Here is a 57,671-nt window from a genome sequence, read left to right as displayed (position 1 = left end):
ATGTATGTGAGAAAGGGCTTTCTGAGCTTGGAATTTCGTTGCAACAATTAGAAGAGGTGGAAGCAGATGCAGGTCTTGGAAATGGTGGACTTGGACGGTTAGCAGCCTGTTTCCTTGATTCACTTGCATCTTTAAACTTACCAGGTCATGGGTGCGGAATTCGTTACAAACACGGCTTATTTGATCAAAAAATTGTTGATGGTTATCAAGTTGAATTTCCAGAACAGTGGCTTCTTCATGAAAATGTATGGGAAGTAAGAAGGCATGATCAAGCTGTAGAAGTAAGTTATTTCGGCAATGTTGAACCGCTCTACATTGATGGGCGTTTAGAATTCAGGCATACAAATGCAGAAGTAATTATGGCCGTACCATATGACGTTCCAGTAGTAGGTTATGAGACGAGTACTGTAAATACACTTAGACTTTGGAATGCGGAACCAGTTCCTTTCCCACAAAATTGCAAAGATATTTTGAAATATAAGCGTGAAACAGAGGCGGTATCGGAGTTTTTATATCCAGATGATACGCATGATGAGGGGAAAATACTTCGTTTGAAACAACAGTATTTCCTCGTATCAGCAAGCTTGCAAAATATCGTTCGTATGCATAGAGAAAGATATGGTGACCTTCGTCAATTACATGAGAAAATTGCGATTCATATTAATGATACCCATCCAGTTTTGGCGATTCCAGAACTGATGCGTATTTTATTAGATGAAGAAAAACTAGCATGGGAAGAAGCTTGGCACATAACAACGCAAACGATTTCTTATACGAATCATACGACGTTATCAGAAGCTCTTGAAAAGTGGCCAATTCACATTTTTAAACCGTTATTACCGAGAATTTATATGATTATTGAAGAGATTAATGAACGTTTCTGTCATGAACTTTGGGAACGTTATCCGTATGAATGGCATCGCATTGAAGAGATGGCGATTATTGCGCATGATCTTGTGAAAATGGCTCATTTAGCAATTGTCGGTAGCCATAGTGTAAACGGTGTAGCAAAAATTCATACGGAGATTTTAAAACAGCGTGAAATGCGATTGTTTTATGAGTTTTATCCAGATAAGTTTAATAATAAAACGAATGGAATCGCTCATAGACGCTGGTTAATGAAGGCGAATCCGCAGCTGACGAACCTTATTTCAGAGGCGATTGGAACAGAGTGGAAGAAAGAACCGATTAAGCTTCAAGAGCTACAATTAGTTCAATACGATGCGAGTTTCCAAGAGAAATTTGCAGAGGTAAAACAAGAGCGTAAAGAGATTTTAGCAGCGCGCATTCATCATACAATGGGGATTACAATTGATCCTAATTCTATTTTTGATGTGCAAGTAAAAAGGCTACATGCTTACAAGCGACAATTATTAAATGTTCTTCATATTTTATATTTGTATAACCGTTTGAAAGAGGATGCTAGTTTTACATTTTATCCGCGTACTTTTATTTTTGGAGCGAAAGCATCACCTGGCTATTACTATGCGAAAAAAATTATTAAATTAATAAATGAACTTGCAAGGAAAGTGAATAACGATCCGTACGTAAGCCAATATATGAAAGTTATCTTTCTAGAAAACTATCGAGTGTCTGTAGCGGAAGATATATTCCCAGCGGCCGATGTAAGTGAACAAATTTCAACAGCGAGTAAAGAAGCATCTGGAACAGGCAATATGAAATTTATGATGAATGGTGCGATTACGCTCGGCACGTTAGACGGAGCGAATATTGAAATAAAAGATAGAGTCGGTGATGATAACTGTTTCATTTTCGGTTTAACGGCCGAAGAGGTTCTTCATTACTATCAAAATGGTGGATATCGTGCAAGTGATTATTATCACCACAATGGGCACATTAAAAAGGTAGTAGATCAGCTAACGAATGGTTTCTTTGCACAGTCGGGAGCTGAATTTGAAGCAATTTACGATTCTCTTGTTATTCAAAATGATGAATATTTCGTTCTGCGAGATTTTGGCCCATATGCGGAAAAGCAAGAAGCTGTTGGTAGAGCTTATGAGAACCGAACGAAGTGGCTCGAAATGTCGATTTTAAATATTGCACAATCTGGTCATTTTGCGAGCGATCGAACGATTTTACAGTATAGTAATGAGATTTGGGGTATTGGTAATACAGTTACGCAAATTTAAAGAGATTGCTACGTTGGAAAAGATTATATGAAATTTATATCGGCGATTTTTAAGATATATCAGCGATTTTTAAGATATATCGATTTACCGACAAAAAATGACACTGATAAATAAACCGAGCTTAAACTTATTAAGCTCGGTTTTCTTTTTTGCTTAAGAAAGAAATGGGATCGCAGTATATATGATACCTGTTCCATCATATTCTCCTGTCGCAAAGTATGAAAATGTAAAGAAACCTGTAAACGTAAAAATTACAATGAGAAAAAGTGCAAAGATAAATTTTAGCATGTAAGGTCCCCTCATCCAAAAGTAAATTCATATATTATTATAGTATAAGGATATTTAATTTCCAATTGTTTACTGGTTAAAAATGAGAAGTCAGACATGTTTTGTATGTTGTCATGGCATGATTATTTGTAATAGATTTTGTGTTTTTTGTAAAAGTCATGTTGTGATGAACGTGTGCATATTCCCAGTCTTGTTCATTAAAATGGACGTTGCGGGGAGGAAGAAGAGGAACGACATCAAATAAATTAACAAAGCGAAAGCTACTAGCTACTTGCAGTTTATAATAATTACGAAATGCAATATCTCCCACTTTTGGGGAGGCAAATGTATACAGACCGTACTGTGCGAAGGCGGTATTGATACGCGCATCTAGTATATGTAGTGTAGCGAGCGCGCCGCCTAAGCTATGACCTGTTGCAAGAAGTTTTTTATGGGCTGGTAGTGATACGAGCATATCCATAATAGAATCCCGGCAAGACTCATAAATGGAAAGAAAGCCGTTATGGACATTTCCGCTATTTAAAGCATATGGGTATGGTTTTTGGTTAACGAGTGAATCGATAATCCAGTCTGTATCTGTTTGTGTTCCGCGAAAAGCTACAATAACGGTATCCTCAGATTCTAGTATGAATCCGAACCATTCTGTCGTTTGAATGGTTTTTCCTTGAAAGCCTTGTACATATTGAAAACCATCTGGTATTTCAAAAATCCCATTTTGTTTATATTGTTCATACGTTAACTCACAACAAGAAGCTAACAGTATGGCAGTATCTTTATCAAAGGATAAAGGAGTACGCATTAAGGGAGCCTCCTTAAGAAAAGGTATAGTTCAATATATGCAGTGAGGGACTTGATTCATTCTTTTAGAAAAAAACCTTGAAACTACAGTTACGTGAGGGAGTATGATTTTTGTAAACATACTGTTAGGAGGAGTGTAAGATAAGCAAAAGAGAAGGCTATTCAATTGGTGAGTTTTCAAGGAGAAGAGGCGTGGCTTAACGAAGTGATGGAGTATTATATGATTCGAAGTGGTTTGTATAGTCCACCTAAATAAAAAGAGCCCTATAAGGGCCCTATTTACTCTTTTCCATCTAATAAACGACCAAGTCCACCTAAAACACTACCTTCACCAGTGCTTTGCGCTGCTGGGCTTGTCAGACGTGCTGCTAAGCGGCTAAGTGTTAAGGACTGAATCCAAACTGTTCCAGGTCCTTCTAACGTTGCGAAGAATAAACCTTCGCCGCCAAATAGAGCTGTTTTTACTTTTCCAACGAACTCGACATCGTAGTTAACGTCTTTTGTCATGGCAACGAGACAACCTGTATCAATGCGAAGTTTTTCGCCAGGCTTTAATTCACGTTTGTATACAGTTCCGCCTGCATGCATGAAAGCAAGTCCATCACCTTCAAGTTTTTGCATGATGAAACCTTCACCACCGAAGAAACCAGTTCCTATTTTTTTCGTAAACTCAATGCCGATAGAAACGCCTTTTGCGGCACAAAGAAACGCATCTTTTTGACAAACTACTTTCCCTTGATATTCTGTTAAATCTACAGGAATAATTTTACCCGGATAAGGAGCAGCAAAGGATACGTGACGCTTGCCGTGACCCGTATTTGTAAATACAGTCATAAACATGCTTTCCCCTGTAACGAGACGCTTACCAGCGCCCATTAACTTTCCGAATAAACCTCCAGATGGTCCAGAACCATCACCGAAGATTGTTTCCATTTCGATGTAATCTTCCATCATCATCATTGCGCCAGCTTCTGCAATAACGCTTTCTTCTGGGTCTAACTCAATTTCAACAAACTGCATATCATCGCCGTATAATTTATACTCGATTTCATGTGCTTGCATTTTTTTCACCTCATAAATATGTAGTAATTATATTGTACAGAAATTATTAGAATTAGAACACTATAGTTTTGTTAATTTTCCAATAAAATATGAATATGGAAGTTCAACATTATATTAAAATTATAAAAAAATAATGGAATGAAAGTGTTCTCATTTGACGTTTTGGATATAGCGTGATATAGTGAAGTCACTATTGAGCTACATAATGTGGTACGGAAATAAAGCACGTTGAATTAAAGGCTGTAAGCTTGTTATACATTCATGTCCTTTATATCCACCTTTTCATGTGGATTCATAGTTTCATTTTTATTTAGGAGGTACATGACATGCAAACAGGTAAAGTTAAATGGTTCAACAGCGAAAAAGGTTTCGGTTTCATCGAAGTTGAAGGTGGAGACGATGTATTCGTTCACTTCTCAGCTATCCAAGGTGACGGATTCAAAACTTTAGAAGAAGGTCAAGAAGTTTCTTTCGAAATCGTTGAAGGTAACCGTGGACCACAAGCTGCTAACGTTACAAAAAACTAATTAGCTAGCGATAAAAAGCATTCCGATTTTCGGAATGCTTTTTTTTATTCTTTGGAACTCGACTCATTTGAAGATAATTCGCCCTTAAAGGTACGCTCTTCAAAGTCATCAAGCATTTGCTCATATTCTTCATGTTCTTCCGTAGCGAAAACTTGCGGATTTTTTCCATACATATCTGTACCGATAAAGTTTTCAAAATCCTCTACGTAGCCTACGTTTTCTTCACTATTTACGTACATGCCGTTATAGTTTTTCGAATCTTGTCTTTCTAAATCAGATGGTGTTTCAGATGTTCCGTAATTGGCAACATCTTGCCATGCATCTTCTGCATCATATTCAACAGAACGATCTTCATCATGTTTGTGGAAAGAAGGAGATAACACTTCTTCTTCGACTGGTCGTGTATTCATATTTAACTTATTTGTCGCGTGCTGGATGCATGTTGTAGCAGTCGGCATTGCTTCTAATCTTTCAAATGGAATTTCTTCGCCAGACACTTCGCAAATGCCGTACGTACCCGCTTCTATTTTTTGTAAGGCGTGTTTCGTGTCCTCAAGCTGTTTATGCCAAAGTTCAATAAGCCCGAAGTCTTTTTCACGTTCATATAGCTCTGTTGCCATATCAGCCGGATGGTTATCGTAGCTAGATAATTCTCCAACAGATTCACGTTCAGATGCACGATCTTCATTTTCGTGTGTTTGTATCGTTTGCTCTAGTTCTTGTTTTTGTTTTTCTAAAACGGATTTAAATTGATTTATTTGTTGTGGAGTTAACATAGTCGTCCACCTTCCTACAATTCAGTTTCTTTACATAGTATGAGCGTTGCGAGTAGGAATTATGAGCTGAAATTGGTATATGAAAAAGGAGCCGCATTAGCAGCTCCTTTTAAAGGAAATATCCAAGTAATAATCCGATTCCCATGAGGAGACCGAAGATTGTATTTGTTTTTGCTGTTGCTATCATCGCAGGTACCATTTCCATTGGAATGCTTTTGCCGATAAAGCCTTTCGTCGCTTTAAATGCTTTCGGTGCACTTAAAAATACGATAAGCATCCATGGTGATACAATGCCCACGATAATTAAAGCAATTGTCCAAATGTAGGAAACGATGAACATAGAAGCAAGTACACCGACCGCTCGCTCGCGTCCAACGAGAATGGCTAACGTTTTACGACCGTTTTCTTTATCGCCATCTAAGTCACGGATGTTATTAGCTAGTAAAATGGCACCAATTAAAATGGAGCTTGGAATAGATAGTAAAACGACTTCTGATGTTACAGTTCCAGTTTGAATAAAGAATGAAATCCCGATAATAATGACACCCATAAATAATCCGGCTGTTAACTCTCCAAATGGTGTATAGGCAATTGGAAGTGGACCGCCTGTATAAAGGTAAGCAACGGCCATACAAACAAGACCGATTGCAGCAAGCCACCAGCTAGAATTCATACAAATATAAACACCTAATAGTATTGCGATGCCGAAAAATCCAAATGCTAAGTTAAGCACTGTTTTTGGCTGAATGCCATCGCGAACGATAGCGCCGCCGATACCAACTGAACCTTCGTGATCAAGTCCTCTTTTATAATCAAAGTATTCATTAAACATGTTTGTTGCTGCCTGAATGAGAAGACAAGCAAGAAGCATTATAAGGAAAAGAGGGAGATGTATTTGATTTATACCTCCGACCTGCATTGCATAGGCTGTTCCGATGAAAACAGGAACGAAAGCTGCTGTTAATGTATGGGGACGTAGTAAACTCCACCAAATGCGCCAGCCTGTTTGCTTGCTTGGCTTTGGCGCCGTAGGAGAGGAATTCGTTTCGACGTTCATTTCCATGTTGAATCCTCCTTTGGTCACATATTGTACACAACTAAGTGTAGAAAAAGCATCATTTAGTGTCAACGTTTATTTTCTAGGAAGAGAAGGTGAATTTCTCAGAAATGCTAAACGTTGACAGGCCTTTCGTTTGAGGTGTATCTTAAAATCAAGCGTAATTATGACTATTTTTCGCCCATAGGGGGGAGACAATTGTGATTCAAACGAAACAAAAAGGCTTGCAGGAAGTTCTAAGTGCAGCCATTAAGCATGCAACTGATGAAAAAATATTGGTTAGTTTTGTAAAAAAAATAGACTGGATGGATCCACTTCTGTTTTATGCAGCAGGAAAAAGGATCTCATTCGAAAATAGATGTTATTTTGCAGACCCAGCTCAGCATGTAATATTTGCTGGAATTGGTTCTGTTTTCACTATAGCAACTGCTTCTCACAAACGCTTTCAAACTGCTCGTGACGAGTGGGATAAAGTAAAAGAGAAAGCATTTGTACAAAGAGAAAGATACGAATTTGGAACAGGTCCTCTTTTATTTGGTGGATTTTCATTTGACCAAGAAAAAGAGAAAACAGATTTATGGAAAGAATTTGATGATACGACATTTTCACTACCGGCATTTTTATTAACTGTAAAAAATGAAAAAGCATGGTTAACAATGAATACATTCGTTTCAGCAACAGATTGTGCAGAAACTCTTTATAACGAAATTGTTTCTTTAGAAGAGAAAATTTTTGAGGAGAGTAAATGTGCACTAGAAGGATCGAAATTAACAGTTACTTCTAAAGTAGAAGTGGATCCGAAAGGCTGGATGAAGTCCATTGAGAAAGTGCAAGATGAGATGAAGCAGGGGAACGTGCAGAAGGTTGTATTAGCGAGGGAGCTAAAAGTAGAGATGGATCATCATATTGATTCTGCGCTTGTTTTAGAAGCACTTCGCATTGGGCAACCAGATTGTTACGTATTTTCTTTTGATTATAAAGGGGCATGCTTCTTAGGAGCGACGCCAGAGAGGTTAATTCGCAAAGAAGATGAGAAGTTTACTTCAATGTGTCTTGCTGGTTCAACTGGTCATGGTCAATCTATAGAAGAAAGTAAGCGAAATAGTGATGCGCTTCTTCATGATGAAAAGAATTTAGCTGAACACGGTTATGTTGTGAACATGATTCGAGGAGTATTAAATGAGCACTGCGAATCCGTTAATATTCCGGAAAGTCCAGGTCTATTAACAACGAAAAACTTAATTCATTTATATACGCCTGTAGAGGCAAAAGGCGACGCGAGTCTTTTAACGATGGTAGAAGAATTACATCCAACACCAGCTCTTGGCGGGACACCTCGTTTAGAAGCGATGAAACTAATTCGTGATGTTGAATTGTTAGACAGAGGATTATATGGTGCACCGATTGGCTGGATAGATGATGAAGGAAATGGTGAATTTGCGGTTGCACTTCGCTGCGGATTATTAAATGGAGAGAAAGCATCCTTATTTGCCGGTTGCGGGATTGTAATTGATTCAGTACCGCAACTTGAATATGAAGAAACAAGTTTGAAGTTTAGACCGATGCTTGGTGCTTTGGAGGAATTAATGAAATGAACAATCATATAGAAGCATTATCATATTATTTAGGCGCGTTCGTGGATGAACTGACGCGTCTAAATGTATGTGATGTTGTCATTAGTCCAGGCTCACGGTCAACGCCGATTGCTCTACTAATGGAACAACATGAAGGAATGAACACATATTTACATGTAGATGAAAGATCTGCAGGATTTTTTGCGCTCGGTATTGCAAAAGCGAAAAAACGTCCTGTTGCATTATTATGTACGTCAGGAACGGCTGCAGCGAACTACTATCCAGCTGTATGTGAAGCTTTTCATTCGCGAGTGCCGCTTATCGTCTTAACGGCAGATAGACCGCATGAATTAAGAGATGTCGGTGCACCACAAGCGATGAATCAAATTAATTTATACGGCACGTTTGTGAAGCAATTTACAGAGATGGCACTTCCAGAAGCGAATGAGGCGATGTATCATTACGCTCGCATGACAACGCAGCGCACGATAGCAAGCGCGCTTTTAGCACCGCAAGGACCTGTTCATCTTAATTTTCCGGTTCGCGAACCGCTTATCCCGGACTTCTCATTAGAAAGTTTATGGGATAAAGGACGCGGAGAATATACAGGAGTAGTTCAGCGAGGGAACGCGGTGATGCCGAGTGAATATGTAGATTCTCTTGTAGGGCGCCTTTCACATATGGAAAAGGGGCTTATTATTTGTGGGGATGATAGTCATTCAGAAATCGCAACGTTTGCAACGCAACTAGCTGAAAAAACGGGATATCCAATATTAGCGGATCCACTTTCTAACATTCGTAGCGGGCACCACGACAAAACGATGGTAATTGACTGTTACGATACATTTTTACGAAATGAATTGTTAAAAGAAACGTGGAAGCCGGACGTTTTAATTCGCTTCGGTGGTATGCCTGTTTCGAAAGCATTAACGCAATTCATTAAAAAACAGACGAAAGCCGTTCATATCGTTGTTGACGAATCTGGACAATGGAGAGATCCGGCTCTCGTTGCAACAGAAGTTGTCCAAGCGAGTGATATTGCATTTTGCAGTGCACTAATAGAAAAAATGCCAGTTATGAAAAAGAATGATTGGTCCCAAATGTGGCAACATATAAACGAAAAAACGAAGGAAACGCTTCGTGAAATGGAAACATATGATACGGCATTTGAAGGAAGAGTCATTACAGATATTGTCCGCGTATTACCAGAAGGGGCAACGTTATTTGCAAGTAATAGTATGCCAATTCGTGATACAGATTCTTTCTTCTTCACATCGGATAAAGACATTCAAGTAATGGCAAATCGCGGTGTAAATGGGATTGATGGGATCATTTCGACAGCTTTAGGAGCGAGCATGATTTGCGATCCACTTGTATTAGTGATTGGTGATTTATCATTCTATCACGATTTAAATGGACTACTAGCCGCAAAATTACATGAATTAAACATAACGATTGTCGTTGTAAATAATGACGGTGGCGGTATTTTCTCATTCTTACCACAGTATGAGAAAAAGGAACATTTCGAATCGTTATTTGGAACACCGATTGGCCTTGATTATGAGCATGTTGTCAACATGTACGGTGGTTCATTTAGCCGTGTAAATGGCTGGGAGCAATTCCGAGAAGAAGTACAAAAAGGAACAACGACAGAAGGTTTACACGTTGTGGAAATTTGTACGAACCGTGATGAAAACTTAACGTTGCACCGTACGTTATGGGCAAAAACACAGGACGTAATTACTACATCGTTGCAAGGTGAATCAAAATGAACGTAACGCTGCAAGGTGTATCGTATGAATATGAAGTAGTCGGAAGCGGGGAACCACTTCTACTTCTTCATGGTTTTACGGGAAGCATGGAGACGTGGCGTTCCTTCGTTCCTTCTTGGAGTGAGCAATTTCAAGTCATTTTAGTAGATATTGTTGGGCACGGAAAAACGGAAAGTCCTGAAGATGTGACGCATTATGATATTCGAAATGTAGCGTTGCAAATGAAAGAACTACTAGATTACCTTCATATTGAAAAGGCGCACATACTTGGCTATTCAATGGGCGGTAGACTGGCGATTACAATGGCGTGTCTATATCCAGAATATGTACGCTCTCTTTTATTAGAAAATTGTACAGCTGGGCTTGAAAGGGAAGATGAGCGAAAAGAACGCTGTGAAAAAGATGAGCGACTTGCTCAAAAAATTGAGCGAGAAGGCATCGAAAGTTTTGTATCGATGTGGGAAAATATTCCGCTGTTTGAAACGCAAAAACGTTTAGCACAAAACGTACAAGAAGCAGTGCGAAAAGAACGACTTGCTAACAATCCAAAAGGGCTCGCAAATAGCTTGCGCGGCATGGGAACAGGGGCTCAGCCTTCATGGTGGAATGAGCTGCAAAACTTAAAAATTCCTGTTCTTTTAATGAACGGTGAGCATGATGAAAAGTTCTTTCGTATATTAAAAAATATCGAAAAATGCGTCTCTGACGCGAAATTTGTCAAAATTGATGGTGCTGGCCATGCAATTCATGTGGAACAACCGGAAAAGTTTGATACAATAGTAAAGGGATTTCTAAAAACTATGCAGTGATGCTTTTTTCAGTTAAGAATGAAGTTACACTTATAGAGGAGATCAGAAATATACAAGGAGGTAGTTGTAATGGCTATTGAATGGGTAAAAGAAGGCAATTACGAAGATATTATTTATTCAACATACAATGGTATCGCAAAGATTTCGATTAACCGCCCTGAAGTACATAACGCATTCCGTCCTAAAACGGTAATGGAGTTAATCGACGCTTTTGCACATGCTCGTGATGATGCAAATGTTGGCGTTATCATTTTAACAGGTGAAGGTGGACGTGCATTCTGTTCTGGCGGCGACCAAAAAGTTCGCGGTCATGGTGGATATGTAGGTGACGACCAAATCCCACGTCTAAACGTATTAGACTTACAACGTCTAATTCGCGCAATTCCTAAACCAGTTATCGCAATGGTAGCAGGTTATGCAATCGGTGGTGGGCACGTACTTCATATCGTATGTGACTTAACAATCGCTGCAGACAACGCTGTATTCGGACAAACAGGTCCTAAAGTAGGAAGCTTTGACGGTGGATACGGAGCTGGTTACTTAGCTCGTATGGTAGGCCACAAGAAAGCTCGCGAAATTTGGTACCTATGCCGTCAATACAACGCGCAAGAAGCGCTTGATATGGGCTTAGTAAATACAGTAGTACCATTAGAACAACTTGAAGCAGAAACAGTACAATGGGCAGAAGAAATTTTAGCAAACAGCCCAATGGCACTTCGTTTCCTAAAAGCTGCATTCAACGCAGACACAGACGGTCTAGCTGGTATTCAACAACTAGCTGGAGATGCAACGTTATTGTACTACACAACTGACGAAGCAAAAGAAGGTCGCGACGCGTTCAAAGAAAAACGCCGTCCAGACTTCGGTCAATTCCCTCGTTTCCCGTGATCAAACCAAAAGCGGAAGCAGCTCGTTCAGAATGTGAGGGGGATGGAGCTTCTGACGTAGAGGCGCTTTTTGCCTCGTAGGAAGAAGTGAAACGACCGACTGTTCTAGCCGCTGTAGCTGGATGAGATCAAAAGCGAAAGCGGCTCACTTAGAACACGAGGGCGTTGGAACTCCTGACGTAGAGGCGCTTTTTGCCTCGTAGGAAGGCGTGAAACGACCGACTGTTCTAGCCGCTGTAGCTGGATGTTTTAAAAGCGGAGCCGACTGTTTAGCCCCGTTGGCTAAGGTTCTTTCGCACAGAAAGTGTTTTTTACTTTCTTGTGCGGAAGGTTCTTAGACGGAAGGGGCTAGGAGGCGCAGCTGGATAAGGTCAAACCGGAAACAAAACAACTAAGAGACTTGATGTCATATCAAGTCTCTTTCTTTCATGAAAGGAGAATGAATGATGGAGACGATGCCAAATTGGTTAATGCAACGTGCATTTTTAACACCAGATCGCACTGCAATTGAAATAGAGGAAGAGAAAGTTACTTTTATGCAGCTGCATGAAAAAGTAGTATCTGTTTGTGAACACCTCACACATATAAGAGTGAAGCGTGGGCAAAAGGTGGCTGTTCTGATGAAAAATGGTATGGAGATGATTACAGTTATTCACGCCCTATCGTACGTAGGTGCAGTAGCTGTGCTTTTAAATACGCGTCTTTCAAGAGAAGAGCTACTTTGGCAAATGGATGATGCTGAAGTTATTTGTTTAGTGACGGATCAAGATTTTGAGGCTAAAGATGTTCCTGTGTATTCATTCACCGACATAATGAATGGACCAAAAGAGGAAGCCCCTATACAAGAAGAATTCTCTTTAAAAGAAGCGATGACAATTATTTATACGTCAGGGACGACAGGCAAACCGAAAGGCGTTATTTTAACGTACGGCAATCATTGGGCAAGCGCGGTTGGTTCTTCGCTTAATTTAGGACTTCGTGATGATGATTGCTGGTTAGCTTGTATGCCGATGTTCCACGTTGGCGGGCTATCTCTTTTAATGAAAAATATTATGTACGGCATGCGCATTTTACTCGTTCCGAAATATGATGCTGATTTTATTCATAAAGCACTTCAAACGAGAGGTGTAACGATTATTTCTGTCGTTTCTAAAATGTTAACTGATTTATTAGAGCGACTTGGGGCAGAGACATATCCATCTTCTTTACGATGTATGTTACTTGGCGGAGGACCAGCGCCGAAACCGTTATTAGAAACGTGTGTTGATAAAGGGATTCCTGTATATCAAACGTACGGTATGACAGAAACGTCTTCGCAAATTTGTACGTTATCCGCAGATTATATGTTAACGAAAGTAGGGTCAGCTGGAAAACCACTATTTCAGTGCCAACTGCGTATTGAAAAAGATGGCGTAGTAGTGCCGGCGTTTACAGAAGGCGAAATCGTAGTAAAAGGACCGAACGTAACAGGTGGTTACTTTAACCGTGAAGATGCGACGCGTGAGACAATTCAAAACGGATGGCTTCATACTGGCGACCTCGGTTATTTAGACGAAGAAGGATTTTTATACGTATTAGATCGCCGCAGTGATTTAATTATTTCTGGCGGAGAGAATATATATCCAGCTCAAATTGAAGAAGTGTTACTTTCTCATCCGGCGGTAGCGGAAGCTGGTGTTGTCGGTATGACTGATGATAAATGGGGACAAGTACCCGCTGCTTTTGTTGTAAAAAGTGGAGAGGTAACAGAAGAAGAAATTCTTCACTTTTGCGAGGAGAAATTAGCGAAATATAAAGTGCCGAAAAAAGCGTGGTTCTTAGAGGAATTACCACGAAATGCTTCGAAAAAATTGTTAAGACGAGAGTTAAGACAATTAGTGGAGGAGATGTAAGTGGAGATAAAAAAAGCGACACTTCATATAACGGAAATGCCACTCGTCATCCCGTTTGCTGCAAGCTACGGAACGTATGAAAAGCGTGAGAGTATCGTCATTGAATTAGAAGATACGGACGGGTACATTGGATTTGGGGAAGTCGTTGCTTTTTCTGAACCGTGGTATACGGAAGAAACAGTGAAGACGGCGCTGCATGTACTGCAAGACTTTTTATTACCGGATTTATTAAAGGCTGAAATTTCTCATCCGAATGAAGTGCCAAGTTTGTTCCAGCATATAAAAAGAAACCGAATGGCAAAGGCCGGAATTGAAGGGGCTGTTTGGGATTTATATGCGAAGCGTCAAAAGAAATCATTAGCGACATTGCTTGGCGGAACGAAAGCTGAAATTGAAGTTGGTGTTGTAATTGGGCTTAATACGATTCCGGTTATGTTAAAACAAATCGAGAAGTACGCGGAAGAAGGATACGAGCGTTTTAAAGTGAAAATAAAGCCAGAGCATGATTATGAGTTATTGAAAGAAATTCGTAAAGAGTTTCCGCATATCCCGTTAATGGCTGATGCGAATTCAGCGTATACATTAGCGGATACGGAGAGTCTGAAACGACTAGATGAATTCCAATTGATGATGATTGAGCAACCGCTAGCGGATTACGATTTTCTTGATCATGCACAGTTGCAAAAGAAAATAGAAACGCCAATTTGTTTGGACGAAAGTATCCATAGTTTAGAAGATGCGCGTGTTGCGATTACACTTGGCAGTTGTCAAATCGTTAACATTAAACCAGGGCGAGTGGGCGGATTAACAGAATCAATCCAAATCCATAATTATTGTATGGAGCATAACATACCAGTTTGGTGCGGCGGTATGGTAGAGATGGGGATTTCAAGAGCACAAAATGTTGCCCTTGCCTCACTGCCTAACTTTACGATTCCAGGCGATATATCCGCTTCTAGTAGACATTGGGAGAAGGATATTATTTCACCGCAAGTGATGCTTGAGGGAGGGAAAGTGATGGTGCCGCAAAGCGTTGATGCTGAGTATGAAGTAGATCGCGGAAGGCTGGCGGAAATCACGAAGCAGCGGATTGTGTTTGAGCGGTAGGTTGAGTCTTTAAAATAGTAGGCGAATTTCGTCGTTAATTGTCGGTAAGTCGATATTCCTTGTCGAAACGTCGATATAATAAAAAAATCGTCGATATAATTCAAGTTGTGTTCGATATATTTGGAAAATCGTCGATATAATTTCATTTACTAAGGTTACTCCCGCGAGTAGCCTTTTCTTATTGTACAAATTGGATAGACTAGTTTACAATCGAGCGTATAAAGGGGGAGTAAAATGAAGCGCATTTCCATTTTAATAGCGGATGATGAGGCAGAAATTGCTGATTTAATTGAGATACATTTAGAAAAAGAAGGGTACCACGTCGTGAAAGCAGCTGATGGAGAAGAGGCAATTCATATTATTGAAACGCAGCCAATCGATTTAGTGGTTTTAGATATTATGATGCCGAAAATGGATGGGTATGAAGTGACGCGCCAAATTCGTGCGAAGCATCATATGCCAATCATTTTCTTAAGTGCGAAAACGTCTGATTTTGATAAGGTGACAGGTCTTGTATTAGGTGCAGATGATTATATGACGAAACCTTTTACACCGATTGAATTAGTTGCACGTGTAAATGCACAATTACGTAGGTTTCTTACGTTAAATCAGCCGAAAGTAGCGGAGAATAAATCTGCTTTAGAGGTAGGCGGGGTCGTGATTGATCCTGAGCGAAGAACAGTAAATGTGTACGGAGAACAAGTTGAATTAACACCGAAAGAGTTTGATATTTTATATTTATTAGCGAGTCACCCGAAGAAAGTATACAATGTGGAAAATATTTTTCAGCAAGTATGGGCAGATGATTATTATGAAGGCGGAAATACAGTTATGGTACATATTCGTACGTTGCGGAAAAAACTTGGGGAAGATAAAAGAAAAGATAAGCTAATAAAAACAGTGTGGGGAGTAGGGTATACTTTCAATGGATAACATGATGAAAAGCTTTCGATTTAAAATGATTGCCTTATTTGCGTTAAGTATGGTGTTCGCTGCAACTGTAACTTATATAATTTATAAAGGATTGCAGTTGTATTATAAAACGATGGTTCGCTATGAAGAGCCTTTAGCACAATTTAGGTCAATCGTAAGGGAATTTGGAGACATTAACTTCTTTTTAATTTTCTTTATCCCGTTGTCTATTATCTTTTTCTTCTTTTTGACAAAACCGTATTTAAAGTATTTTAGTGAGATTTCTAACGGGATTCATCATCTTGCGAACGGTAACTTTACGAATAGAGTTCAAGTTTCATCAAATGATGAATTTGGAGACATCGCGCGTGAAATAAATGTTGCGAGTGAAAAGTTAAAAGAAGCGGTGGAAAGAGGAGACTTTGCTGAAAGTAGTAAAGATCAGCTCGTTGTAAACTTAGCTCATGATTTAAGAACGCCGTTAACATCTGTGTTAGGTTATTTAGATTTAATTCTTAAAGATGAAAATTTAACAAAAGAACAAATTAAACATTTCTCTACAATTGCATATACGAAATCGCAAAGGCTCGAAAGTTTAATTGATGAGTTATTTGAAATTACACGTATGAATTATGGCATGTTACAACTAAATAAAAAGCCGATTGATATAAGTGAACTGCTTATACAGCTAGAAGAGGAATTGTATCCGTTATTAGAGAAACACCATTTAGAAGCTAGATTGAATGTTGATCCGCATTTGCCGATTAACGGTGATGGGAAATTGTTAGCTAGAGTATTTGAAAACTTGTTAACAAATGCTGTTCGTTACGGATATGATGGGCAATTTGTTGATCTGAATGGGTATATCGATAATGGAGAAGTTGTTGTACAAGTTATGAATTACGGAGATAGCATTCCAGAAGAGGACTTACCGTATCTTTTTGATATGTTTTATACAGGTGATAAATCGAGGTCAGAAAACCGTGGCGGGACAGGCCTTGGGCTATTTATTGCGAAAAATATTGTTGAACAGCATAACGGGACGATTTCTGCTGAAAGTAATGTAGTTAGAACAATGTTTGAAGTGCGATTGCCAAAAGCCGAGAACGTTACAATTTAATAAAAATTTAAACTTTACCCCACTTTTTATTTTAATAGTTTTTTCTATTCTATACGTAAGTTATGTTAAGGAGGAACTAGAAATGAAAAAGTGGGTATTTATTTCTCTTTTTATCGCATGCACAATCTGTGTAGGCTTATATATATCACCGTTATTTCAAAAAGAAATTGATGTGAAAATCGGCGAGGAAAATAGTGCAATAAAGAATGCAAATATGGAAAAGGTAGAGATTACAAAAGAAGAAATTTATAAAGGGAATCTATTATTAGTTAACAAAGATTATCCACTAAAAAAAGATAGCATTAGGTCTGATATTATAAATGTAAATCATAATAGTGAATTAGTGAGAGGCTACGTAATATTTGATAGAAATCTTCGTTTATCAAAGGATGTTGTAAAAAAGTTTTTGAACGTTGTCGATGCGGCTGGAAAAGATGGCGTACAACATTTCTTAATGAATAGCGGCTATCGAGATTTCCAAGAGCAAAGACAGCTATATGAAAAAATGGGATCTGATTATGCACTCCCAGCAGGATATAGTGAACATAATTTAGGGTTATCACTGGACGTTGGTTCAACGCAAAAGAAAATGGAAAAAGCGCCTGAAGGAAAATGGATTGAAGAGAACGTATGGAAGCACGGATTTGTTTTACGCTATCCGAAAAATAAAAGTAACATTACAGGCATTCAATATGAGCCATGGCACATCCGTTATGTCGGCCTACCTCATAGTGCAATTATGCAAAAAAAGAAAATTACATTAGAGGAATACTTAGACTTCTTAAAAGAGCAAAAAGAAATCACAACCGATGTGGAAGGTAAGCAATATACGGTTTCTTATTATAAAGTTTCCGGAAACATGAAAGTGAATGTTCCGGTGAATAAGCAGTATGAAATTTCGGGAAACAATATGGACGGGGTTATTGTGACGGTTCAGGAATAGAAAAAGAGGTTGTTCCGTTTTGGAGCAGCATCTTTTTATTTAAATTTAAACATTATAACGTTATATTTACTTCTCCCTTTTTTTGTGTTACGCTAAACGTGTGAAAGATATATAAAATGAAATTTTAATGTAAGCGTATTCTTATGGCTTCTTATAGAAAAGGGTGAAGTACAATGACAGAACGATTCGTACTACGTAATGTGAAACGTGTGAACGGGGAAGAGATTGACATTGTAATTGAAAATAATAAAATCGCACAGGTGACGAAAGCAGGTGCTGGCGAGGGTGGAAAGGTTCGTGATTACTCGGGTACTTACGTATCGAGTGGCTGGATTGATTTGCACGTTCATGCTTTTCCAGAGTTTGATCCGTATGGCGATGAGGTGGATGAAATTGGCGTTAAACAAGGGGTAACGACAATTGTTGATGCGGGTAGCTGCGGAGCTGATCGTATTGCAGATTTAGTAAAAAGTAGAGAGCAGGCGAAAACGAATTTATTTGCCTTTTTAAATATTTCTCGCATCGGTTTGAAACGAATTGATGAATTATCCAATATGGAATGGATCGATAAAGAGAAAGTAATAGAAGCAGTAGAAAAGTATAAAGATGTAATCGTTGGGTTAAAGGCGAGAATGAGTAAAAGCGTCGTTTGTGATAGTGGAATTGAACCGCTGCATGTAGCGCGCTCTTTATCACGTGAAACATCATTACCGATTATGGTACATATCGGTTCAGCGCCTCCTCGCATTGAGGAAGTTGTACCTCTTTTAGAAAAAGATGATGTTATTACACATTACTTAAACGGGAAAGAAAATAATTTGTTTGATGAAGAAGGTAAACCGCTACCTGTGTTACTAGAAGCAGTGAATCGCGGCGTTCATTTAGATGTTGGGCATGGTAATGCTAGTTTTTCTTTTAAAGTAGCAGAGGCAGCAAAGCGTCACGATATTGCCTTTAATACAATTAGTACAGATATTTACCGGAAGAATCGCGTGCACGGTCCAGTGTATAGTATGGCTCATGTTCTTTCAAAATTCCTTTACTTAGGTTATCCGCTAGAAGAAGTGATTGATGCGGTGACGAAACATGCGGCAGAATGGCTTAAGAAACCTGAGCTTGGCCGTATTCAAGAAGGAGATATTGCAAATTTAACTTTATTTACGGTGAAAGATGAGAAGATTACGTTAATAGATTCAGAAGGGGATCAGCGCATTGCTGAAAGAAGAATTGATACGAAAGGGGTTGTAGTCAATGGGTTATTCATTGAATGCTAAGTACGGATTAAAAAGAGTAATAAATGCGAGCGGTAGAATGAGTATTTTAGGTGTATCCGCTCCGACAGATACAGTTATGGATGCAATGAAACATGGGGGACAAAATTATGTGGAAATTGCTGATTTAGTAGATAAAGCAGGAGATCATATTGCGAGAATTCTAGATGCAGAGGCAGCGGTTGTTGTGAATTCAGCATCGAGCGGAATTGCGCTTTCTATCGCAGCAATTGTGACAGAAGGAAATCGCCGTAAAAGTGAAAGACTTCATCAAGAGGTCATCGCGAAAAACGAAGTGATTATGTTAAAAGGTCATAACGTTCAATACGGTGCTCCTGTTGAAACGATGATTTACTTAGGCGGAGGAAAACTTGTAGAAGTTGGCTACGCAAATGAAGGGAAAGCAGAGCATATTGAAGATGCAATTGGTGAAAATACAGCAGCAATTCTTTATGTAAAATCACATCATGCCGTGCAAAAAAATATGATTTCTGTTGAAGAAGCATGGGAAGTTGCGCAGCGAAATAATGTACCACTTATCGTCGATGCGGCAGCTGAAGAAGATATTCAAAAATATGTGAAGTATTCAGACCTTGCCATTTATAGCGGTTCAAAAGCAATTGAAGGGCCTACTTCTGGTATTGTTGGCGGGAAACGAAAATATATTGAGTGGCTGAAAGTGCAATTACATTGCATCGGAAGAAGTATGAAAGTTGGGAAAGAAACAACATTTGGCTTACTTCAAGCGCTTGATGAGTACGGAGTAAAAGAAGATAAGAGTGAGCAAGAAAAAGAGTTGTTACAAGTACTTATGCCGCTAAAAGAATTAAACGGTGTAAATGTAACGATCGTTCAAGATGAAGCGGGAAGAGCAATCTTTAGAGCCCGTATTCATATTAACGAAAAAGAGTTAAATAAATCGGCAAAAGACGTTGTGACAGCATTACGCGAAGGGGAAATCGCGATTTATACACGTGATTACGGAGTAAGACAAGGATTCTTTGATATTGATCCACGTCCACTTCAAGGTGATGACATACATGTGATTGAAGAAAAATTGAGAGAAATTGTAGGGGGAAACTAAAATGACAAACATTCAAAAACGTTTTTATAAAGGCCGCGTAGCATTAAATGTATTAGCGAACAATATCGAAAATGCGAAAGATATTTTTGAAGCAGCAGAAGGTTATGTAGTAGTGGGAGTGTTATCAAAAGACTATCCAACAGTAGAAGAAGCAGTTACAGCGATGAAAGCATACGGAAAAGAAATTGATGATGCTGTATCGATTGGACTAGGAGCAGGAGATAATCGCCAAGCAGCAGTTGTAGCTGAAATTGCGAAGCATTATCCTGGTAGCCATATTAACCAAGTGTTCCCTTCAGTTGGAGCGACACGTGCAAATCTTGGCGGAAAAGATAGCTGGATTAATAGTTTAGTATCGCCAACAGGAAAAGTAGGGTACGTAAATATTTCTACTGGTCCAATTAGTGCAGCTGGAGAAGAAAAAGCAATCGTTCCAATTAAAACAGCGATCGCACTTGTACGTGATATGGGCGGAAATTCATTGAAATACTTCCCGATGAAAGGGCTAGCTCATGAAGAAGAATATCGCGCAGTTGCGAAAGCTTGTGCGGAAGAAGGATTCGCATTAGAGCCAACGGGCGGAATCGATAAAGAAAACTTTGAAACAATTTTACGTATTGCGCTTGAAGCAAATGTAGAGCAAGTGATCCCGCATGTGTACTCTTCTATTATTGATAAAGAAACTGGCAATACGAAAGTAGAAGATGTTCGTGAATTATTAGCAGTCGTGAAGAAGTTAGTTGATCAATATGCGTAAGAAAATTGCAGCATTCGGTGAAGTAATGATGCGCCTGCAAGTACCAGGATATGAATTGTTATCGCAAGCTAATACATTAAAATACTCATTTTCTGGTACAGGTGTGAACGTTGCTGCAGCACTTTCTCATCTCGGGCATGAAGGGCTTCTTATTTCTACTTTACCGGAAAACTCGGTTGGAGATGCTGCATTATCTTACATTCAAAAATTAGGCGTGCAAACCTCGCTTGTTTCAAGAGGCGGTAAATATGTCGGCATGTACTTTTTAGAAAATGGATTTGGCGCACGTGCAAGCCGCGTTACATATTCGAATCGATTAGAAAGTAGCTTTAATACGGCATGTGAAGAAATGTATCAATTTGAAGAAATCGCGAAGGAAATTGATATCGTTCATTTTTGCGGGATTACACTTGCGATGAATGATACGGTGCGTCATCATATGAAATCTTTAGCGAAAGCAGTTAAACAAAACGGAGGCACTGTCGTTTTTGATTGCAATTATCGTCCATCGCTTTGGGGAGAAGATGGATATGAACAGGCGAAACCGCATTATAAAGAAATGTTAGGGCTAGCTGATATTGTAATGATGAATGAAAAAGATGCGATGTTCGTTCTTGGAATGAAAACAGAAGAGACAGAGCGAGAAGCTCAACTTGTTGACCTTATTCCACAAGTAGCTGAAACATATCATATCACTACAATTGCTGGTACACATCGCTCTATTAATAGCGATAACACACACTCGCTGCGCGGATTTATATGTAAAGATGGTACGTTCACTTTTGCAAAAACACTTACGTTTTCTGTATATGATAGAATAGGTGCTGGAGATGCTTATACGAGCGGGATTATTCATGGCGAGATAGAAGAGTTTGCACCAGAGAAAGCTGTTTCATTTGCGTCAGCAGCTGGAATGCTTGCACATACAATCGTCGGTGATACGCCAATGTCATCAGAGAAGGATATACTTCGGGCAATGACGGCATCAGTAGGTGATGTAGAAAGGTAGTGGGTGTAACGGTGAACGTAACGAGGAAAAAAGGACCATTATATTTACAAATAAAAAACATTATTCGTGATCGAATATTGCATGGTGTATATGCGATTCATACAAATATTCCTTCCGAACCACAGTTAGAAGAAGAGTTCAAAGTAAGTAAAATTACAGTACGAAATGCGATTAAAGAACTCGCTCAAGAAGGATATTTGGAAAAGAAAAGCGGTAAAGGAACGAAAGTTATCCGTAACACTTCTGCGACAAAACTGTCAAAGGGTAAGAAATTTACTGAAGTGTTAGTGGAAGAAGGATATAAAGTACAGAAAAAATTGCTAAAAGCAGAAATTGTTCAGAATGAAGAAGGAACAGTGCCATTTCGATTATTCGGTAAAGAGAGTTTTCGTATTGAACGTTTATATACGTTAAATGATGCACCGTACATTCATTATACGCACTATTTTTCAGCGAAAATGGCAAGTACAGATTTATCGGACTTTGACTTGCAATCGCTTTATGATTTAGTTGAAGACCGAGGCATTCATTTAGAAAACTTCAGAGATGAATTCGCTGTTGGACTTGCACCTAGTTTCGTTGCCGAAGCGTTAGGTGAAAAAGAGGGGACGGCGCTATTAAAACGAATGCGCTATTCTTACGATGAAGTTGGCGAAGTAATTGAATATAGCGAGGGCTACTACAATACAGAAATGCAGCATTATGTAGTGAATTATGACGTATAAAAAGAGGGTATTCGCCCTCTTTTTTTATAAAGTAAGGGGAATGAGAGATGGATATATACTTATTAATCGTCACGTTACTTGCAATTGCGATTGTTATTTTAGGGGTATCATGGTGGAAATGGCATGCATTTATTAGTTTAACAGTTGCGAGTTTATTTTTAGCGATTATGTCTGGACTGAACTTAACGAAAATAGTGGCTGCCTATGAAACTGGTGTTGGTAGTGTACTAGGGCATTTAGTTGGTATTTTAGCTCTCGGAACAATTTTAGGGAAAATGATGTCTGATTCAGGGGCAGGCATGCAAGTTGCAGATTTCTTTATTCGATTTTTCGGCGTAAAAAAATTACCTTGGGCTATGTTATTTGCAGGGTTTGTTATAGGGATTCCCGTCTTTTTTGAAGTAGGGATTGTCATTTTATTACCACTTGTTATTTCAATTCGAAAAACAACGAAACAAAACATATTATTAATTGCTTTACCTGTTATTGCTGGGTTATCTATTGTTCACGGGCTCGTGCCACCACATCCAGGGGCGATGACAGCAATCGGTATTTATAACGCGAACTTAGGAAAGGTACTTTTATATTCATTACTTATCGCGTTACCAACAGCCATTATCGCAGGACCGATATTTGCAAAGTGGGTACATAAAAGGGTTATACCTGAAAATGAACCAGAGCTTATTCGAGTTACGACTGTCTCAACTGACTTACCGAGTCGTAAAGTTTCATTCTTTATTATTTTATTACCAGTTGTATTGATGATTTTATCGGTCGTTGCACCATATATTTCATTACCGAAAAAGATGACTGAATTTTTTGTATTTATTGGAAGTCCAGTAATCGCTTTACTTATTTCATGTTTCGCAGCATTTTATTTACTTGGAATAAGACAAGGAATTAATAAAAAGATGATTAAAAAATTAACAGACGAAAGTTTATTACCGGTCGGTTCCATTATTTTAATAATCGGTGCAGGCGGTGGATTTAAACAAATATTAATTGAAAGCGGCGTTGGAACGGCGATTGCGCAAATGGCAGAACATATATCGTTATCACCAATTGTGTTAGCTTTCATGGTAGCTGGATTAATTCGAATTGCAACAGGTTCAGCGACAGTAGCATTAACGACAGCAGCAGGGATTGTTTCACCAGTTATTCAGCACATGTCTGGTGTGAATTTAGAATTGCTCGTTATAGCAACCGGAGCAGGCTCGTTAATGTTTTCTCACGTAAATGATGCAGGGTTCTGGCTTGTAAAAGAGTATTTAGGTTTGACGGTGAAGGAAACGTTTAAAACGTGGACGGTACTCGAGACATTGTTATCATTTATTGCATTTGGTTTTGCGCTTTTATTGAATATGTTTCTTTAGGAGATACCTTAACAGGTATCTTTTTTTTGATAAAGCCCATTTCTAAAAACAAGCCCGTTTTTAAGCAAGCCAAGCTTCCTATTCGCCCTGAAAACATAATATAAATGGAATCCCCTCATTTAGAGCAAGGTGAACTTGTTATGAATGATACTAAAGGAGGAATAGAGTAATGAGCGAAAAGTGTGAACACAGACATGATGATTGTAACCGCAGACATGGGTGCGGAGGCGGTTTTGCGCTTCTAATCGTATTGTTTATTTTATTAATTATCATCGGTGCTAGCTGCTTCGGTGGCGGAGGCGGTTGTGGTTATGGCGGTTACGGCGGCTACGGATATGGTGGCTACGGCGGATATTGCTGCTAATTAAAAACTATTGAAAATGGCCTTGTGCAATACGCACAAGGCCATTTTATTCATATTTTTATGTGTTGTGATAATTTATTAATGTACAGAGATCGGATTAAGAAGAAGAAAATAATCTCGATAATCCCAAAGAAAGTGAGTACAATTAATAGCTCTTTTAGTAAAGAAAAAGCGAGCATGCTTTGTAAAAACTTAACCGCAAATAATGTATGAACACCAGCAACAATGTAAGGGACGAAAAATAAAATTCCTAATTGAATCGTTGCGGAGCGAAACATTTCTGACTCAGTTAATCCAAGCTTTGTAATCGTAATATATTTTTGTTTTTCATTCGTTAAGTCGTTATACATACGGAAGTATAAAACACTAGCTGCACCGATAAAGAAAATAAAGCCGAGAAATGCCCAAATAAAGAATTGAGCAACTGCATTTCCTTTACTATGAACCAGTTCATCCGTAGCTGTATAAATATGAAATGGTTTAATGAAATCTTCTTCACCCTTATGTGCTTCATACAAAGTTTCTTCATCATGATTTAAGCTTTTTAATATATTTTTTGTTGGGACAATTGCATTTTCCCAATTCTCCACGAAGTAGTTATAAACTGTAATTGTTTCAATATGAGGAACCATATTTTCAATTACTTCATCTCGCATCACTATTAAGTGAGGTAATGCAAAGGGGGGCTCAATTCCTCTATTAATAAAACCTTTAATTTGAAATTCCTTTTTATTAGAGCCAAGTGTAATCGTGCCCTGCTTCGCAAATGGGTTAGATACGAGATTTAATAACGCTGGTGAATAGCGAGAAATATTATAAACTTGTGAAGATTCGAGAGTGATTTCTGGCCTGTTTAATTGCTTTGCTATTGCGTTATAATCACTCATTTTCATAATGGCAATTGATTCTTTTGAAGCTGTATCTTTTAAAACGGTAAATTTATATTTGTCATATTGAAAATTAGCATTTGTAAGTTCAGTTTCAATCGTAGTAATATGCTTTTGTTCAAATACATTAATACCTTCTGATGTATAGGTGAATGGTATAGGATATCGTTCTAGTATGGGTGCTTTCGTATGATTGTTTGCAGCAAATAACCCGATAATAATCGTAAATGCAAGTGCAGATAGCATAGAAACGATAAAGAGTACATTAATATTACTGCGGGTACGAGAAACTAAATCTGAAATCCATAACATATTTATTTGTTTCAAATAAAACTTTCTTCGTTTCTTTAAAATATAGATAAAGAGAAGAAATGTTTGTGAAAAAAATAAATACGTCCCAATTACTACAAGCGGTAAAATAGATAACATAATTAAGAATACAGATCCATTTTGGGCATTTTTTTCTGTTATGTAGCCTTGCGGATAACCGGCAATATAATAACATAGTCCTAGACAAGTTAAAGCAAATAGTGAAATGAGTATAGATGGTCTTTTTTCGCTCTTCTCTTTGTTAACTCCCTTAATAAGCTGCGTTGTTTTTCGAGTACGAATAAACATTGGTGTAAACGTAGATACGATGAAAAATAAAATAATAAAAGTTACGGTTGTAACGATAATAGCTTCTGTTGGCCAATATAAATAGAGGCCTTTTGCACTTGTTAATTTAGAAGTAACGAGTAAGAAAAAGTTAGAGAAAACAAGACCGCCTTGAATACCTGCAAAGATAGCAAGCATTCCAATGATCATATTTTCAGTAAACAAAAGACGTTTTAATTGTTTTTGAGATATACCGAGAACAGTTAAAACGCCAAATTGCTGCTTCCGTACATTTAAAAATGTTCCAATTGAATATAAGAGAAAGAAGAACGAGAACATAACGATAACCAACTGCGCTGTACTAGCTAAGTTCATTAGAGGATCACGTTCTTGGAAACTTTGTACACTTTGTAACCGCGGATGATACGCGTATACAGTAAATGAAAAGAAAACCATGATAGAAAACGCACTACTTACAAAGTAGGCGAAATATGCTTTTGAATTACGGGAGACATTTTTAAATGCGAATTGCCAAAATGTCATCCACGTCTTCCTCCTAGTAATGCTAAAACATCTAATATTTCTTGATAAAATTTCTCACGGTACAATCCGCGGTGTAGTTCATTGTAAAGTTCGCCATCTTTAATGAAAATGACGCGGTTACAATAACTTGCTGCGAATGGATCGTGCGTAACCATTAAAATTGTTGCATCTTCTTCTTTGTTCAATTTCGTAAATAGTTCCATCACGTCAATTGCCGCTTTTGAATCTAAATTTCCTGTCGGTTCATCGGCAAGTAAAAGTGAAGGATGATGAATAACAGCACGTGCTACTGCGGTACGCTGTGCTTGTCCTCCTGACACTTCAAAGATACGCTTGTCTAAAATATGATCAATTCCAAGTTTCTTTGAAATGTTATCAAGCTTTTCATCCATTTCTTTTAAAGGAACATTATCTAATGTTAAAGGTAGTACGATATTTTCACCGATTGTTAGTGTATCTAGTAGGTTAAAGTTTTGGAAAACAAATCCTAGCTCTTGGCGGCGGAAAATAGCTAACTTCTCTCTACGAAATGTGTGCGGTTTTTTTCCATTAATCACGACATCACCAGCAGTCGGAGAATCAATGGTAGAAATAACGTTTAAAAATGTAGATTTACCGCTACCAGATGGTCCCATAATCGCAACGAATTCACCTTTATCTACATGTAAATTTATATTTTTTAAAGCAGTATGAGGGACCTTTCCTTCATACACTTTTGAGACATTTTTAATGTGTAACACTTCTTCCATAATAATCACCTTTCTATCCTTTAAAACTTAATATGGTGTGATAATTTTTGCATATAGAAGGAACGAATTAAAAGGAAAAATAAAATTTCAACTGTTCCAAAAATCATCAGTACGACTGTAATCTCAGCGAAGAACGAGAGATGTAAAACTTCTTGCAGCATCTTTGTCGCAAACATCGTATGAATTGATGCCATAATGTACGGGACAAAGAATAGAATCGCAAGTTGAATTGTAGCAGATCGTTTCATTTCGGCTTCTGTCAAACCAATTTTTGTAATCGTTACATACTTTTCTTGTTCATTTGTTAAATCTGTATGCATCCTGAAGTAAAGAACACTGCCAGCACCAATAAAGAAAATAACACCTAAGAAAGTACCAATTAAGAAGAACGAAGCGACATTTTGTTTTGTTGTGTATAGAGAATCGCTCGCTTCACTTGCATGGAAAGGCGGGTGCTCTGCTTGAATGTTGTTCCCGTCGGTATTAATTTTGTCTATGAATACCGCGCCGATGTTATTAGCTTTTTCCCAGTCCTTAACTTTAAAGCTATATACACTCATCTGTTTTGAAACAGTGGATAATGCTTCTACATTTTCATCAGATAGTATGAGCAATTGGTATATTAAGCGATTTGGGAATGGATTATAACTTTTATATTCTTTCACTTGTAGTTGTAAATTGTTTTGCGTAAGTGTAAGAGTATTTTTCTTGTCTTTATTGTGAAGCGTTCCAATAACTTGATCATCTAAGTCTTTCATAAGAATATAAGATTCATTCTTATTTACCGTGAGTGTCTCCCAATTTAAAGCTTTAGCAAGTACATTATAGTCACTTTGCTTAATGGCATAATAGAGCTGCGTGTTATTTTCAGCTGAAGATACTTCATATATATCCGTTTTAAATTTTGTATAAGTAAAGTGCTCTTCATTAAATTTTTGTTCTAACCAGTTTAAATGTTCATCCGCCAACGTATTTTCAGTATGTGATAAATATGTAAAAGGAAAAGGGTTTTCTCTTACTGTATCGAACTTCATAAATTTACCAAATCCATATAAGAATGTAATCATAGTAAAAGCAAGTGTTGATAGCATCGCTACAATAAAGAGCATGTTAATGTTTGTCCGAATGCGCGCTGCCAAATCAGAAATCCAAAGCATATTAATTCGCTTCATATAAAATGTTCTTCGCGTTTTTAATATACGAATGAGTAAAAAACTAATTTGTGAAAAGAAAAAGTATGTTCCAGCTGTAACAAGTGACGGAATGAGAAATATACTGGTGGCGGCGTACAAAAGCCCAACTACGTCGCCGAGCGACATGAAATATAGCGGATTGGCTGCTAGCACGTATCCAGATATTAAACATATCGCACCAAATAGAGAGATGAGCACAGATGCTTTTCTTTCTTTTTGTTTTGTTCCTTCTTTTAAAAGACGTACAGCCTTTCTCGTCCGAATTAGCATCGGCGTAAACGATGAGACGAGAATGAAGAGTCCTAGAAAAATGATCATAGTTAAAATAATGGCAGCTGTTGGCCAATATAAATATAAACCAGGAACATGTGTAATCTTGGCGGTAACTAATAAAAAGAACTGCGAGAAAACAAGTCCAAGTTGAATGCCGAAAAAGATGGAAAGAACACCAATTAGCATGTTTTCTAGAAATACGAGTCTCTTTAATTGTTTTTGGGATATGCCAAGTACTGTTAAAATCCCAAATTGCTTTTTTCGCACTTTTAAGAAAGTACCGATTGAATATAGTAAAAAGAAAAATGAAAAGAATACGATGACAATTTCTGAAATTGTCATTAATATGTTCAGAGCAGCATTCACGCCTGTCATATGCAATTTAGGATGAAATAAATAAACTGCAAACGAGAAAAAAATTGCAATGGAAAATGCACTGCTTACAAAATAGGCGAAATAAGCTCTGGCGTTCCTTGTGACGTTTTTAAATGCAAACTGCCAAAATGTCATTCACCTAAACCTCCTAATATAATGGGCATGAAAAAGGAGGGAAGAGATCCCACCTTTTTCATGTAATAACCTTTTTAATGCGTATCAGTATATTGTGATAACTTCTGCATATAAAGTGAGCGAATGAATAAGAAAAATACAATTTCAACGAATCCAAAAATAATAAGAACGGCTGAAACTTCTTTGAACAAAGATAAGCCAATTACATCTTGTAGCATTTTCGTTGCGAACATTGTATGAATGGATGCCATAATGTACGGAACGAAAAATAAAATACTAAGTTGTATGGTTGCAGATCGTTTCATCTCTGCACCTGTTACACCGATTTTAGAAATCGTTATATATTTCTCTTGTTCGTTCGTCAAATCTGTATACATTCTAAAGTAAAGAACGCTACCGGCTCCAATGAAGAAAATAACTCCTAAAAATGTTCCAATTAGGAAGTATGCAGCACTACCAGATGTTATTCTGTATAACGATCCTGCTGATTCAAATAGTCGAATAAGAGTCCCTTCATATTGGGAGTTGTTGCGATCTTTTTGCACTTTTTCTATAAAAGTATCAGCAATTTCATATGTCTGTTCCCAATTTTGAATTTTATAATTATATGCCGATATATGCTTTACCGAGTTAGATAAGTTGTTCACAACAATATCAGGCAAAACGATCGTTTGATATGAAAAGTCAGATGGAATTGCATGGATCTGTTCATAGCCTTTTACTTTTAATTTCGTATTTGTACTAGAGAGTGTAATGTAATCTCTTTTATAGCTTTGCTCAAATTCATTGAATATAGTGATATAAGACGTCCCCGTTAAAACATATGCCTCGTTATCATTTATAAATAGTTGTTTCATTCGTAAAGAATTCGCAAGTTTGTTATAGTCACTTTGCTTAATTGCGTATACGTCATTATAAATAGCTATACCTTTATCTTCTTCTAGCGGTGTTTCATACATATCAGCTGTTATTTTCTCATAAGGAAAATGCTCTTTTTTTAATTGTTGCTCAAGCCAATTTAAATGCTCTGTAACAAAAGGATTCGCATCATAAGAAAAATAAGAAATTGGGAAAGGCGAAGTTCGATTAACGTCTAGCTTAATAAATTTTCCGAACCCATATAGGAACGTAATCATTGTGAAAGCGATAGTAGATAGCATTGCTACAATAAAAAGCATATTAATATTCGTTCGAATACGGTTTGCTAAATCAGAAATCCAAAGCATATTAATACGTTTCATATAAAATTTTCTTCTTTTCTTTAAAATATGAATAAGTAAGAAACTAATTTGTGAAAAGAAGAAATATGTTCCGATTGTAACGAGCGTTGGAATGACGAAAATACTTGAAACCATATATATAACACCTATTTGTGGGCTTACTGATACGAAATATTTAGGATTTCCAGCTAACGCATAGCCACCAAATAAACAAATCACACCAAATAAAGAAATAAGTATGGACGGTTTTCTTTCTTTTCGTTTTTTACTATTTATTTTTAAAAGGTGTACCGCTTTTTTTGTACGAATGAGCATCGGTGTCAACGTAGATACAACGATAAAAAGACTAAGGAAGACGATTGTCGTTAAAATAAAAGCGTTAATAGGTAAGTATAAATATATGCCTGGTACGTGCGTAATTTTTGCTGTCACTAATAAGAAAAATTGTGAAAATACAAGTCCAAACTGCATGCCGAAAAAGATAGATAAAATACCGATTAACATATTTTCCATGAAGACGAGACGGTGTAATTGTTTTCTCGATATTCCTAAAACGGTCAAAACGCCGAATTGTTTTTTTCTAACTTTTAAAAAAGTGCCAATGGAATATAGTAAAAAGAAGAAAGAAAAAAATACAATTACTACTTCTGAAAATATCATTAATCCTGAAATTTCAGAGACCGTGCCAAAGTTTTGTAATTTCGGATGGAATAAGTAAACAGCAAATGAAAAGAAAACGGCAATCGAAAAAGAACTACTTACAAAGTAAGCAAAATAAGCTCTCGAGTTGCGCGTGACGTTTTTAAATGCAAATTGCCAAAATGTCATAAATTATACCTCCGATTAGAAGATATAGAAGTAGTTTTATTGCAAAAAATGTATGAGAGTGAGTTCTCATACATTTTGCTTGCATATGTCACGATCATGCTTCGGTCACCTTCTCCGTATGTTCTGATTGATTATTTGCAGCGTTGTGGAAGATGATTTTAATCGTCGTTCCTTTCCCAACTTCAGAATCTAGTTTGACAGAGTGACCTAAATAATCACAAATTTTACTTACGATATAAAGTCCCATACCAGTAGATTCTCCGAATGTACGACCATTTTTCCCAGTGTAAAACGGTTCGAATACTCGTCGAATATCTTCTTGCGGAATACCAACACCTTCATCACGAACTTCTAAAATAATATCTTTTCCGTTTCGATAAGCGGATAAGAATACTTTCTTTCCGCGCTCACCAGAGTAACGAACGGCATTTGTCATTAACTGATAGATGATAAATTTTAGCCATTTCGCATCAGAAGCAACCTGTAAATCAGAATGAACTTCTAAAACAGGGAAGACTCCGTTTCGGATAAATAGTTCTTTTAATCCATTAATATTTTTCGTTACCGTATCTTTTAATGAAATCGTCTCAACATGGAAGTCTTCATGGAAGTTATTTAACCTTGCCATGTATAAAGCCATATCAAGCCCTTGGTTTAGACGTTCTAATTCTTTTTTGAATTTCGGAATTAAATGTTCATCTTCCATTTCGAGTACCATAAGTTGCATAACAGAAACGGGCGTTTTCATTTGATGCACCCAGTGGTTAATGAATAATTGATGTTCTTGTTGTTTTACTTCGTACGATTGTAGTTCTTTTTGGAATAGACGATACTGCGTGCGCACGAGTTCATTTACACCGTGAGGCATCGGAGCAGTTGCTCTTTCAATAAATGCATCTTCCATTTTTTCTGGTTGTTCACTTAATCTATGGTACATTCTACGATTACGAACGTAACGGTAAGCGAGGAAACAAATAAATAAGTATAAGCTTAAAACGACGAAGTAAAATTTATTATTTTGAAATCCATCTACTGCATCATACAGAACGAAAATGATACCGAAGTTTAATACGTACAGTAGAAAAAATGCAAAATGATCACGTAAAAATAGCTTCATGCTTATTCACTCCAAGTTGCGTTAAAACGATACCCAAGTCCGCGCACTGTTTCAATAGCATTTTCAATACCAAGCTCATTGAACTTTTTACGAAGACGCGTAATGTTTACGTTTAATGTGTTTTCTTCAACGAAGCTCTCGTCATCCCAAAGAGCGGCTAGTAAATCTTCACGGCTCGCTGTACGAGGGAATTTAGATAATAACATTTCTGCTAAAATAGCTTCTTTCTTCGTTAAAAGAACTTGTTCAGATCCGAAGTGAATTTCAGGACGTTCTGGGAATAGTTTTAAGCCTTCTACTTCAACGATACGTTCAGAAATATTTGGCGCATAATCACCGTAAATACGGCGTAATTGACCTTTAATTTTTGCCATTACAACGTCATAGTGGAACGGTTTTGTAATATAATCATCCGCACCGCTTTCAATCGCCATAATTTGTTCCATCTCACCAGCACGAGCTGAAATGAAAATAATAGGACAAGTAGATTCATGACGAATTTGGCGGCACCAGTAAAATCCATCGAATTTTGGTAAGTTTACATCAAGTAAAACAAGATGTGGCTTTACAGCGTTAAAAGACTCCATAATATCATCGAAGTTCTCTGCAACAACAGCTTCATAGCCATATTTTTGAATGTGAGATTGTAGTAATGATGAAATATTTGGATCGTCTTCAACGATTAAAATTTTATACATATGTATATTCCTCCTAAAAAAACAATTGTAGCTATAGTGTATCATGTGTTTCAAGTCTTTTCATTATGTTGAAAGATAAGCTAGTAAACAGTATAGGTCAAAAGCAGAGAAAGTAAAAAGGGCCTCGTATATAATTGACAATTAACTGAAATCATTTTAACATTTAGATAAATATCTAAATGTCTAATTAGTGAAAGGAAGAAAGACATTGAATCAAGCGTTCAAAGCATTAGCAGATCCAACAAGGCGAAAAATTTTAGACTTATTAAAAGAAGGTGATCTAACCGCTGGTGAGATTGCTGAACATTTCAATATGACAAAACCAAGTATTTCACACCACTTAAACGCACTTAAAAATGCTGAACTTATTCAAGATGAGAAGAAAGGTCAATTCGTTATGTACTCTTTAAACACAACGGTCTTTCAAGATTTATTGACTTGGGTGTTTACATTTACGAATAAGGGGGAAGAGGGGAAATGAGGAAGCATATATTTCCGTTATTGTTAATTGCTTTAACGATTATTGCATGGTGCGTCGCGTGGCCTTATTTACCAGGAGAGGTTCCGAGCCATATAAATGTCTCGGGTGAAGTAGATGGACATATGTCGAAGATGGGCATGATGATTTTGGATGTTGCAGTTATGTTATTTATATATATTTTAGCAATTGTTTTACCTAAATTAGATACGAGATATGCGAATTACGGCAAGTTTTCGAAAGCATATATGATGATGAATGGAGCTATTTTATTATTCTTATTTGCTAATAATATCATGGCACTCGCAAATGCTTTAGGATACAACATTCCTATTGCAATTGTTGTGAACATAATGCTCGGTATACTCTTTATTGTACTCGGCAATTATATGCAGCAATGTAAACCAAATTTCTTCATAGGTATTAAAACGCCGTGGACGTTAAGTAATGAGGAAGTATGGAGAAAAACACATAGGTTAGGGGCAAAGATTATGATGATTGGCGGTATTGTAATCATATTTTCCGCGTTTCTTCCGGGAATGTGGAAAGTGATTAGTTTGTTAAGTGTTGTTGCTGTATTGGTTGTTGGTACGATGGTGTATTCCTATGTCGCTTATAAAAAAGAACTAAAAATGTAAAATAAAGCTGCTTTTCCTTAAAAGGAAAAGCAGCTTTATTTTTTATTTCCTCAAAACCGGTATCCAGATTTCACTTTTAAAGTTTGGAGAAGATATATCTTTCTGTTCATTCCATAATATCTCCGGTCCTTCCGCTAGTTCAAAGTTCGAAGAAGGGAACCATTCAGAATAAATACGCCCCCATACATTTTGTAGTGCATCCGGAAATGGACCAACAGCTTCAAATATAGCCCACGTTGAAGCTGCAACTTCAAGTTGCGCAAATTGCTCTGGGCAATCTTTCATTGTGGCTACGCCAATATAGTGATCAAGTTCTCCTTTTTCCTCCATTCTTCCTTCAGAAAAGTTAGTAGAAGCACTAATAATTCCAGTAGGTTCCATATTTGAAAGTGACTTTAAAGTTTGAATGACATCTGGATTTAAACTTTTCCACATAGAAGCAATTTCTTCATTTACACCGTTAAATACAATCGGTACGCGTTTTGTAATACCTATAATTCGAAATGGTTCTTTTTCTTCAATTCGATAATTCATTTCATTTCCTCCTTGGATGGATAATTGGAAGGTCATTGGTGAATAGGCTTTTAGGGAATGACTACTATTTCGGGCCTCTGAAGGTGTTATGCCGTGCAAGTTCTGAAAGGCACGCGCAAAAGAATCTGGTGAGTTGTACCCATATTTGATAGCGACATCAATGACTTTTGCATCGCTATTTTTTAGTTCAAAAGCAGCGAGAGTCAGACGTCTACAACGAATATATTCTGATAGTGATATGCCAGCTAGAAAAGAAAACATTCTTTTGAAATGATATTCCGAGCAGTAAGCTAGCTTCGCAACTTCTTTAAAATTAATTTCATTTGTTAGGTTGTTTTCAATATAGTGCATTGCAGCATTCATATTTTTAAGTGAATCCATATGATGACCTCCTCTGTACATAGAATAGCAGGAACGAAATAGCTCCATCCGACATTTCGTGCACAACTTTGTAGGGTACATTTTGTACCTTACAAAATTGTAATGTTCCTGTAAGGAGAATGAATGGATGGCATGATATCCCAATGTTATAGTAACAAAGTACTTTGATTCATTAGGTTAAATTTTGATTTCTTTGCTTACTGGTCTTACATAACTGTCATGTTTGTGTAAGAAACATCGATAGTGGAAAAAGTAGAGAATGTATATAGTGAAAATAGAGAATAGATGAAATGAGGGATGTCGAGATGAAAACAGTGTTAGAAGCAAAAAATATTGAAAAAGTGTATGACACGGGTGGTAATAAATTTGCAGCGTTAAAAGGTATTAACTTACAAGTAAAAGAAGGTGAGTTCGTTGGAATTATGGGACCTTCTGGTTCTGGAAAGACGACTTTACTAAACGTTCTTTCTACAATTGATAATGCGACGAACGGTGAAATTTTAATTGATGGAAAAGATATTGTGAAAATGAATGATGATAAGTTAGCGTTATTCCGCCGCGATCATTTAGGTTTCATTTTCCAAGATTATAACTTATTAGATACGTTAACTGTAAAAGAGAATATTGCGTTACCTCTTGCGTTATCAAAGGTGAAAGCGAGTGAGATTGATCGCCGCGTTCTTGAAATCTCAAAGAAATTCGGTATTGATCATATTTTAAGTCAGTTCCCATATCAAGTATCTGGTGGACAGAAGCAAAGATGTGCGGCATCACGTGCAATCGTTACAAATCCAAGTATGATTTTCGGGGACGAGCCAACGGGAGCACTTGATTCGAAATCAGCGACAGATTTACTTGAAAGTATGAAGTCGCTAAATGAATATGATAATTCTACAATTTTAATGGTAACGCACGATGCGTTTGCGGCAAGTTACTGTAAACGAGTTATTTTCATTAAAGATGGTGAGTTATATAAAGAATTGCACCGCGGCGAGTTAACGCGTAAACAGTTCTTCCAACAAGTCGTTGATGTAATGTCTTCTATTTCCGGAGGTATGGCTGATGACCTTATCTAGCATTGCCCTCCGCAACATACAGCGGAACTTTAAAGACTACTTTGTATATTTTGCATCTATGATTTTTAGTATCGTTATTTACTTTACATTTAAAGCACTGCAATATAATTCACAAATGGAAAAAGCAGCGGAAGCTTCTAAAAAAATTAGCGGGGCATTCCAAGTTTCCAGTGTGATGCTTATTATTTTCGTAGCGGTGTTTATTATATATTCGAACGGTTTCTTTACAAGAAAACGTAAAAAAGAAGTTGGACTCTATTCCTTATTAGGTATTCGTAAAAGACAAATTGGTAAAATGCTCTTTTATGAAAATATGTTAATGGGGTTAATGTCTTTAATTATCGGGATTGCGATTGGTAGTGTCCTTTCAAAATTATTCCTTGAGTTATTAGTAAATATGATGGGATTAAATTTAAATGTTCATTTTGAAGTACCGATGGCTGCCATTATTGATACAGCAATTATTTTCTTTGTGATTATTTTATATACATCACTTCAAGGATATCGTTTAATTTATCGATTCAAGCTAATTGAACTTTTCCGTGCAGAACGTGAAGGAGAAGCAATGCCAAAAGGATCTGTTATTATGGCATTCATTTCAGTTTTCTTAATCGGTTCAGGTTATTTCTTAGCGCTAATGTACATGAAAGCAGTTATGTATGCAGACTTTATGGTCGTTGCATTATACATTTTATTAGCGACAGTAGCAGGAACTTATTTATTGTTCATGTTCTTCACAGTATTTATATTGAAACGTGCGAGAAATAATAAATCAGCGTTTTATAACGGTATGAATATGGTAACGACATCACAGTTACTCTATCGCATTAAAGGAAATGCGAAATCACTGGCGACAATCGCTATTTTAAGTGCAGTAACATTAACGGCGGTTGGTACGTCAGTTACGATGTATTACAACACATTTACGCAATCAAAAGTTGCTGCGCCGTATAGTTATTCCTATGAGAAAAAAGATGCAGCATTAGATAAAAAAGTAAATGAAATACTTGCTGGAGAAAAGAATAATCATCCAGTCACATATGAATCAGAAGTTGAAATGATTCCTGTGAAAGGAACATTTAAAGGTGAAAGAGCGGATCAAGTTCTGAACACACACTATAATGTGACGAAGCAGTACCAGCTTATTTCTCAATCAAACTTTAATACAATCGCGAAACATTTAGATATAGAACCTGTAAATTTAAGTGCGAATGAAGCTTTTGTATATGATAGCTTATATATTGAAACACTTGATTTTGGTCCTCTTTACACAGGAAATACAGCTGTATTCCCTGTTGGAAGTGAATCGAAAGAGTTAAAGATTAAAGGTGTAAATAGTAGAAGTGTTACAAACTTAAATGAATTATTTGTAATCGTTCCAGATCAAACATATGAGCAGGCGAAACAAGTAAACGAAACGCGCACTGTAAAAAATATTGATGTAAAAGGTGAGCGAAATAGTAAAGAGTTAACAGCGAAATTAGCAAGCGTTATGCCAGCTGGTGAATCAGAAGTTTTAAAACCATTTAACGATTTCTATACAGGATTCCAAATGGGGCTTGAAACGACAGGCTTAATGATGTTTATTGGGTTATTCTTAGGATTAGTCTTCCTATTAGCGACAGGCTCAATCATTTACTTTAAACAATTAACAGAAGCAAGTGCTGACCGTGATCGTTACATTGTCCTTCATAAAGTTGGTGTAACGAAGCAAGAAATGAAGAAAGCTATCGCAAAACAAGTAAGCTTTATCTTCGCTATTCCGTTAGTAATCGGAATTTTGCACAGCTTGTTTGCACTAAAAGGTTTAGGGAACATATTACCGTATGAAATCATGATCCCACTCCTAATTAGTATTGGAGTATACGGCGCTATTTATATCGGATATTACTTCTTAACAGTTCGTTCTTATTATAAGATTGTGAGTGCGAAATAATAAGTGAAGCTGTGAGGAAGGAAAAAGCCATTTACCTAATTTTTATAGGTGAGTGGCTTTTTTGTATAGAAATAATTAACGTGCATCAATTATGTCGATGAAACTAAAGGTATGTTTACGGCCAAAGGTATCTATACATATTAAAGAACGTTTCAAAGGGTTTAATTCAATTACAGTCATATACATTGTAGGGAAATAATTATCTTTATAATAAGTGACCAATATTTGTTTTTCTGAAATGAATGAGCGTAATAAAGTGTCTTCAATTCTTTCTCTATCATCGTATGATGATACTTTTCCCGATTCTTTCATGTGAGCAGATTGTTTAGACATACTAGTCAATTGAACCGATTTTGATATATTTGTACTACTCATGCTTTCTATTCTCCTAACAATATATTTTCTATATAGGAAGGTTAATCACTATGGAAGTAACTACTGCTGATCATTCCGAAGTACCTTGTGTTAGTTTTATTATGTCTGATTGGGAACCGAATTTGCTTAGTACTAAAAAATTATCAAATTCATTCACTTATTTATAGTAATTATTTGTCATTCTTGTACTTTTTTGAATGGGATTAAAACTTTATTAAGGTGAATTTGGATGAAGAAGAATAAATGAATGAAGGTGAGCTAGTATGATAACTATCTCACCTTCTATTAGGAAAGCATTTTTATACCACTTAAGATCCTAACCTCAAAATTCAGCGAAAGCAAAGCAGTTAGGTAGAGGGAGGATTAATAGTTAGTGAGGGATGAGCAAAACTCCGACTGATTAAAGTTTTATTTTATATTACAGTATGATTTGCACGATATTGTCTAGGAGTCATACTAGTAATTTTTTTGAAGACTCTCGTGAAATAGCTTTGATCATTAAAGTTGAGCCAGGCACAAATATCTGATAGTGGGTAGGTCGTTAATGTTAATAACTTTTTGGCTTCTTCTACTCGTTCCCTCTGGATGTATTCACTTAAAGGAATTCCCACTTCTTTTTTAAATAGCTTTGATAAATAAGTAGGGGAAATATGTAAAAGGTTAGCAAGGTCATTAAGAGTTATTTCATCGTAAATATGTTTGTGAATATGATTTAGGCATGTAGTAATGGCATTAGAATATGCTTGATTATTATATTCTTTTACACGTTCTGCAAAAGTACATAATGCATCTTCAATTAATCTATTTACGGAATACATGTTGTCTAGTTTTTCAATGGTTTGAATATATAAAGTACCGAGTGAAAAAGCAATATGTGATGGAAGATTACCATCTATCGCATATCGAATAGCTAGCGTAATGGCGATAATGCCATTATTTTTTTGGTTTCTTAGTTGATCTCCTTTAGATGAAATTGCTGAATCTTCTTGCGGGAAGGAATATGCATATTGTATGACTTTTTCTTTATTGCCTTCTTTAATTGCAGAAAAAAATTTACGTTCCAATGATATGTCATAATGTTGCGGATCATGCCGAAGACGTTTTGAAATGTATAGATCAGGATTTACGATTTTATAAGAAACATCTTCGAGCAATTTATTTTTTTTCCAAACAATATCGCGATCTAATTTTTCATTGAAAATGACGTAATGTAACCAAATACTTATATCAATTAGTGTACTTTTTTTCATCTCGGGTAGAAATTGATAGTAGTCTATTCCTTGCTGTGTTTTATCATTACAGTTGAAATACTTCATAAGTTTAATAGCCATTTCATCTGATACTTTTGGGTAAGTGGTAGGGCCGATTATAATCGTTCCTTTTATATGTTCATGATTTGTTATATGAATGCTAATGAAATTCTCAAGATATTTATTCCCTTTGAAAATTGGAAAATTACAAGGAGCATTTTCTTGATAAAGTTCATTCAGATGTTCTTCTTTAGAAGTATAAAAAGGACTACCAATCGTATGAGAAGTAGATTCATATACAATTTTTTTATTAGTAGCTAAAAATTGAACAGGTACATGAAAAGTGCTATGTACAAGGTCGCATAAGTGCTGTATGTCGATATAATTATTCATAATCTTCTCCTTTTAAATCGTTTTGAAATATATTTGAACCTATATTCGTTTCTACAAAATATAAATTTCTTATTATTTGAATTTCTTTGCTCATACAAAATAATTACATATGTTGGATAATAATGAAAGGTAATTGACAGATTTATTTCTACAGATGTTGTATGAAAATAGACGTAGTGATGGTACCTTCCATAAAGTTCTTTTTATATCTATTATACCAAATTAATAAATATAAGAGAGATGTTTATATATAAGAACAAATGATATATTCTTCATAAAATCTTAAGAAATCTCCTCAATTTTTGTTAAGAAACGATAGTTATACTTAGAAACAAGTTAAAAACTATTGAACGAATGGGGAGAGGTTTACATGCAGCTCATAACATTCTTACATGAATTTATTAAACATCCGAAACATACTGGTGCAGTTGCGCCAAGTTCAAAAATATTAGCAAAGAAAATGGTAGATGTAATTGATTTTAATAAAGCAAAATGCATTGTAGAGTTAGGGCCTGGTACAGGGGTTTTTACGAAGGAGATTATGAAGAGAAAAAAGAAGGGAACAATATTTCTTCTTATTGAAATAAATGAAGTGTTTTGCAAAGAGCTAAAGAGAAAGTTTAAAGATGAGCAGAACGTCATTGTTGTGCACGGTTCAGCTGAAAATATAAAGAAGTATATGGAAGAGTTTCATATAGAATGCGTGGATTATGTCTTATCGGGATTACCTTTTACCTCTTTACCAGAAGAAGTTTCAAAACGCATTTTAAATAATGTAATGGAAGCAATACATGAGAATGGGGAATTCATAACATTTCAATATTCACTTGTGAAAAAAGGATTTATACAGCATTTCTTTCCTCAAATTACATTAGAAAAAGTGTGGCTCAATTTCCCGCCAGCGTACGTCTTTAGCTGTAAAAAAGAGCTAAGGAGAGTATATGCATAATGGAATTGCATGAATTATTATCCTATATTGAGCAGTATGGTTATTGGGCGTTATTTTTCTGTTTATGGTTGGGTATTATCGGTATGCCAATTCCAGACGAAATGATTGTAATGAGTGGCGGATTTGTCTCTTCACTAGGGATATTAAGTATCATTCCTGCATTTTTATTAACGTATTTAGGAGTTGTATCCGGACTTTCTTTAGGTTATATACTAGGGAAAATATTTGGTACAAAAGTACTTCATAAACTAATGAAAAAGAAAAAGGCAAAATATCTTTTGAAATCTCAACAAATGGTAGAGAAATATGGTCATTATGCGTTAGTTACAAGTTACTTCATACCAGTTGTAAGACATATTGTACCGTATGTAGTTGGAATGAATAACATGTCATTTCGGATATATGCTGTGTATTCCTATACGACAGGATTTGTTTGGACGCTCATTTATTTTGTGCTCGGTTCTTTATTCGGACAACATATTGAAAGAATTGTAGCAGTTGCGATAGAGTATGGTGTGTATTTTGGCGTAATTGTCGTTTTAATTGGTAGTTTGTTTTATGTAAAAAGAAGTGCGGTAGTTAGTAAATAGAAGAGGCTGTTCCAAAATACATTTTGGACAGCCTCTTCTATTGTTTATACGGTCAGCCGATATAATTTCATATATCGTGATGCCATATTACTCAACATTAAGAAAAAGTTAAGAAATCGTACGAGTTTTTATTAAGAAGCACTCTCTATACTTAGAAAAGTCTTATCGAAAAATATAATGAAAGGCGGAATATAGATGAAAAGATTTATTTTTGGAGCAGTACTTGTTATTGTCGCAGGAGCGGCATATTTATTAAATGGGAGTGCTACAGTAGATTCCATGAACCCATTTCTTAAATTAGAATATCGTTATGCGGTAATTGATAATGATGGAAAAGATTTAGGTGGAAATAAAGGCCGTGCATACACAGTGAACACATATGACAAGGATGGAAATAAAAAAGAGATAACAATTGATGGAGTGGATACATTGCAAAAAGGTTCATACTGGCATGTAATTACGAGAGGAAAGTCTGTACACGATAAAGTGCAAATAGAAGAAGAAATAATTCCTGACGGCGCAAAGGTAAAGTTAGGATTATAAGTATAAAACCGATTCTTAATTTAGAGAATCGGTTTTATTTTATGGTAAAATTTAGGTGTGGAGGGGGCGGAAGTTATGCTACTCATTGTTAGCCTTATTTTAATTGGAATCATGTGTAGTATGAGAATAGTATCATTACATATGATAGAACGAGAAAAGATAGAAGAACGATATGTATATTGTCCAAAATGTGATGCGAAAATTAGAAGAGGGAATGCTGCTCCTTTTTGTTCAAAATGTAATGTAATCTTTTAAAGAAGATAAAAAGGCCAAAACGAACATATTTCAGTTCGTTTTGGCCTTTTTTGAATGAAGAGTAATAACAACTTTCTATGTTCCACTCATAATTTCTACGGTTATCTCCGCAAAAATAGGTTTTTTTTATAAAATCATTTTATTTTGGAGCTACAGACGTTGAAACATAAAATTGTTACTTATTAGTATCTATAACACTTTAAAGTGCGTACTTTTTATTGTGTTGTAGATAAGACATAATTACATACGTGAGAGGGAAATGAGTAGTGTAGAACTAAAAAGCATATACGTTATTTTTCATAACTATCGTGCTTTAATCGGTCAGCCTTGTCACATTAATTGATATTCATTCATCATTTTTAAATAGATTTTAGGAGGAGATTTTAAATGAAAGATTTATTAAAAGGTACACTTGGTTTTGGTACGGCACCACTAGGTAATATGTACCGTAATATTCCAGAGGAAGAAGCAATCGCAACAGTGGATGCTGCTTGGGATAATGGTGTTCGTTACTTTGATACAGCTCCACTGTATGGATCTGGTTTAGCAGAGATTCGTCTTGGTGAAGCACTATCGAAAAGAAATCGTGATGAGTACTTCTTAAGTACAAAAGTAGGTCGAATTATTTCAGATGAATTGGAAGATCCATCTACACGTGATTTAGGTGAAAAAGGCGGACTTTTCGAATTTGGTCGTAAAAATAAAATCATCAACGACTACAGTGCGGATGCAACTCTTCGTTCTATTGAAGATAGTTTAAAACGTTTAAAAACAGATCGTCTAGATTTTGTTTATATTCATGACGTAGCACAAGATTTTTATGGAGATGAGTGGATTTCACAATTTGAGATTGCTCGAACAGGAGCATTCCGTGCACTTACTCAATTGCGTGATGAAGGTGTAATTAAAGGCTGGGGCCTTGGAGTAAATAAAGTAGAAGCTATTGAACTTATGCTGGACTTAGAAGAAGCAAAACCAAATGTATCTTTATTAGCTGGTCGCTATTCATTATTAGACCACGAGCGTGCGTTAGAACGCGTAATGCCTGCGGCTGTAAAAAACAATATGGACATTGTTGTTGGTGGACCATATAGCTCAGGTGTTCTTGCTGGAGGTACTCACTTTGAATACCAAAAAGCGTCACCAGAAATCATTGAAAAAGTTAATAAAATGAAAAACCTTGCCGATCGTCATGGAATCAGTATTAAAGCTGCTGCTTTACAGTTTTCACTGGCTAACCCAGCGGTTGCTGCTGTTATTCCAGGTGCAAGTAAACCGGAACGAATTGCAGAAGACCAAGCTGCATTGAAAACAGTGATTCCAGCAGCGTTCTGGGAAGAAATGCGTGAACAAAAATTAGTTGCAGTTAATGCACCACTACCAATTAACGTTAAATAAAAAGGAGAGTAATGAAAATGGCAAATACTATTACATCTATTGAAATTCCAGCTTCACCTGCCCAAGTATGGCAATTAATCGGAGGTTTTGATGCACTTCCAGATTGGTTACCATATATCCCTAGCAGTAAAGTAACGGAAGGTGGACGTGTACGTCATTTAGCTAATCCTGATGGCGATGCAATCGTAGAGCGCTTAGAAGCATTTAATGAGAAAGAACGTTACTACACATATTCAATTATGCAAGCACCATTCCCTGTGACGAATTATTTATCTACAATCCGTGTTAAAGAAGGTAAAGATGCTAACACATCATTAGTTGAATGGTCTGGTAGCTTCACTCCTGTAGCGGTTACTGATGAAGAGGCAATTAATCTATTCCATGGCATTTATAAAGATGGTTTAGAGGCGTTACAACAAACATATTTAGCTTAATCAATTTATTAAACATTTGAAAGTCTGCAGTGTAACAACTGCAGACTTTTTTGATTATGGAATTTCTTTTTAAGAAAATATTAAGAAACCCTAGCACTATTTGTTAAGAAAATGTATCTATACTGAATTCTGTTGCTTAAAGAGAACATCACGAATTATAACAGGAGGTACAAATAGATGAAAACGATGTTAGAAGCGAAAGGGATTTCGAAAATATATAATACAGGCGGGAATACGTTTGAAGCGTTGAAAGATATTCATCTGCAGGTGAAAGAAGGAGAGTTTGTCGGTATTATGGGACCATCTGGTTCTGGTAAGACGACACTTTTGAATGTTCTTTCTACTATTGATACGGCTTCAAAGGGTGAGATTTTAATTGATGGAAAAGATATTGTGAAGATGAATGATGATGAATTGGCACTCTTTCGCCGTAATCATTTAGGGTTCATTTTTCAAGACTATAACTTATTAGATACGTTAACGGTACGAGAAAATATTGCATTGCCACTTGCTTTGTCAAAAGTGAAGGCGAAAGAAGTAGAATCTCGCGTTGAGAAGATTGCGAAGAAGTTTGGAATAGATCATATTTTAAATCAGTATCCGTATGAAGTATCCGGTGGACAAAAACAACGCTGCGCAGCATCAAGGGCAATTGTAACAAGTCCAAGTATGATTTTTGGAGATGAGCCAACTGGTGCGCTTGATTCAAAGTCAGCGACGGATTTATTAGAAAGTATGAAGACATTAAATGAAAAAGATCTTGTAACGATTTTAATGGTAACGCATGATGCGTTTGCGGCAAGTTATTGTAAACGTGTTGTATTTATTAAAGATGGAAAGTTATATAAAGAATTACATCGTAAAGGGATGACACGAAAACAGTTCTTCCAGCAAATTATTGATATGATGTCTTCCATATCTGGAGGTGCGACAAATGAGCTTATCTAGCATTGCACTTCGTAATATAAAACGAAATTTTAAAGATTATTTTATATACTTTGCCTCTATGATTTTTAGCATCGTCATTTATTTTACGTTTAAGGCGTTGCAATACAATTCACAAATAAGTGAAGCTGGAGATAACATCGGACGAGGATTCCAGCTCGCGAGTGTTATGCTCATTATTTTCGTTGCGGTATTTATTATATATTCGAATGGTTTCTTTACACGAAAGCGTAAGAAGGAAATAGGTCTTTATTCTTTACTCGGTATTCGAAAGAAAGAAATAGGTAAAATGCTTTTTTATGAAAATATGTTAATGGGTTTATTATCGTTAGTAATCGGAATTGTAATTGGTAGCTTACTTTCAAAAGGATTCCTAAAGCTACTTGTAAATATGTTAGAGCTACATGTAAATGTTCATTTTGAAGTACCAATTGGAGCTATTATAGATACAGCAGTTATTTTTTGTTTCATTATTTTATATACGTCATTTAAAGGATACCGCGTTATTTATCAATTTAAGTTAATCGAGCTATTTCGTGCAGATAACGAAGGCGAAGTTATGCCAAAAGATTCTAAAATAATGGCTATCATTTCTTTATTATTAATTGGATCAGGTTATTTCTTTTCAGTAACGGCTATTAAAAATGCAAGCAGCGATAACTTTATGCCACTTGCGCTTTATATTGTATTAGCAACAGTACTTGGAACGTATTTATTATTTAAGTTCTTTACTGTTTTTGCATTAAAAAGAGCGCGAGATAAAAAATCTTCATTTTATAATGGAATGAAAATGGTGACGACATCTCAATTACTATACCGCATTAAAGGAAATGCAAAATCGTTAGCGACAATTGCTGTATTAAGCGCAGTAACGTTAACAGCGGTTGGAATGTCTGTTACGATATATTACAACACATATATGCAGGCGAAGAAATATCACCCAGTTAGTTATTCATATGAAAAGAAAGATATAGAATTGGATCGTAAGGTGAGTGGGATTTTAAAAGAAGGAAAGAATGAAGTCATTCATCAATATGAATTAGAGACAGTAAAAGTAGTAGGAGAATACGGTGATGGAACTTCATTACAATCAAGAACAACAGAACTTATCGCACAATCATCATTTAATAAAATTGCAAAATATTTAAATGAAGAAACTTTAGATTTAAAGAAGAACGAATTGTATGCATTTGATGGTATGTACAGTGAAGGTAAGAGAGATAGTGGGGTATATAAAAATCGAAAAGCTACATTCCAAATTGAAGAAGTAGCACCAGTACAAGTGAAAGATGTACAAGCAAAAAACATTACAAACTTATATGAACTTCTAGTTGTTGTTCCAGACGAAGTATATGAGCAAGCAAAGAAGACAATTGGCTCTCATACTGTAAAAAATATTGATGTGAAAGGTGAAAGAAATAGTAAAGTATTAACGGAGAATTTAAAGAAAGTAATACCGGAAGAAGATGCAGAAGGTAAAGAACAATTCAGTGATTTCTATACTATTTTCCGTGATGGTATTGAGGTATCAGGTTTAATGATGTTTAGTGGTATGTTCTTAGGACTTGTATTTTTACTCGCAACAGGGTCTATCATTTACTTCAAGCAATTAACAGAAGCACATGCAGATCGTGAGCGTTACATCGTTCTTCGAAAACTAGGTGTCACGAAAAAAGAAATGAAAAGGGCAATCGCAAAACAAATGAGATTTATTTTCTTCATTCCTTTAGTAGTTGGCATATTACACACTTTATTTGCATTAACAGGATTAGCGACAGTACTTCCGTATGAAATTGCAGTTCCGTTGTTAATTAGCATCGGCGTGTATAGTGTTATTTATATTGGTTATTATTTGTTGACGGTTCGTGCTTATTTTGGGATCGTTAGTAAATAGAAAAGAGAGAAAGAGAGCATAGTGAAAATTATGTTCTCTTTCGCTTTTTATCATTATTTATTTTCTAAAATTCGTTCAACATCATGTACACTTAATTTACTTGCCTTAGCAATCGTCTCAAGTGGTATACCAAGATCATACATACTTTTAATCATTTGGATTTTTCCCTGTTGAACTCCTTCTTTTCGCCCTTGTTCTATACCTTGTTCTATACCTTGCTCTATACCTTGTTCTATACCTTTTTCTAAGCCCTTTTCCATGCCTCTTTTCATACCTTCTGTCTCTGCGTGGGCGAATTTTGCTGCTTCATCCATTAAAACTTTCTCCCTTGCGTCATAGGCTTGTCGGAAAGAGGAATCTTGACTCATACGTTCCCATTTGTTTATTGCTTTTTGTAAAATAGGGTCTTGGTTCATAGCAATATCCTCCAATAGTTTAGTTAAGTGCTCATCCTCATTTGCTGAAAGCAATAAAAGCCAACGAGCAAATGGGTCTTTCCACGGATTTACTTTTTCTTCATGCCACTGTTCTGTTAACTTTGGAATTTCTACAATGTGAATTTCTATGTCATCACTCAAGAGTTTCTGTTGTTGTGTATTCCACAATGTGCCCTTTGTATGAAATTCTTTGTGATCTAAAAACATTATGAAGTTCAATAAATTAATGGTGATGGTTTTACGAAGTGCACTGTAGGGCATACCTTTTTGTAACTGGGATGTGTATAATTTTCCCCAATAATATAAACTGCGTTTCATCATATCGTGATTATTATTAAGCTGTATTTCTACATTTACCTTTTTCCCTGTGTCTAATGTTACTGAAATATCTAGAATTGATAATTTATCATTTGCGTGTTCTCGGTGTAAATGTGGATCTTCTAATTGTAGAGAAGCAATAGGTGACTCTAAAGACTCTTGTAACATCGCGTTTAAAAAGGCAATGAGAATATCTTCACTACCATTCGTACCAAACAATTGTTTAAATGCAAAATCAATGCGTAAATTCACTAATTGTTGGTTGAACAAAGGTTGTCCTCTCCCTTATATGAAGGTGCTTCTTTTCTTAATTGTATCTAAAAATAACTAGAGGATGCAAATAGACCATTCTGCTATTTTTAAGTAGGATTATTATAATGTCAGAGGTAAGTATAGCTATGTTATACTCTAGTAAATTTGAAAAGTTTATATAGAGGTGAAGATGCTACAGATGCAAAAAGATATTTTGAAACTATTAGATAAAAAGCAAAGTAACTATGAATTTCCTGCCTTTGATAATGAATATATGGATATTTCACAAGTGAAATTCTCTCTTTTCTTTAAAGATAATAAAGATTGGTTAATGGTATTTCAGGTTGTCGGTGTAGGATCATTAGGTGTATGTAATGATATTCAAGTATACGGTGATAGAATAAATCATTCAATTGGTGATGATGGTATTTTACAATTAAATGATGGAGAGTATGAGTTGTTTGATGATGAAGGTGAATTTATGCCAAATATTTATAATGACAGTGTGAAAATTCGTGATCATCATTTTGAGTATGAATTTACAGAAGAGGATTATGTGAATAATGGAATAGAAGTAAAAACGACAGATTCTTATCCAACATACTTCATGCGTATGCTTGCTACTAATAATGAAGCACGAAATTTATTGTGGTGGAGTAAAGAAGAGATTTTAGAAGAGTTTGATTTAGAAGGCGACTGGGAAGTAGCGTATGAAACGGAAGAATGGAAACATGTTGAAGATGAAAAAGTAAGTGAAAATGAATTCTTCCAATCAGTAGCCGCTGCAATAGAGAAGAAAGATCCAAGTATTATTGTGAAGAAGGATGCTAATACGCACTGGAAAAATTGGGTGGAGTTTGATTACGAAAATTCATATTGAAATATCTTTGTAATAAAAAAGACGCGCTAAAATGTTAAAACTTTAGCTCGTCTTTTTGTATTACACAACCGCAGGATTATAAATCATCGTAAAGTGCCCTTGTAACAATTCAATATGACAAGGTGTATGAAGCGAACTTTCTCCATCTGTATCTACTTCTTTTTCTTCTTCTGTTTCGATATGAATGGATTTCGCTTTTACGTGGAAGATGTCATTTTCGTTTGAGTCTTCAAATAGTTTCTTTCCGATGTAATCTTTAAATGCTTGAATACCTGTTGATTTGACTACGAAAATATCAAGTGTTCCGTCGTCGCATTTTACGTTCGGAATAAAGGACGGGATGCCGCCAAGATATTCACCGTTTCCAACCATAACAAGGACAGCTTCATCTTCATATACTTGTCCGTCATAAGTGATTTTAACTGGGAATGTTTCAGCATTTTTGACAGTTCGAATTGTGCTTAAGTAGTAACCAATTTTACCAAGCTTTGCTTTCTCCTCTGCATCAATATTGTTTGATACTTCAGATACGAGTCCAATGCCCCAGAAGTTTAGGAAATGTTGTCCGTTTGCTTTTGCAACGTCAACTGGTTTTACGTGTTCCTTAGTGATAAGTTTTGCTGCTTCTGCAATGTTTTGCGGAACGCCGAGTGTGCGAGAGAAGTCATTGCAAGTTCCGCCTGGAATGATTGCAAGTGTAGGTCTAGTTTCAAGAGGTGCTAAGCCGTTTGTGCATTCAAATACAGTGCCGTCACCACCAAAGACGATAATTAAATCTACTTTACTAGCAAACTCTTGGCAATATTTCGTTGCATCACCTTGCTTTTTCGTGTGAAGGATATGTAAGTCAGGAAAAGCTGCGGCAAGAGGTGGTACGATTTTCGTTAAATTTGTATGTAAGTCGCCTTGTCCAGCTTTTGGATTTACGATGAGGAGTACTTTTTCAAATTTTGTCTTTGTCATTTTCATCTCTCCCTGTTTTTTTGTAATGGAAAGAAGGAGCTGTTCCGATGTATTTCAGAACAGCTTCTTCCTATTAATAGGGTGCTAAGATTGTCGGTTATTGTCGGTAAGTCGATATATTGAAAAAAATCACCGATATAATTTGAGTTGCAGTCGATATATTTGAAAAATCGCCGATATAATTTAAGATACGGTCGATATATTTTGAAAATCGCCGATATAAATTTCATGTACTATCGATTTTTTAAGTTATATGATTATTCCGTTACAACCGAAGCAATAAATGGTAAGTTACGATATTTTTCTGCGCAGTCGATGCCGTAGCCAACGATAAATTCGTCTGGAATTTGGAAGCCAACATATTCAGCTTTTAAGTCCACTTTACGACGCTCAGGTTTATCAAGTAGCGTACAGAATTTTAAAGCTTTTGGTTTATGCATAAAGAAGTGGTCTTTTAAGAAGTGAAGTGTTAAGCCAGAATCGATAATGTCTTCTACGACAATTACGTTTTTGCCAGTAATGTTTACATCGATATCTTTTAATAGTTTTACTTTGCCAGTTGTTTCTGTTTGATTTCCGTAGCTAGATGCAGAAATAAAGTCGATTGTTACATCGTTTTTAATGTGACGAATTAAATCAGCAGCAAATACGAAAGATCCTTTTAATACAGCGATTACTACAATTTCTTCTCCTTCAAAATCACGTTCGATTTGAAGTGCTAGTTCTTTTACTTTTTCTTGTAATTGTTCTTCAGAAATTAAAGTGTCTTTTATTTCAATATTCATTGGAGTCCTCCTACAGTGTAAAACTTGTGAACATTTCGACTGTAAAGGATAGAAAGGAAAAAGTCAAAGGAGATAGTAATTTTTTACAAAATACCGACAAAATCATCTGATGATATGATATACTAATTATATTAAGAAAACGCTTCCATAAAGGGTGATGATAATGAAGAAGAAACAGTACACAACTGTAACATTTATAAAAGCATTACTATTAACAATTGTTCTTGGATTGTTGGCTTATATAATTGATGTACCAGCGATTCGGATTTCACTAATTGGAATGACTTTAGTATTAGGCGCAATTTCTCATGGTATGATGTCGCAGCTACAAGAAGCTGGACTTGATGATATGAAAGATCATATAGATAAGAAATAAGAGACCTTCACATAGGCATAGTGAAGGTTTTTTTGTTTCTTACAAAAATGTAAGGTAGTTGTAAGGGAAATCGATAGTTGCATAGTAGTGTTTTGGATAAACTATGGGTGTAAGGTAAAAGGCAAGCATATTTTAGGTAAATTAAGTTTTAGGCACTCTATATGTGAAAAAGGAGTAGGAGGGCATGGAGAAACGTTGGACGACCTTTTCTTTTTTAGCAACTAGCAACACCGTAATGCTAGCTGGCGAGATGGATTTTTTGCACTTGTTTGATCGAGAAGACGATCATTCTTCTTCTAAATTTACAATGAAATGGAATAAATGGAGCGAAAGTTGTAGGTTGGAAGAAGAGGCCCCTAACGAAGCGCAAAAAATTATTTTGACAAACCCTATTAAAGCGTGGGTTGTTCAACGTCGTAAGTGTAACGTCAAAAATCACTTAAAGAAAACTGAGCCGAGACAATTAGTTATCGCTCCGGCCCATTCTACTTCTAAATCACGCGAAAGTAACATGTAAATAATTGAGACACACACCCGAAAAAACATCGTATATATTGCGATGTTTTTTTATTTTTTACAATGAAATCTTTAAATGAAATATATTTTATCTGCATCTTATATTTATATCTCTTGTTTATTCTAGTGATACATCCGATGCGAAGTGATGTAAAACGTATAAAAGGAGAGAAATACAATGAAAAAGAAACTATTACCAATCTGTGCAATGGCACTTTTAGCAGTAGGATATTCTTCAGTAGCAAGTGCCGATACTGGAACAGTAACAAAGGAAGATGCAGCGCAAGTACAACAAGATAAGGCTAAAAAAGAAGAAGCGATTAAGATACAGCAAAAAGGTGAGGAAGAGAAAAAGAGAATAGCACAAGAACAGCAAAAAGGCGAAGAGGAGAAAAAGAGAATAGCACAAGAACAGTTGAAAAATGATAAAGCAAAAAAAGAGGCAGCACAAGTGCAACAAAAAAATACTGCAACTAAAAAAGAAGTAGCAAAGCCAGTTGTACAAGGTGAAAAATTACCAAACACAGCTTCTAATAATGTAGCAATGATGGCACTAAGCGCATGCTTTGTAGGGGTAGGGACATTATTTGGTTTGAAACGTCGCAATAAAGTTAAGGCGTAATTACAATATTGCCCTATAAAGAATGGGATAATTTCATATATTAAAAATGGTAGGTTATTCCTACCATTTTTGGCATGGAGGAATGAAGAATGAAGTTACTCAATTATATCGGTATCATATTGATGGCTATAGGACTATTTATGGGATCATATTATGCTGTGGAATGGTATAAAGGAAAAAGCTCTGCCGGGCAACTAACGAAGGAAGAAATAAAGAGCCTTAACAATATACAACATAATCAACTTTCACATGAAACCCCCGTAACTTCTCAAGTCCCTTCTTCTCAAACAGAGCATAAAGAAGGAGAAAAGGTAGCGATGTTACATATACCGAAAATAAAGAAGAAGTTTTCTGTATATTGGGGAGCGGATGATGCAACGCTGAAAAAAGGGGTTGGAATGTTCGTTAGTGATGTAACGACAACGCCATCTGGAGGGGGCCATACTGTACTAAGTGGGCACCGGGATACGGTCTTTACAGATTTAGGAGAGTTAAAAGAAAAAGATACTCTTGTTTTAGAGTATGATAATAAAACGTACACATATGAAATTCAAAAGAAGTGGATTACCCATGCGGATGATCGTACTGTTATTATAAAAAAAGAAGAACCGATACTAACACTCACGACTTGCTATCCATTTAATTATATAGGGGATGCACCGGATAGATATATTATCGAGGCGAAGTTAACTGCTAGTTATTCAAAGTGAAATTGTAGTTTCTGAAAGCGAGAGGGGGATATAAGTTATGGCAAAAAACATTTTAATTGTAGAAGATGAAGATATTTTGCGTGAAATATTAAAAGATTATTTTTTAAGTGAGCAATATGTAGTGTTTGAAGCAAGGGATGGGAAAGAAGCTTTAGTTGTATTTGAGGAAGAAGAGGTTGATTTAGTTATTCTTGATATTATGTTGCCGGAACTTGATGGGTGGTCCGTTTGCCGAAGAATCCGTAAAACATCCGAGGTTCCTATCATTATGCTGACGGCACGTGTTGATGAAGATGATACGTTACTTGGCTTTGAACTTGGAGCAGATGACTATGTGACGAAGCCGTATAGTCCGCCAATTTTATTAGCAAGAGCGAAAAGGTTATTAGAAAGTAGAAAAATAACAAAACAACTTTTAGAGAATGAAGATGATACATTATCAATTCATGGTATTCATGTCCATTTTCCATCGCGTACTGTTACGGTAGATAAAACAGACATTAATTTAACTCATACAGAATTTGAAATATTAGCGTACTTGATGAAAAATCAGGGGATTGTTTTAACACGAGAGCAACTCATTTCAAAAATTTGGGGATATGAATTTGCTGGTGACGATCGAACGGTTAATAGTCATATTCGTAATTTGCGAAATAAATTAGGAGAGAAAGCAAAGTACATTACAACTGTAGTACGAACAGGTTATAAATTTGAGGGGAATGTATGAGAAAAGGGATTGTACTAAAATTATTTACCCTCACAACAGCATTATGTATGTTAATTTTAGCGACGATTTTTATTGGACAAACGATATTTTTTAAACAATATTACGCGAATCGAAAAGTAGAAGACATTAAAGTGAATTTAAATTCCTTCGAAAAGAATTATTTGAACTATGCAGGAAGTGCAGAAGGAATTCAGAAGCTAGAGCAAGACTTTTTAAGAGAAAATAATACGTGGATTACGACATTAGATCAAAATGGGAATTTAAAACATGCGGATGATTTTTATTTTGAGGTAACGATAGATCGTAGGCAACAAAAGAGCTTTGGACAACAAATATTCAAAATTCCCTTATACAATCTCGTCAATATAGAAGAGATTGATAATAAATCATCAGATCCATTTTTAGGACAAGAAATTTATTTTTCTGGAGTGAAAAAAGAAGAAAGTTTTATTCCATTCTCTTTTTCGCTAGGTAAGCAAAATTTGAATGGATTTAATAAACCGTTAGAAAAAGCATTTAAAGAAAAAATGAGTAAATTAGATCAGGAGAAAAAGAAAGCAGCTGGGGAACAAGATGGTAAGGAAAAGAAGCCGGTCGTTCAGGAGCCAGCTGCCCAAGAATCAGATGTTTACATAAGAGGGCGTGTTACGAAAGTCCAATTTCCCGATGTAAAAGGTCTTGTAAATCCAATTTATAAAAATAGTATATTCTTAGATAACATAAAAGAATTTCAAACGGATTTATTATTAAAAGAGAGCAAGCCCATACAATCTACTATACAAACAATGGACTATGAAAAAAATGATATTAAATATAAATTATTAATCAAACCAATAAAAGAAAAAGATGGATCCGTCACATATATATATGCGATGGCTTCTTTACAGCCTGTAGATGAAGCTGTACAAATGGTGCAAGATTACTACATTTACATCATTGCATTTGTAGTTGTTCTTATTTTTCTAGCTTCATTCTATTACTCTAAGCAAATCGCAAAGCCGTTATTAAAAATAAATGATACAACGAAGAAAATAGCGCATTTAGATTTCACAGAACAAATACCAATTACTTCAAAAGATGAAATTGGTGATTTATCGAAAAATATTAATGTGCTATCGAATAAACTCAATTCACATATTGGACAGCTAGAACAAGATATTGAAAAGGAAAGAAAGTTAGAAAAGACGCGGAAAGAATTCATTTCTGGTGTTTCGCATGAACTAAAAACACCGCTGAGTATTATGAAAAGCTGTATTTCTATTTTAAAAGATGGAGTAGCTGAGCATAAAAAAGAGTACTATTTTCAAGCGATGGAACGGGAAGTAGACAAAATGGATACTTTAATTTTGGATATGCTGGAGTTAGCTAAGTTTGAGTCAGGCACATATAAAATGAAAAAGGATTCATTTTATATTGATACAGTAATTGAAGATATATGTGAACACCTTTCTGTAGAAATAGAGAAAAAAGAACTTCGTGTTCATAAACATATAGGTCCATTTGAAGTAGTCGCAAATCAAGGCCGGATTGAACAAGTCATCGTAAATTTCATTACGAATGCGATACGTTATACACCAAATAAAGAAGATATTATTATTTCTACAATAGATGAGAAGGATCGTATAAAAGTATGTATTGAAAATAAAGGTACTCACATAGAAGAAGAACAATTAGATAAAATTTGGGATCGTTTTTATCGCGTGGATGCAGCTCGTCAGCGTTCGCAAGGTGGAACAGGTCTTGGGCTTGCCATTTCAAAGAATATTTTAGAACTGCATGATGCTGAATATGGAGTAAAGAATACAGAAGATGGTGTGTTATTTTATTTTTATTTACAGAAAAAAGCGTAGACAATATAATCTACGCTTTTTTAATTTATTTTCATATTATCTTTACTTAATCTTTATTTTTAAACGATATAATCTGGTTAGAAAATGAGGTTATGTAAGGAGTAGATTAGCCGTGAATAGCAATTTACTAGGTATGGTAGTATTTATTTTTCTTTGCGCATTTATTGTATTTTTAATTGATATTACGATATGAAAAAAAGAGCGCTTATTAAGCGCCCTTTTTGTTTGCATTTATTTGATAAGCATTGATGCTCTTGAATAAGCGTGGTGAAGTAAGGAATAAAAATATAAGTAAAACGGTACATAGAATATAGGAACCAATCATTGTACTACCATTTACGATTAATGAATAAAGCACAGCTGATTGACCTTTTGGCGCATATTGTCCCCAGAAAATGATACCGGCAATAAAGTGACAGAAGTAGCGGGCAAAGCTACCGATAAATGTAGCAAGGATAATATAAGCAAGAACTTTCTTTCCTTCATTTTGTTTTGATGAAGGTTTGTCTTTACGGCTACCTAAACTGGATTGTTCTAAGTTATTTTCATTAGAAGTTAAAAGTGCTTTTTGAATTGGACGATAGAATAAGCCAGCAAATCCGATAAAAGCAAAGGCAATGAAGTACTCAATGAATGCTTGAACAGGTGTTAAAATGTAAGCATCTCCCACGACAATTTGTAATAGTCCCCAAACTAAACCACCTAAGAAAGCTGATTTAAAGCCCCAGCGATAAGCGATAATAAAAATAGGAATCATAGCAAATGAAATGGAACCGCCTGTTGGAAGTTTGATTGATAATGGTAAAATGTCGATGACCATGGCGAAGGCTGCAAGAATAGCAGATTCGATCATCGCTTGTAAATTGGTGTTACGCATGTTGTCTCCCCCTAAATCCAAGTTGTACAAAAAAGAATAGATATCATAGGAGGATACGAAATACGTAAATAAAAAGAGGTATGTATTTCGGACGTTTGCACAATCCCTGCGTTAGCATTAACTAACAGGTTCGAAGGGTCGGAACGAAGTGTTCCCTCTCAGCGGCATGGCTCCCCCTGTGATAACGAGATTCTTTATTTGCTACTGTTTATTGTAAGCGAAATGGATGAGAATGGCAAACGAATACAGTATGACAATAATTGAAATAGAATTGTAGCGAAATGTTAATAAATATGAAGCAAAAGGGTATAGTACAAGAGAAATAGAGTGTGCTATAATTTTTTTGAAAATAATTATCATTCTCTTCTGAGGGGGAAGGTTATGAGCTTAGTAGATATTAAAATTGGTGAGAAAGTGTTAGTAAAAAGCGTTCAGTCGTTAGATCAATTATTAAAGAGAAGACTGGCTGCTTTTGGTCTTTCTGAAGGAAGCGAACTTCGTATGAAGCAGAAAGCGATGTTCAAAGGTCCTTGTACATTGGAGTGTCGTGGACAGTTAATTAGCATTCGTCATTGTGACGCGAAAATGATAAAGGTGGAATTAGCGTGAATAAGGTAGCTTTGCTAGGGAATCCGAATACAGGAAAGACATCATTATTTAATGCGCTTACTGGTTCTTATGAATACGTAGGAAACTGGAGCGGTGTAACAGTAGAAAAGAAGGTTGGTAAATTAAAAGATAAGCAAGGAACATTAATTGATTTACCAGGTGTGTATGATTTAAATCCAGTTTCGCGTGATGAAGGTGTTGTAACAAACTTTCTATTAACAGAAGAATTTCAGCATATGTTAAATATTGTGGATTCTTCGCAGTTCGAACGAAATATGCATTTAACGTTGCAATTACTTGAATTTGGTAAGCCGGTCTCAATTGGTTTAAATATGATTGATGTGGCGAAGCAAAGAGGAATTGTCATTGATGTAAAACGATTATCAGAACTATTAGGTGTAACAGTCGTTCCTGTCGTTGCAAGAAGTGGAAAAGGCTGTGAAGAATTACTTGCGACTCTTAAAGAAAATGATAAAAACGAGAAAAAGCCATTCATTATTTCATATGGTGTACGAATGGATGAAGGAATTGGAGAAGTAATTTCTCTTTTAGAGAAAGCGAATTATGAGCATCCGAGATGGTTAGCTCTTCAATTTTTAAGTAATAACGAAGTAGTAGAAAAAGAAATGAAAGCATTACCAATCTATAAGGAACTCATAGCCATTCGATCTCGCTTAGAAGAAAAACTTGATTGTACGTTGGAAGAGCACATTTACAAAACTCGTGAAGCGTATATTGAAAAGTTAAAAACAAATGTTATGAAGCATGAGAAAGAAGGAGAAATTCCTTTTTCAGAAAAAATTGATAG

General features: G+C 36.1%; 57 protein-coding genes and 1 riboswitch (2 of these 58 running past the window's edge). Of the genes, 39 read left to right on the top strand and 18 right to left on the bottom strand.

Going from position 1 to position 57,671, the window contains the following annotated elements:
- Positions 1-2,150, top strand: the 3' portion of a protein-coding gene (glgP, locus tag PDQ40_RS21920; RefSeq protein WP_270691634.1) for a glycogen phosphorylase. 259 nt of this gene lie to the left of the window's left edge; 2,150 of the gene's 2,409 nt are visible here — the last part of the coding sequence; its start codon lies off the left edge, out of view; it ends in the stop codon at positions 2,148-2,150.
- A 153-nt stretch (positions 2,151-2,303) separates the two neighbouring features.
- On the opposite strand, the gene PDQ40_RS21915 is transcribed toward glgP, so the two are convergent.
- From PDQ40_RS21915 to PDQ40_RS21905, 3 genes are all read right to left on the bottom strand, one after another.
- A complete protein-coding gene (locus tag PDQ40_RS21915; RefSeq protein WP_000911070.1) occupies positions 2,304-2,438 on the bottom strand; it encodes a hypothetical protein in 135 nt (44 codons plus the stop codon).
- Between the two features lie 76 nt (positions 2,439-2,514).
- Complete coding sequence (locus tag PDQ40_RS21910; RefSeq protein ID WP_001260124.1) at positions 2,515-3,237, bottom strand: lipase family protein; 723 nt, start codon at positions 3,235-3,237, stop codon at positions 2,515-2,517.
- A 278-nt stretch (positions 3,238-3,515) separates the two neighbouring features.
- Complete coding sequence (locus PDQ40_RS21905) at positions 3,516-4,298, bottom strand: TIGR00266 family protein (protein WP_001147837.1); 783 nt, start codon at positions 4,296-4,298, stop codon at positions 3,516-3,518.
- A 326-nt stretch (positions 4,299-4,624) separates the two neighbouring features.
- On the opposite strand from PDQ40_RS21905, the gene cspD reads away from it, so the two are divergent.
- Positions 4,625-4,825 (top strand): cold-shock protein CspD, encoded by a 201-nt coding sequence (cspD, locus tag PDQ40_RS21900; protein ID WP_001193054.1) that lies wholly within the window; start codon positions 4,625-4,627, stop codon positions 4,823-4,825.
- A gap of 44 nt (positions 4,826-4,869) precedes the next feature.
- On the opposite strand, the gene PDQ40_RS21895 is transcribed toward cspD, so the two are convergent.
- Entirely contained in the window at positions 4,870-5,601 is a 732-nt protein-coding gene (locus PDQ40_RS21895) for a yteA family sporulation protein (RefSeq protein ID WP_000957376.1), read from the bottom strand.
- A 109-nt stretch (positions 5,602-5,710) separates the two neighbouring features.
- On the bottom strand, positions 5,711-6,664 hold the full coding sequence (locus PDQ40_RS21890; protein WP_000425747.1) for a 1,4-dihydroxy-2-naphthoate polyprenyltransferase: 954 nt from the start codon (positions 6,662-6,664) through the stop codon (positions 5,711-5,713).
- A 194-nt stretch (positions 6,665-6,858) separates the two neighbouring features.
- On the opposite strand from PDQ40_RS21890, the gene PDQ40_RS21885 reads away from it, so the two are divergent.
- The 16 genes from PDQ40_RS21885 to PDQ40_RS21810 all read left to right on the top strand — a co-directional run bounded on the left by PDQ40_RS21885 (position 6,859) and on the right by PDQ40_RS21810 (position 24,257).
- A complete protein-coding gene (locus tag PDQ40_RS21885; protein ID WP_000616745.1) occupies positions 6,859-8,253 on the top strand; it encodes an isochorismate synthase in 1,395 nt (464 codons plus the stop codon).
- Positions 8,250-10,004 carry a 2-succinyl-5-enolpyruvyl-6-hydroxy-3-cyclohexene-1-carboxylic-acid synthase gene (menD, locus tag PDQ40_RS21880; RefSeq protein WP_086707347.1) on the top strand — a complete coding sequence of 585 codons (1,755 nt, stop codon included), beginning with the start codon at positions 8,250-8,252 and terminating at the stop codon, positions 10,002-10,004. The genes PDQ40_RS21885 and menD overlap by 4 nt, the downstream gene beginning before the upstream one ends.
- Complete coding sequence (gene menH / locus PDQ40_RS21875; protein WP_214328391.1) at positions 10,001-10,813, top strand: 2-succinyl-6-hydroxy-2,4-cyclohexadiene-1-carboxylate synthase; 813 nt, start codon at positions 10,001-10,003, stop codon at positions 10,811-10,813. Before menD ends, menH begins: the two co-directional genes overlap by 4 nt.
- A 69-nt stretch (positions 10,814-10,882) precedes the next feature.
- Complete coding sequence (menB, locus tag PDQ40_RS21870; RefSeq protein WP_000963874.1) at positions 10,883-11,701, top strand: 1,4-dihydroxy-2-naphthoyl-CoA synthase; 819 nt, start codon at positions 10,883-10,885, stop codon at positions 11,699-11,701.
- Between the two features lie 445 nt (positions 11,702-12,146).
- On the top strand, positions 12,147-13,592 hold the full coding sequence (locus PDQ40_RS21865; protein WP_214328389.1) for an o-succinylbenzoate--CoA ligase: 1,446 nt from the start codon (positions 12,147-12,149) through the stop codon (positions 13,590-13,592).
- The gene (menC, locus tag PDQ40_RS21860; protein WP_214328387.1) at positions 13,593-14,699 is read left to right on the top strand and encodes an o-succinylbenzoate synthase; all 1,107 of its coding nucleotides are present in this window, start codon (positions 13,593-13,595) and stop codon (positions 14,697-14,699) included.
- A gap of 234 nt (positions 14,700-14,933) precedes the next feature.
- On the top strand, positions 14,934-15,632 hold the full coding sequence (locus PDQ40_RS21855; protein WP_000822491.1) for a response regulator transcription factor: 699 nt from the start codon (positions 14,934-14,936) through the stop codon (positions 15,630-15,632).
- Entirely contained in the window at positions 15,625-16,731 is a 1,107-nt protein-coding gene (locus PDQ40_RS21850; RefSeq protein ID WP_214328369.1) for a sensor histidine kinase, read from the top strand. Before PDQ40_RS21855 ends, PDQ40_RS21850 begins: the two co-directional genes overlap by 8 nt.
- Before the next feature lie 82 nt (positions 16,732-16,813).
- Positions 16,814-17,674 (top strand): M15 family metallopeptidase, encoded by an 861-nt coding sequence (locus tag PDQ40_RS21845; RefSeq protein WP_073541032.1) that lies wholly within the window; start codon positions 16,814-16,816, stop codon positions 17,672-17,674.
- A 173-nt stretch (positions 17,675-17,847) separates the two neighbouring features.
- On the top strand, positions 17,848-18,948 hold the full coding sequence (locus tag PDQ40_RS21840; protein WP_061131975.1) for an amidohydrolase/deacetylase family metallohydrolase: 1,101 nt from the start codon (positions 17,848-17,850) through the stop codon (positions 18,946-18,948).
- A complete protein-coding gene (locus PDQ40_RS21835) occupies positions 18,926-20,029 on the top strand; it encodes a DgaE family pyridoxal phosphate-dependent ammonia lyase (RefSeq protein ID WP_000542376.1) in 1,104 nt (367 codons plus the stop codon). Before PDQ40_RS21840 ends, PDQ40_RS21835 begins: the two co-directional genes overlap by 23 nt.
- Position 20,030: 1 nt before the next feature.
- The gene (gene dagF, locus PDQ40_RS21830) at positions 20,031-20,786 is read left to right on the top strand and encodes a 2-dehydro-3-deoxy-phosphogluconate aldolase (RefSeq protein ID WP_000181911.1); all 756 of its coding nucleotides are present in this window, start codon (positions 20,031-20,033) and stop codon (positions 20,784-20,786) included.
- Positions 20,779-21,795 (top strand): sugar kinase, encoded by a 1,017-nt coding sequence (locus PDQ40_RS21825; RefSeq protein WP_214328371.1) that lies wholly within the window; start codon positions 20,779-20,781, stop codon positions 21,793-21,795. The genes dagF and PDQ40_RS21825 overlap by 8 nt, the downstream gene beginning before the upstream one ends.
- Entirely contained in the window at positions 21,795-22,520 is a 726-nt protein-coding gene (locus PDQ40_RS21820; RefSeq protein WP_000539282.1) for a GntR family transcriptional regulator, read from the top strand. The genes PDQ40_RS21825 and PDQ40_RS21820 overlap by 1 nt, the downstream gene beginning before the upstream one ends.
- Before the next feature lie 47 nt (positions 22,521-22,567).
- Complete coding sequence (gene gntP, locus PDQ40_RS21815) at positions 22,568-23,893, top strand: gluconate permease GntP (protein WP_088883335.1); 1,326 nt, start codon at positions 22,568-22,570, stop codon at positions 23,891-23,893.
- Positions 23,894-24,062: 169 nt separating this feature from the next.
- On the top strand, positions 24,063-24,257 hold the full coding sequence (locus PDQ40_RS21810; protein ID WP_001290395.1) for a YjcZ family sporulation protein: 195 nt from the start codon (positions 24,063-24,065) through the stop codon (positions 24,255-24,257).
- Positions 24,258-24,307: 50 nt separating this feature from the next.
- Here the strand turns inward: PDQ40_RS21810 and PDQ40_RS21805 are convergent, their stop codons facing one another.
- From PDQ40_RS21805 to PDQ40_RS21780, 6 genes are all read right to left on the bottom strand, one after another.
- Positions 24,308-26,284 carry an FtsX-like permease family protein gene (locus PDQ40_RS21805; RefSeq protein WP_000144965.1) on the bottom strand — a complete coding sequence of 659 codons (1,977 nt, stop codon included), beginning with the start codon at positions 26,282-26,284 and terminating at the stop codon, positions 24,308-24,310.
- Complete coding sequence (locus PDQ40_RS21800) at positions 26,281-27,033, bottom strand: ABC transporter ATP-binding protein (protein WP_000393244.1); 753 nt, start codon at positions 27,031-27,033, stop codon at positions 26,281-26,283. Before PDQ40_RS21800 ends, PDQ40_RS21805 begins: the two co-directional genes overlap by 4 nt.
- Positions 27,034-27,053: 20 nt before the next feature.
- Entirely contained in the window at positions 27,054-29,009 is a 1,956-nt protein-coding gene (locus PDQ40_RS21795; protein WP_000145014.1) for an ABC transporter permease, read from the bottom strand.
- Positions 29,010-29,083: 74 nt separating this feature from the next.
- Positions 29,084-31,057, bottom strand: a complete 1,974-nt coding sequence (locus PDQ40_RS21790; RefSeq protein ID WP_214328373.1) for an FtsX-like permease family protein — start codon at positions 31,055-31,057, stop codon at positions 29,084-29,086.
- Positions 31,058-31,151: 94 nt separating this feature from the next.
- On the bottom strand, positions 31,152-32,174 hold the full coding sequence (locus PDQ40_RS21785; RefSeq protein WP_000765352.1) for a sensor histidine kinase: 1,023 nt from the start codon (positions 32,172-32,174) through the stop codon (positions 31,152-31,154).
- 2 nt (positions 32,175-32,176) lie between these two features.
- A complete protein-coding gene (locus tag PDQ40_RS21780) occupies positions 32,177-32,872 on the bottom strand; it encodes a response regulator transcription factor (RefSeq protein ID WP_000276737.1) in 696 nt (231 codons plus the stop codon).
- A 208-nt stretch (positions 32,873-33,080) separates the two neighbouring features.
- On the opposite strand from PDQ40_RS21780, the gene PDQ40_RS21775 reads away from it, so the two are divergent.
- Together PDQ40_RS21775 and PDQ40_RS21770 are read left to right on the top strand one after the other, a co-directional pair.
- The gene (locus PDQ40_RS21775; RefSeq protein ID WP_001070523.1) at positions 33,081-33,353 is read left to right on the top strand and encodes an autorepressor SdpR family transcription factor; all 273 of its coding nucleotides are present in this window, start codon (positions 33,081-33,083) and stop codon (positions 33,351-33,353) included.
- The gene (locus PDQ40_RS21770; RefSeq protein ID WP_001225511.1) at positions 33,350-33,988 is read left to right on the top strand and encodes an SdpI family protein; all 639 of its coding nucleotides are present in this window, start codon (positions 33,350-33,352) and stop codon (positions 33,986-33,988) included. The genes PDQ40_RS21775 and PDQ40_RS21770 overlap by 4 nt, the downstream gene beginning before the upstream one ends.
- A gap of 42 nt (positions 33,989-34,030) precedes the next feature.
- Here the strand turns inward: PDQ40_RS21770 and PDQ40_RS21765 are convergent, their stop codons facing one another.
- On the bottom strand, positions 34,031-34,903 hold the full coding sequence (locus PDQ40_RS21765; protein ID WP_048557013.1) for an AraC family transcriptional regulator: 873 nt from the start codon (positions 34,901-34,903) through the stop codon (positions 34,031-34,033).
- 305 nt (positions 34,904-35,208) lie between these two features.
- Between PDQ40_RS21765 and PDQ40_RS21760 the strand changes: the two genes are divergently transcribed.
- Both PDQ40_RS21760 and PDQ40_RS21755 read left to right on the top strand, forming a co-directional pair.
- A complete protein-coding gene (locus PDQ40_RS21760) occupies positions 35,209-35,979 on the top strand; it encodes an ABC transporter ATP-binding protein (RefSeq protein WP_000859654.1) in 771 nt (256 codons plus the stop codon).
- Positions 35,966-37,915 (top strand): ABC transporter permease, encoded by a 1,950-nt coding sequence (locus tag PDQ40_RS21755; protein WP_073541046.1) that lies wholly within the window; start codon positions 35,966-35,968, stop codon positions 37,913-37,915. Before PDQ40_RS21760 ends, PDQ40_RS21755 begins: the two co-directional genes overlap by 14 nt.
- Positions 37,916-37,990: 75 nt before the next feature.
- Here the strand turns inward: PDQ40_RS21755 and PDQ40_RS21750 are convergent, their stop codons facing one another.
- Together PDQ40_RS21750 and PDQ40_RS21745 are read right to left on the bottom strand one after the other, a co-directional pair.
- The gene (locus PDQ40_RS21750; RefSeq protein ID WP_000099615.1) at positions 37,991-38,290 is read right to left on the bottom strand and encodes a YolD-like family protein; all 300 of its coding nucleotides are present in this window, start codon (positions 38,288-38,290) and stop codon (positions 37,991-37,993) included.
- A 413-nt stretch (positions 38,291-38,703) separates the two neighbouring features.
- Positions 38,704-39,933, bottom strand: a complete 1,230-nt coding sequence (locus PDQ40_RS21745; RefSeq protein ID WP_270691633.1) for a helix-turn-helix domain-containing protein — start codon at positions 39,931-39,933, stop codon at positions 38,704-38,706.
- Positions 39,934-40,303: 370 nt separating this feature from the next.
- Between PDQ40_RS21745 and PDQ40_RS21740 the strand changes: the two genes are divergently transcribed.
- From PDQ40_RS21740 to PDQ40_RS21705, 8 genes are all read left to right on the top strand, one after another.
- Positions 40,304-40,882 (top strand): class I SAM-dependent methyltransferase, encoded by a 579-nt coding sequence (locus PDQ40_RS21740; protein ID WP_001176078.1) that lies wholly within the window; start codon positions 40,304-40,306, stop codon positions 40,880-40,882.
- Positions 40,882-41,472: a DedA family protein gene (locus tag PDQ40_RS21735; protein ID WP_000418914.1), complete on the top strand. Its 591-nt coding sequence runs from the start codon at positions 40,882-40,884 to the stop codon at positions 41,470-41,472. Before PDQ40_RS21740 ends, PDQ40_RS21735 begins: the two co-directional genes overlap by 1 nt.
- Before the next feature lie 195 nt (positions 41,473-41,667).
- Positions 41,668-42,015, top strand: a complete 348-nt coding sequence (locus tag PDQ40_RS21730) for a YxeA family protein (protein WP_048551156.1) — start codon at positions 41,668-41,670, stop codon at positions 42,013-42,015.
- A gap of 75 nt (positions 42,016-42,090) precedes the next feature.
- Positions 42,091-42,270 carry a hypothetical protein gene (locus PDQ40_RS21725; RefSeq protein ID WP_000924672.1) on the top strand — a complete coding sequence of 60 codons (180 nt, stop codon included), beginning with the start codon at positions 42,091-42,093 and terminating at the stop codon, positions 42,268-42,270.
- A gap of 387 nt (positions 42,271-42,657) precedes the next feature.
- Complete coding sequence (locus PDQ40_RS21720; protein WP_000653984.1) at positions 42,658-43,668, top strand: aldo/keto reductase; 1,011 nt, start codon at positions 42,658-42,660, stop codon at positions 43,666-43,668.
- 17 nt (positions 43,669-43,685) lie between these two features.
- On the top strand, positions 43,686-44,102 hold the full coding sequence (locus PDQ40_RS21715; protein WP_000024113.1) for an SRPBCC family protein: 417 nt from the start codon (positions 43,686-43,688) through the stop codon (positions 44,100-44,102).
- A 177-nt stretch (positions 44,103-44,279) separates the two neighbouring features.
- The gene (locus PDQ40_RS21710; RefSeq protein ID WP_000855640.1) at positions 44,280-45,050 is read left to right on the top strand and encodes an ABC transporter ATP-binding protein; all 771 of its coding nucleotides are present in this window, start codon (positions 44,280-44,282) and stop codon (positions 45,048-45,050) included.
- Positions 45,037-46,941, top strand: coding sequence for an ABC transporter permease (locus PDQ40_RS21705; RefSeq protein ID WP_270691632.1), 1,905 nt, complete (start codon positions 45,037-45,039; stop codon positions 46,939-46,941). The genes PDQ40_RS21710 and PDQ40_RS21705 overlap by 14 nt, the downstream gene beginning before the upstream one ends.
- A gap of 53 nt (positions 46,942-46,994) precedes the next feature.
- On the opposite strand, the gene PDQ40_RS21700 is transcribed toward PDQ40_RS21705, so the two are convergent.
- Positions 46,995-47,966 carry an Rpn family recombination-promoting nuclease/putative transposase gene (locus PDQ40_RS21700; RefSeq protein ID WP_270691631.1) on the bottom strand — a complete coding sequence of 324 codons (972 nt, stop codon included), beginning with the start codon at positions 47,964-47,966 and terminating at the stop codon, positions 46,995-46,997.
- Between the two features lie 181 nt (positions 47,967-48,147).
- Between PDQ40_RS21700 and PDQ40_RS21695 the strand changes: the two genes are divergently transcribed.
- Positions 48,148-48,828 carry a DUF7003 family protein gene (locus tag PDQ40_RS21695; RefSeq protein WP_033688618.1) on the top strand — a complete coding sequence of 227 codons (681 nt, stop codon included), beginning with the start codon at positions 48,148-48,150 and terminating at the stop codon, positions 48,826-48,828.
- Between the two features lie 60 nt (positions 48,829-48,888).
- Here the strand turns inward: PDQ40_RS21695 and PDQ40_RS21690 are convergent, their stop codons facing one another.
- Positions 48,889-49,791: a diacylglycerol/lipid kinase family protein gene (locus PDQ40_RS21690; RefSeq protein WP_000167905.1), complete on the bottom strand. Its 903-nt coding sequence runs from the start codon at positions 49,789-49,791 to the stop codon at positions 48,889-48,891.
- A gap of 257 nt (positions 49,792-50,048) precedes the next feature.
- Positions 50,049-50,576: a hypoxanthine phosphoribosyltransferase gene (gene hpt, locus PDQ40_RS21685; protein ID WP_001019304.1), complete on the bottom strand. Its 528-nt coding sequence runs from the start codon at positions 50,574-50,576 to the stop codon at positions 50,049-50,051.
- 160 nt (positions 50,577-50,736) lie between these two features.
- On the opposite strand from hpt, the gene PDQ40_RS21680 reads away from it, so the two are divergent.
- The 6 genes from PDQ40_RS21680 to PDQ40_RS21655 all read left to right on the top strand — a co-directional run bounded on the left by PDQ40_RS21680 (position 50,737) and on the right by PDQ40_RS21655 (position 55,377).
- Positions 50,737-50,952, top strand: coding sequence for a hypothetical protein (locus PDQ40_RS21680; RefSeq protein ID WP_002156638.1), 216 nt, complete (start codon positions 50,737-50,739; stop codon positions 50,950-50,952).
- 184 nt (positions 50,953-51,136) lie between these two features.
- A complete protein-coding gene (locus tag PDQ40_RS21675) occupies positions 51,137-51,469 on the top strand; it encodes a hypothetical protein (protein ID WP_076855897.1) in 333 nt (110 codons plus the stop codon).
- Between the two features lie 177 nt (positions 51,470-51,646).
- Positions 51,647-52,090, top strand: a complete 444-nt coding sequence (locus tag PDQ40_RS21670) for an LPXTG cell wall anchor domain-containing protein (RefSeq protein ID WP_000728008.1) — start codon at positions 51,647-51,649, stop codon at positions 52,088-52,090.
- Positions 52,091-52,179: 89 nt separating this feature from the next.
- Positions 52,180-52,800 (top strand): class D sortase, encoded by a 621-nt coding sequence (locus tag PDQ40_RS21665; RefSeq protein ID WP_098487226.1) that lies wholly within the window; start codon positions 52,180-52,182, stop codon positions 52,798-52,800.
- A 37-nt stretch (positions 52,801-52,837) separates the two neighbouring features.
- Positions 52,838-53,527, top strand: a complete 690-nt coding sequence (locus tag PDQ40_RS21660; RefSeq protein WP_001097095.1) for a response regulator transcription factor — start codon at positions 52,838-52,840, stop codon at positions 53,525-53,527.
- Entirely contained in the window at positions 53,524-55,377 is a 1,854-nt protein-coding gene (locus tag PDQ40_RS21655) for a sensor histidine kinase (RefSeq protein ID WP_270691630.1), read from the top strand. Before PDQ40_RS21660 ends, PDQ40_RS21655 begins: the two co-directional genes overlap by 4 nt.
- Positions 55,378-55,585: 208 nt before the next feature.
- On the opposite strand, the gene thiT is transcribed toward PDQ40_RS21655, so the two are convergent.
- The gene (thiT, locus tag PDQ40_RS21650) at positions 55,586-56,254 is read right to left on the bottom strand and encodes an energy-coupled thiamine transporter ThiT (protein ID WP_001246599.1); all 669 of its coding nucleotides are present in this window, start codon (positions 56,252-56,254) and stop codon (positions 55,586-55,588) included.
- A gap of 85 nt (positions 56,255-56,339) precedes the next feature.
- Positions 56,340-56,441, bottom strand: a riboswitch (TPP riboswitch).
- 194 nt (positions 56,442-56,635) lie between these two features.
- On the opposite strand from thiT, the gene PDQ40_RS21645 reads away from it, so the two are divergent.
- Both PDQ40_RS21645 and feoB read left to right on the top strand, forming a co-directional pair.
- The gene (locus PDQ40_RS21645; RefSeq protein WP_000060519.1) at positions 56,636-56,863 is read left to right on the top strand and encodes a FeoA family protein; all 228 of its coding nucleotides are present in this window, start codon (positions 56,636-56,638) and stop codon (positions 56,861-56,863) included.
- On the top strand, positions 56,860-57,671 hold the 5' end (the start) of the coding sequence (gene feoB, locus PDQ40_RS21640) for a ferrous iron transport protein B (RefSeq protein ID WP_001044825.1). It continues 1,177 nt past the right edge of the window; only the first 812 of its 1,989 coding nucleotides appear in the window; it begins with the start codon at positions 56,860-56,862; its stop codon lies off the right edge, out of view. Before PDQ40_RS21645 ends, feoB begins: the two co-directional genes overlap by 4 nt.

This window comes from Bacillus cereus group sp. Bc061, assembly GCF_027715825.1.
In the GTDB taxonomy this organism is placed as follows: Bacteria; Bacillota; Bacilli; order Bacillales; family Bacillaceae_G; genus Bacillus_A; species Bacillus_A paranthracis.
This window is presented reverse-complemented; position numbering and strand designations above follow the sequence as displayed.

Bases quoted from the DNA above. Each gene is read 5' to 3' on its own strand.
- PDQ40_RS21740 (WP_001176078.1), top strand. From the start codon at position 40,304: ATGCAGCTCATAACATTCTTACATGAATTTATTAAACATCCGAAACAT.
- PDQ40_RS21850 (WP_214328369.1), top strand. From the start codon at position 15,625: ATGGATAACATGATGAAAAGCTTTCGATTTAAAATGATTGCCTTATTT.
- hpt (WP_001019304.1), bottom strand. From the start codon at position 50,576: ATGAATATTGAAATAAAAGACACTTTAATTTCTGAAGAACAATTACAA.
- PDQ40_RS21670 (WP_000728008.1), top strand. From the start codon at position 51,647: ATGAAAAAGAAACTATTACCAATCTGTGCAATGGCACTTTTAGCAGTA.
- menB (WP_000963874.1), top strand. From the start codon at position 10,883: ATGGCTATTGAATGGGTAAAAGAAGGCAATTACGAAGATATTATTTAT.
- PDQ40_RS21655 (WP_270691630.1), top strand. From the start codon at position 53,524: ATGAGAAAAGGGATTGTACTAAAATTATTTACCCTCACAACAGCATTA.
- gntP (WP_088883335.1), top strand. From the start codon at position 22,568: ATGGATATATACTTATTAATCGTCACGTTACTTGCAATTGCGATTGTT.
- dagF (WP_000181911.1), top strand. From the start codon at position 20,031: ATGACAAACATTCAAAAACGTTTTTATAAAGGCCGCGTAGCATTAAAT.
- PDQ40_RS21745 (WP_270691633.1), bottom strand. From the start codon at position 39,933: ATGAATAATTATATCGACATACAGCACTTATGCGACCTTGTACATAGC.
- PDQ40_RS21915 (WP_000911070.1), bottom strand. From the start codon at position 2,438: ATGCTAAAATTTATCTTTGCACTTTTTCTCATTGTAATTTTTACGTTT.
- PDQ40_RS21710 (WP_000855640.1), top strand. From the start codon at position 44,280: ATGAAAACGATGTTAGAAGCGAAAGGGATTTCGAAAATATATAATACA.
- PDQ40_RS21805 (WP_000144965.1), bottom strand. From the start codon at position 26,284: ATGACATTTTGGCAATTCGCATTTAAAAATGTCTCCCGTAATTCAAAA.
- PDQ40_RS21735 (WP_000418914.1), top strand. From the start codon at position 40,882: ATGGAATTGCATGAATTATTATCCTATATTGAGCAGTATGGTTATTGG.
- PDQ40_RS21730 (WP_048551156.1), top strand. From the start codon at position 41,668: ATGAAAAGATTTATTTTTGGAGCAGTACTTGTTATTGTCGCAGGAGCG.
- PDQ40_RS21750 (WP_000099615.1), bottom strand. From the start codon at position 38,290: ATGAGTAGTACAAATATATCAAAATCGGTTCAATTGACTAGTATGTCT.
- cspD (WP_001193054.1), top strand. From the start codon at position 4,625: ATGCAAACAGGTAAAGTTAAATGGTTCAACAGCGAAAAAGGTTTCGGT.
- PDQ40_RS21755 (WP_073541046.1), top strand. From the start codon at position 35,966: ATGACCTTATCTAGCATTGCCCTCCGCAACATACAGCGGAACTTTAAA.
- PDQ40_RS21720 (WP_000653984.1), top strand. From the start codon at position 42,658: ATGAAAGATTTATTAAAAGGTACACTTGGTTTTGGTACGGCACCACTA.
- PDQ40_RS21645 (WP_000060519.1), top strand. From the start codon at position 56,636: ATGAGCTTAGTAGATATTAAAATTGGTGAGAAAGTGTTAGTAAAAAGC.
- PDQ40_RS21795 (WP_000145014.1), bottom strand. From the start codon at position 29,009: ATGACATTTTGGCAGTTTGCATTTAAAAACGTCACAAGGAACGCCAGA.
- PDQ40_RS21845 (WP_073541032.1), top strand. From the start codon at position 16,814: ATGAAAAAGTGGGTATTTATTTCTCTTTTTATCGCATGCACAATCTGT.
- PDQ40_RS21725 (WP_000924672.1), top strand. From the start codon at position 42,091: ATGCTACTCATTGTTAGCCTTATTTTAATTGGAATCATGTGTAGTATG.
- PDQ40_RS21665 (WP_098487226.1), top strand. From the start codon at position 52,180: ATGAAGTTACTCAATTATATCGGTATCATATTGATGGCTATAGGACTA.
- PDQ40_RS21890 (WP_000425747.1), bottom strand. From the start codon at position 6,664: ATGGAAATGAACGTCGAAACGAATTCCTCTCCTACGGCGCCAAAGCCA.
- PDQ40_RS21895 (WP_000957376.1), bottom strand. From the start codon at position 5,601: ATGTTAACTCCACAACAAATAAATCAATTTAAATCCGTTTTAGAAAAA.
- menH (WP_214328391.1), top strand. From the start codon at position 10,001: ATGAACGTAACGCTGCAAGGTGTATCGTATGAATATGAAGTAGTCGGA.
- PDQ40_RS21660 (WP_001097095.1), top strand. From the start codon at position 52,838: ATGGCAAAAAACATTTTAATTGTAGAAGATGAAGATATTTTGCGTGAA.
- PDQ40_RS21705 (WP_270691632.1), top strand. From the start codon at position 45,037: ATGAGCTTATCTAGCATTGCACTTCGTAATATAAAACGAAATTTTAAA.
- PDQ40_RS21690 (WP_000167905.1), bottom strand. From the start codon at position 49,791: ATGACAAAGACAAAATTTGAAAAAGTACTCCTCATCGTAAATCCAAAA.
- PDQ40_RS21770 (WP_001225511.1), top strand. From the start codon at position 33,350: ATGAGGAAGCATATATTTCCGTTATTGTTAATTGCTTTAACGATTATT.
- PDQ40_RS21865 (WP_214328389.1), top strand. From the start codon at position 12,147: ATGGAGACGATGCCAAATTGGTTAATGCAACGTGCATTTTTAACACCA.
- PDQ40_RS21715 (WP_000024113.1), top strand. From the start codon at position 43,686: ATGGCAAATACTATTACATCTATTGAAATTCCAGCTTCACCTGCCCAA.
- PDQ40_RS21840 (WP_061131975.1), top strand. From the start codon at position 17,848: ATGACAGAACGATTCGTACTACGTAATGTGAAACGTGTGAACGGGGAA.
- PDQ40_RS21760 (WP_000859654.1), top strand. From the start codon at position 35,209: ATGAAAACAGTGTTAGAAGCAAAAAATATTGAAAAAGTGTATGACACG.
- PDQ40_RS21835 (WP_000542376.1), top strand. From the start codon at position 18,926: ATGGGTTATTCATTGAATGCTAAGTACGGATTAAAAAGAGTAATAAAT.
- menD (WP_086707347.1), top strand. From the start codon at position 8,250: ATGAACAATCATATAGAAGCATTATCATATTATTTAGGCGCGTTCGTG.
- thiT (WP_001246599.1), bottom strand. From the start codon at position 56,254: ATGCGTAACACCAATTTACAAGCGATGATCGAATCTGCTATTCTTGCA.
- PDQ40_RS21810 (WP_001290395.1), top strand. From the start codon at position 24,063: ATGAGCGAAAAGTGTGAACACAGACATGATGATTGTAACCGCAGACAT.
- PDQ40_RS21905 (WP_001147837.1), bottom strand. From the start codon at position 4,298: ATGCAAGCACATGAAATCGAGTATAAATTATACGGCGATGATATGCAG.
- PDQ40_RS21785 (WP_000765352.1), bottom strand. From the start codon at position 32,174: ATGAAGCTATTTTTACGTGATCATTTTGCATTTTTTCTACTGTACGTA.
- PDQ40_RS21855 (WP_000822491.1), top strand. From the start codon at position 14,934: ATGAAGCGCATTTCCATTTTAATAGCGGATGATGAGGCAGAAATTGCT.
- PDQ40_RS21790 (WP_214328373.1), bottom strand. From the start codon at position 31,057: ATGACATTTTGGCAATTTGCATTTAAAAACGTCACGCGCAACTCGAGA.
- PDQ40_RS21765 (WP_048557013.1), bottom strand. From the start codon at position 34,903: ATGGATTCACTTAAAAATATGAATGCTGCAATGCACTATATTGAAAAC.
- PDQ40_RS21825 (WP_214328371.1), top strand. From the start codon at position 20,779: ATGCGTAAGAAAATTGCAGCATTCGGTGAAGTAATGATGCGCCTGCAA.
- PDQ40_RS21780 (WP_000276737.1), bottom strand. From the start codon at position 32,872: ATGTATAAAATTTTAATCGTTGAAGACGATCCAAATATTTCATCATTA.
- PDQ40_RS21675 (WP_076855897.1), top strand. From the start codon at position 51,137: ATGGAGAAACGTTGGACGACCTTTTCTTTTTTAGCAACTAGCAACACC.
- PDQ40_RS21910 (WP_001260124.1), bottom strand. From the start codon at position 3,237: ATGCGTACTCCTTTATCCTTTGATAAAGATACTGCCATACTGTTAGCT.
- PDQ40_RS21800 (WP_000393244.1), bottom strand. From the start codon at position 27,033: ATGGAAGAAGTGTTACACATTAAAAATGTCTCAAAAGTGTATGAAGGA.
- PDQ40_RS21695 (WP_033688618.1), top strand. From the start codon at position 48,148: ATGCAAAAAGATATTTTGAAACTATTAGATAAAAAGCAAAGTAACTAT.